Here is a 57,006-nt window from a genome sequence, read left to right on the forward strand (position 1 = left end):
TAGGTGTTGCGGACCATGAACTCCTTGAGGATGTCGTTCTGGATGGTCCCGGTCAGCTGGTCGGGGCTGACGCCCTGTTCTTCCGCCGCAATGATATAAAACGCCAGGCAGGGGATCACCGCGCCGTTCATCGTCATCGACACGCTCATCTGGTCGAGCGGGATCTGGTCGAAAAGGATCTTCATATCCTCGACGCTGTCGATGGCGACGCCCGCCTTGCCGACATCGCCCACGACGCGCGGATGATCGCTGTCATAGCCGCGATGGGTCGCAAGGTCGAAGGCGACCGACAGCCCCTTCTGCCCCGCCGCGAGGTTGCGGCGATAGAACGCGTTCGATTCCTCTGCCGTGGAAAAGCCCGCATATTGCCGGATCGTCCACGGACGGCCCGCATACATCGATGCCTTCACGCCGCGGGTGAACGGGGCGAAGCCGGGCAGACCGGGATCCCAGTCGGTCACATCGGCCTGCGTGTAGAGCGGCTTGACGTCGATCCCCTCGGGCGTGTGCCAAGTGAGGTCGCGGCCCTTCACCTCCTTGTCGGCAAGGGCTTTCCAGTCGTTCAGGGTCTTGTCGGTCATGTCGTTCCTCAGCGGCCCTTGAAGGCCGGCTTGCGCTTTTCGCGGAAGGCCTTGACGGCTTCGGCGAAGTCCTCGCTGAAACCGGCCTCGCGCTGGTTGCGCGCTTCTTCCGCGAGTGTTTCGGTGAATTGATGGTCCAGCGCATGGGCGACCTGCTTGCGGATCATGCCCAGCGCCTTGCTCGGCCCCGCCGCCAGCCTTGTGGCCAGTGCCTGCGCTTCGGCCAGCGATGTGCCGTCGTCGACCACGCGGGCGATCATGCCCATGGCCTTGGCGTCCTCTGCCGGAATCTTCTCGCCCAGCAGCGCCAGTTCCAGCGCGCGGGCGCGGCCGACCGAGCGCGCGACCATCCATGTCGCTCCCGCATCGGGGACGAGGCCGATATTGGCAAAGGCCAGCAGGAAATAGGCGGAGCGTTCGGCGATCACCACATCGCCCGACAGCGCGAAGCCCATGCCCGCACCCACGGCCGGCCCGTTGACCGCCACCACGAACGGGACCGGCAGGTCTGCAATCGCGCGGGCCAGCGGGTTATAGGATTTCTCGATCTCTTCGCTGAGGTCCGGGGACAGCCCATCCTTGCCGTCGCCCTGCAGATCGGCGCCAGAGGAGAATGCCCTGCCCTCTCCCGTCAGCACGATGGCGCGGGCGCCCTGCTGGACAGCGGCGACCATCGCTTCGCGCAGTTCCACGACCAACGTCGAGGTCAGCGCGTTCATACGGTGATCGCGCGTGATCGTCAGCGTGACCACATCGCCATCGCGTTCGGTCCTGAGAACGTCAGACATCAGTGCGCCTCCTTCGGTGTTTCCATGATTTCGGTCAGCATGCCCATCATGTCCTTGGGATGCACGAAGAAGATCGGGGTTCCGTGCGCCCCGATCCGCGTTGGGCCAAGGATGCGCTTGCCGATCCCTTCGAAATAGGCGCGCGCCTCGGCGATGTCGGGCACTTCGAAACAGACGTGGTGCTGCCCGCCCAGCGGGTTCTTGGCAATGAAACCGGCCACAGGCGAGTTTTCGTCCAGCGGCGACAGCAATTCGACCTGCGTACCCTCGGTCCCCTGCTCGCCGGGCGTGTGGACGAAGCAGACCTTCACGCCCTGCTCGGGCATGTCGAACGGCTCGGTCACGACGGACGCGCCCATGACATCGCGGTAATGCGCGATGGCGGCGTCCATGTCCGGAACGGCGTAGCCGAGGTGGTTCATCCTGCCCAATTTCATCGTTCAGCTCTCGATTATCGGTTCGATGGTCAGTGCGCTTTTCAGGCTGTTGGCGATGATGCAGCTCTTGTGCGCGCGGTGGTGAAGCTTCTCAATCTCATCTCCGCTCGGTCGCTTGTCGCCGGTGAACACGGCTCTGGGCCGCATGATGATCGCCGAGACCCACGGATCACCCGTCTCGTTCTTCTCGACCTTGCCTTCGGGGTTATCCTCATAGCTTGTCATCGTGAACCCTGCTTTCGCCGCATAGGCGAGGAAATAGAGCATGTGGCAACTGGCCGCCGATGCCAGCAGCGCCTCTTCCGGATCGACCGCGCTTTCATCGATGAGCGCGGCAGGAAGATAGCCCGGGGCCGCGCTGCCGGGAACCGACAGCCCTCCGTCAAAGCTCCAGCTGTGGGCCCGGCTGTATGTGTTGCTCGGGAAATCCTCCCCTTCGGAAATCTCCCAGCGTACCTTCGCGGTATGGTCGGCCATCGCACATTCCTCCCTTACAACGGAATATTGTCGTGCTTCTTCCAGGGATTCTCCAGCTCCTTATTGCGCAGCTTGCGCAGGCCCAGTGCGATGCGGCGGCGGGTGGAATGGGGCATGATAACCTCGTCGATGAAGCCCTTCGACGCGGCGACGAACGGATTGGCGAAGCGGTCCTCGTATTCCTTGGTCTTGGCTGCGATCTTTTCCGGATCGTCGCGGTCCTGGCGGAAGATGATCTCCACCGCGCCCTTCGCGCCCATCACCGCGATCTCGGCGGTGGGCCAGGCGTAGTTGAGGTCGCCGCGCAGATGCTTTGACGCCATGACGTCATAGGCCCCGCCATAGGCCTTGCGGGTAATGACGGTGATCTTGGGCACGGTCGCCTCGGCATAGGCGAACAGCAGTTTCGCACCGTGCTTGATGATGCCGTTATGCTCCTGGTCGGTGCCGGGCAGGAAGCCGGGAACATCGACGAAGGTCAGGATCGGAATGCCGAACGCATCGCAGAACCGCACGAAACGCGCCGCCTTTTTCGACGAGTTGATGTCGAGCACGCCTGCCAGCACCATCGGCTGGTTCGCGACGACGCCCACGGTGCGCCCCTCGACCCGTCCGAAGCCGCAGATGATATTGCCGGCGTGCTTGGGCTGGATCTCGAAGAAGTCGCCCTCGTCCAGCGTCTTCCTGATGACTTCGTGCATGTCATAGGGCTGGTTGGCCGAGGCGGGGATGATCGTGTCGAGGCCTTCTTCCAGCCGGTCCCACGGGTCGCTGGTGGGACGCTCGGGCAGTTCGTCGCGGTTCGACAGCGGAAGGTAGTCGATGAAATCGCGCGCCTGCAGCAGGGCGACGATGTCGTTTTCGCAGGCCAGATCCGCCACGCTGGTCTTGGTGGTGTGGGTCGATGCACCGCCCAGTTCTTCCTGTGTCACCACCTCGTTCGTGACGGTCTTGACCACTTCGGGGCCGGTCACGAACATGTAGGAGCTGTCCTCCACCATGAAGATGAAATCGGTCATCGCGGGCGAATAGACCGCGCCGCCCGCGCAGGGGCCCATGATCAGCGACAATTGCGGCACCACGCCCGATGCCAGCACGTTGCGCTGGAACACCTCGGCATAGCCGCCCAGCGAGGCGACGCCTTCCTGGATGCGTGCGCCGCCGCTGTCGTTGAGGCCGATGACCGGCGCGCCGACCTTCATGGCGGCGTCCATCACCTTGCAGATCTTCTGCGCGTGGCGTTCGGACAGCGATCCGCCGAACACGGTGAAATCCTGGCTGAAGACATAGACCAGACGGCCATTGATCGTGCCCGAACCGGTGACCACGCCGTCGCCGGGGATGTGGCCCTCGTCCATTCCGAAATCGACGCAGTTGTGTTCGACATACATGTCGAGCTCTTCGAACGAGCCTTCATCGAGCAGCACGTCAAGCCTCTCTCGGGCAGTAAGCTTGCCCTTGGCGTGCTGGGCATCGATGCGTTTCTGGCCGCCCCCCAGATGGGCAGCGGCGCGGCGACGTTCGACTTCGGCGATATTGGCGGACATGCGGACGAGGGCCTCCAGTGTGCTTACGATTGCAGGGACGGCAGGCGCCGCCATCCTTGCCAGACTGCCTATCGCGGGCGGCACTTTGCAAGTCCAATGCGAATTTGCAAAATCTGGCACGCAGGTTTTGCAAAACTTGGGCGCCCCGATTATCAGACGATTATGGACCGCCCACAACGCATCTTTGCCGGCAAGACGCTGCGCGCGCTTCGTTCGCGGCGCGGGATGCGTCAGGCGGAGATGGCCGGGACGCTGGGCATCTCGGTTTCCTATCTGTCGCAGCTTGAGAGCGACGACCGGCCGCTGACGCCTCCGCTGATCGCGGCGCTGACGCGGCATTTCGACCTGCGGCTGGACGATCTGGGCGGCGACAGTTCGGACAAGCGGGCCGAGGCGCTGCGCCGCGCGGCGTCGGACCCGATCTTTGCCGAGCCGCTGGGCGAGGATGCCGCCGCCCGTGCGGTGCGCCAACAGCCGCATCTGGCCGACCGCTTCGTCGCGCTGCACACTGCCTATCGGCAGGCGGGCGAGCGGCTGCAGATGCTGGACGAGGCGCTGGAGTCGGGCGAAACCGCGCAGTCGGGCCGCCTGCCGTGGGAGGAGGTGCGCGACTGGTTTCACGGCGCGGGCAATTACATCGACACGCTGGACCGCGGCGCCGAAGCGCTGGCGGCGCGGATCGCGGGCGATGCGCCTTCTCCGGTCGAGGCGGCGCTGGCGGGTTTTGCCGAAGGGCTTGGCCTGACGATCCGCGAGGGCGAAGCCGGACTGCGCCATTACGACCCTGCGCGGCGGGAATTGACGCTGGACCCGGCGCAGCCTGCGGAGACGCGGCGGTTTCAGCTGGCGTGGCAGCTGGCGGGGATCGCGCTGGCGGACGAGATCGCCTTCGTCACCGACCGGTCGGGGCTGGCCTCTCCGGGTGCGCGGCAATTGCTGCGGATCGGTCTCGGCAATTACGCGGCGGGGGCCTTGCTGATGCCCTATGAGCGGTTTCGCGCCGCCGCGCTGGTCGAGCGGCACGACATCGACCGGCTGCGGCAGCGTTTCGCGGTCAGTTTCGAGCAGGCCTGCCACCGGCTGTCGACGTTGCAGCGGGACGGCGCGCGGGGCATTCCCTTCTTCTTCTGCCGGGTCGACATGGCGGGCAACATCACCAAGCGGCATTCGGCGACGCCCCTGCAGTTCGCGCGGTTCGGCGGGGCCTGCCCGTTGTGGATCGTGCACGAGGCCGTGGCGATACCCGACCGCATATTGACGCAGCTGGCCGAGACGCCCGACGGGGTGCGCTATGTCTCGATGGCCAAGGGGTTGGTGAAGCCTTCCGGCAGCTATGCCCGCCCGCCGCGCCGCTATGCGGTGGCGCTGGGGTGCGAGGCGAAGGATGCCGCCGACTTCATCTATGCCGACGGGCTGGACGTGGCGGCGAAGGGCGCGGCGACCCCGATCGGCATTTCCTGCCGGCTGTGCCCGCGCGAGAATTGCGACCAGCGCGCCTTTCCGCCGGGGGACCGCGCCATCGTGGTCGATCCGGGCGGCCGGGGCGTGGTGCCCTATCGCTTTGGCTAAGCGGACAGACCCCTTCGAAAAGTGACAAAGGTGACAGGTCCTACAGGGGCTGTAACCCCGTGCCGCGCCGCGGAAATGCGCGGCTTTTGGGCCAAAAGTTACACCGCGGAGGGGCGGGGAAAAATCGGACGAGGTCAAGGAGCCGGATCATCGCCGGAATAGCGCGCGGACGGCGTGTAGGACAGCGTAAAGCGCGGGTGCTTCTCCCTCACCGCCACTGCGGAAATCTGGTATCTAGCGCGCTACACGGCGGGTCGCATCGGAGGTGGACGATGGAGCATAGGATGGCTCTGTCCGCGGCGCTGCTGGTTCTGGTCGGCGCGTCTGGCGGCACGGCAAGCGGATCGAACAATACGATCTCACCCGAAACACTGGCGGCGCTTGACCCGACGCGGGCGGGGCGGATCGCCTGCAGGGGGCTCGATGTGTCGGGCGCCACGCTCGAGCAGCGGCTGAAACTGGCCGAGGCGATGGGGCCGGACAACGCTTCGGGCACCATGGGGCTCTATCCCGGCCTGATGGCGACCGATCTGCCGCTGGGCGACATGGATCCGCTGGCGCGGCGCTATTTCGAGCAGGGGCTGGCGCTGGCCTATGGCTTCAACCATCGCGCGGCGATCCGGTCGTTCCGCCATGCGCAGCGGGTCGATCCCGATTGCGTGATGTGCTGGTGGGGCGAGGCGATGGCGAACGGGCCCAACATCAATGCGGCCATGAACGACGATCAGAACCGCGCCGCGCTGGCCGCGCTGGACAAGGCGCGCAGCCTGTCCGCCGGGGCCGATCCGATGGTCGCCGCGCTGGTGGAGGCGCAAAGCGCGCGCTATTCCGCCGATGCCGCATCCGACCGCGCGGCGCTGGATGCGGATTATGCCGATGCGATGCTGGGTCTGGCACGGCAGATGCCCGGCAGCCACGATCTGGCGGTGCTGGCGGCCGAAGCGGCGATGAACACCACGCCGTGGAACTATTGGGACCTCGATTCCGGAACCGCCCAGCCCCGCATTGCCGAGGCGGTGGCGCTGATCGAAAAGGTCATGGCGCGCAGCCCGCAGCATCCGCAGGCCTCGCACCTCTATATCCATCTGCAGGAGCTGCCCGAGCCCGAGAAGGCCGAAGCGGCGGCGGACCGGCTGCGCGATACCGGTCCGGCGGCGCTGGGCCATCTGGTCCACATGCCTTCGCATATCTATTACCGGATCGGGCGATATGCGGACTCGCTGGCCGCCAACCGCGCCGCCGTCGCCGCGGACGAGGCCTATCTGGCGCGGGCGAGCGACGACGCGATGGTCCGGTTCGGCTATTACCCGCATAATGTCCATTTCCTGCTGACGTCGGCGCAGATGATGGGCGATGTCGGCACCGTGATGTCGCAGACGGCGCGCCTGCAATCGATTCTGGATGTCGAGACCGGGCGCGAATTGCCGTGGGTGCAGGCGATCTATGCCGCGCCTTATTTCGCGCAGGCGCAATACGGGTCTTCGGCAGCGGTGCTGGCGCTGACGGGAAAGACCCATCCGCTCGAATATGTGGACGCGATGCGGCGTTACGCGCGGGCGGTCGCCTATGCGGACCAGCGCGACGAGGCCGGTTTTGCGAGCGAAATGGCCGTTCTGGAACGGCTGGCGGGATCGGAAGGCGTAACTGGAATGGAGGCCGCCGGATTCCCCGCGCCCCTGATCGTTCGCCTGTCGGCGGAAGTGGCGGAAGGGCGGATGGCCCTGTCGCAAGGCCGGTCGGACGAGGCCATCGCCCATTTCACCAAGGCGGCGGAGATGCAGAAGGCGATCCCCTATATGGAGCCGCCGTTCTGGTATTATCCGGTCAGCCAGTCGCTGGGCGCGGCCTATTACCAGGCGGCGCGGTACGAGGATGCGCGGCAGGCGTTCCGCGCCGCGCTGTTCGAGGCGCCCAACAATGCGCTGGCGCTTTACGGGCTGGCGCAGACCGAGAGGAAACTGGGCCACAAGCCGGAAGCCGCCGCCGCCGAAGCCGCCTTCGACAAGGTCTGGGCGGGCAACGATGACTGGCTGGACATGAAGCGGATCTGACGCCGCCAGTTACTTCAGCAGCACCAGCTCCTCGGCCATGGTGGGGTGGATCGCGACGGTGGCGTCGAAATCGTCCTTGGTCAGCCCCGCCTTCACCGCGACGGCGGCGGCCTGCATGATTTCGGGCGCGTCGGGGCCGATCATGTGGATGCCGACGATCTTGCCCGAATTGCCGTCGCAGATCATCTTGTAGAGGCCGCGTTCGTTGCGGCCCGCCAGCACGTTCTTCATCGGGCGGAAATCGGCGAGATAGACCTTCACGTCGCCCAGGGTGTTGCGCGCCTCGCCCTCGGTCATGCCGACGGCGGCGATGGGCGGGTGGCTGAAGACGGCGCTTGGCACGCAGTCATAGGACACCGTCGTCGGCTTGTTCCCGAACACGCTGTCGGCGAAGGCCTGCCCTTCGCGGATGGCGACGGGGGTCAGCTGGATGCGGTCGGTCACGTCGCCCACGGCGTAGATATTGTCGATATTGGTCTTGGAGAAACGGTCGACCTTGATCTCGCCCCGCTCGCCCAGTTCGACGCCCGCGTTTTCGAGGCCCAGCCCTTCGACGTTCGGCACGCGGCCCGTGGCGAAGAGGACGCAATCGACCTCCATATCCTCGTGATTGGTCATCGAGACGCGGAGGCAGCCTTCGTCGGTCTTCTCGATCCCGCGGAATTCGGCGTTGAAGCGGAAATTAATGCCCTTCATCGTCGAGATCTGGAGCAGGCGGTCGCGCACGCTCTCGTCATAGCCGCGCAGCAGCCGGTCGGAGCGGTTGATGATGGTGACCGTGCTGCCGAATTCGTTGAAGATGCCGGCGAATTCATTGGCGATATAGCCGCCGCCCGCGATCAGCACGCGCTTGGGCAGTTCGTCGAGGTGGAACGCCTCGTTGCTGGTGATGCCAAGCTCGTGGCCGGGGCAATCGGGGATGCGCGGGCGCGCGCCGGTGGCGATCAGGATCTTGTCGGCGGTGACCGTCTGGCCGCCGGACAGCTTGATCGTATGCTCATCGACCAGTTCGGCGCGTTCGTCGAAGATGGTGACGTCATGGTTGCCCAAGGTCTGGGTATAGAGGCCGCTGATGCGGGTGACATCGTCGAGCACGGTGTCGCGCAGTTTCTTCCAGTCGAAGCGCGCATTCTCGACCGTCCAGCCGAATTGCTGCGCGTCCTCCAGATCCTCGGCGAAATGGGCGCCGTAGACCAGCATCTTCTTGGGCACGCAGCCGCGGATTACGCAGGTGCCGCCGACGCGGTGTTCCTCGGCCACCGCGACGCGCGCGCTATGCGCGGCGGCCACGCGCGAGGCGCGCACCCCGCCGGACCCCGCGCCGATCACGAAGAGGTCGAAGTCGTATGGGCTGTCGGTACGGTCGGTCATTCATCGCTCCCTGAGTGGTGGGGGCGATATGGGCGGTACGGGGCGGATTGCAAAGCCGTCCGCCCCCTGCCCGACATTCCGGGTGCCGTTATTTGAGGCCGGCGGCTTCCAGCAGCGCCTCGGTGCTGGGATCGAAACCCTCGCCCTTGCCGCTCTCGATCTCTTTCGCGATCTGCTTGCCCAGTTCCACGCCGAACTGGTCGAACGGGTTGATTCCCATCAGCACCGCGTTGCAGAAGGTGCGGTGTTCGTGGAACGCGATCAGCGCGCCCAAGGTCGCCGCGTCCATGTCGTCGCACAGAATGGTCGCGCTGGGCCGGTTGCCGGGATAGCTGCGCGCGGGATCGTCGCTGCCCTTCCCCGCCATAAGCGCCGCGCCCTGCGCGAAGCAATTGGTCAGCAGGATGCGGTGGTGTTCGTCGGACAATGCGTCGCCCGGCGCGATGCTGGCGATGAAATCGACCGGCACCGTCACCGTGCCCTGGTGGAGCAGCTGGAACACCGCGTGCTGCGCATCGGTGCCGACGCCGCCCCAGGTGATCGGCGCGGTGGGGCCGTCGACGGGCTTGCCGTCCATCGTCACCAGCTTGCCGTTCGATTCCATCTCAAGCTGCTGGAGATAGTCGGGAAACAGCTTCAGCCGCTCGTCATAGGCGAAGACCGCGCGGGTCTGGCAGCCGCGCAGCCGCGTGTAAAGCTGGTCGGCGAAGGCGGCGCGCAAGGGGAGGTTGGCGCGCGCGTCGGTGTCGCGGAAGTGGATGTCGACCGCCTGCGCGCCCGCCAGCATCGCCTCGAACTCGTCCCAGCCCAGCGCGATGGCGACGGGAAAGCCGATCGAGGACCACAGCGAATAGCGTCCGCCTACCGTCTCGCTGAACGGCAGCACGCGGGTTTCGTCGACGCCCCATTCGACCGCCTTTTCAGGGCTGGCGGTCAAGGCGACGACGCGCCCATAGGGATCGCTGACGCCGTTCTCCTTCAGCCAGTCGAGCGCGCTTTCCGCGTTGGTCATCGTCTCGATCGTGGTGAAGGTCTTGGAGGCGACCGCGATCATCGTCGTTTTCGGATCGCAGGCGTGCATCGCGTCTTCCAGCGCGCAGCCGTCGATGTTGGAGACGACATGCACGTCGATCAGCGGCGCGTCGATGTCGCGCGCCAGCATGGCGAGCGCGCAGGCCGGGCCCAGCGCCGAACCGCCGATGCCGATGTGTATGAGGTGCTTCACCTCGCCCAGTTCGCCTGCGCGGATCGCTTCCACCAGTAGCTTCATGCGCTGGTGCAGCGCCATCGCTTCCTCGACGCTGCTGTCCTTGCCGACGCCGCGCTGGGCGGTGTGTTCGGCGGCGCGGCCCTCGGTCGGGTTGGCGATGCCGCCGGTCAGCAGCACGTCGCGGCGCCCGGCGAAATCCATCGCATCGGCCAGCTCCTCGAACGCGCCCATGTGAACCTCGTCCAGATGGGTCTTGGACCAGTCGAACAGGATCGAACCTGCCGTCTCCCCTTCGCCCCAGCCGATGCGGCCCGTCAGCGCCGACAGACGCTGCGGATCGGCGTCGAACAATTGCTTCAACGTGGGGGTCGGCAGGTTCTGAAGGCGGTCGCGGATCGCGGCGGCGTCGGTCATGGTAAGATCTGTTCCCTGTTGCCGTGTAACTGGTCGATTGAATCGGGCGGCGCGCAAGGTTTCGCTTGGCCGCCGTGCGCTTCCTGCCCTATGCCGCGCTGCGATACCAGACCATCGGCAGGCGAAAACAGGTTACATGCAAATTTCCGGTTCCAGCGATAAAGGCGACGATGCGCCCGGTGGCACGGCCGCGTCCGGCGATCCCTTTGCAAAGCCCGCCGACGCAAGGCCCGTGAAAAAGGAAAAGAAGGAGGACAGCTTTCCCGTCTTCCTGCTGAAGCTGGCGGTGATCGTGTTCATCTTCCGCAGCTTCATCTTTTCGCCCTTCAACATCCCGTCGGAATCGATGCTGCCGCGCCTGTTGATCGGGGATTACCTGCTCGCGTCGAAATGGTCGTATGGCTACACGCGCTATTCGCTGCCGTTCTCGATGCCGCTGATCCCGGGGCGCATCCTTGCCAGCACGCCCGAGCGCGGCGATGTCGCGATCTTCAAGGCGCCGCCGGACCAGGCGAACGACTATATCAAGCGCGTGATCGGCCTGCCGGGCGACCAGATCCAGATGCGCGGCGGTCAGCTGTTCATCAACGGTGCCGCGATCCCCAAGCGCCGCATCGAGGATCTTTTGCTGCCCGTCACGCAGAACATGCGCGATGCCGCCGCCGCATCGGGTCGCGGATCGCCCTGCATCGACATGCGGTTCGAGGAAACGGGGCCCGGCGCGATGAATTTCTGCCGCTATCCGCGCTATGTCGAAACGCTGCCTTCGGGCCGCAGCTATCAGGTGCTGGACCTGATCGACACGCCGCAGGACGACACGCCGGTGTTCACCGTGCCCGAGGGGCATTTATTCGCCATGGGCGACAATCGCGATAATTCCGAGGACAGCCGCTTTCCCGCGCGGATCGGCGGCGGGATCGGGATGGTGCCGATGGAGAACCTTGTCGGCAAGGCACAGGTCACCATGTTCTCGACCGACGGATCGGCCAGCTGGATCAAGCCGTGGACATGGTTCCAGGCGACCCGCTGGGACCGGATCGGCGAGACGTTCTGAGCAGCGCAATTGTCACGGGCAGCATCATGACGGCAGCATCATGACCGACGGGCAGAAACATCAGGAGCCACGAACGATCGGCGACGCCACGCGCGGCTGGATCGAGCGTGAGACGCAGCAGGCGCCGAAGGACGACGAGCTGTGGCTGGCGGCGCTGACGCATGGCAGCATGGGCGAGAGTTTCGATTACCAGCGGCTGGAATTCCTGGGCGACCGCGTGCTGGGGCTGACCATCGCGGAATGGCTGTACGACCAGACCGACGGGGCCGAGGGCAAGCTGTCGCAGCGGCTGAACGCGCTGGTCAGCCGCAATGCCTGCGCCAAGGTGGGCCGCGCGGTGGGGCTGGCCGATTACATGCGGCTGGGCAAGCAGGCGCGCGCCGATGGCGGGCTGAACAGCGACAATATCCTCGGCGACGTGATCGAGGCGCTGATCGGTGCCTGTTTCCTCGAGCACGGGTTCGACACCGCGCGCGCCATGGTGCGCCGCTGGTGGGCCGACGCGGTCGAGGGGCGCACGGGGCAGTCCAAGCATCCCAAGTCGGCTTTGCAGGAATGGGCCGCGGGCAATCGCCGCAAGATGCCCGAATACGAGTTGGTCGACCGCAGCGGTCCCGACCATGCGCTGCGCTTTACGGTGCGCGTATCGGTGCACGGCGTGGGCGATGAAACCGGCACCGGCATTTCCAAACAGCAGGCCGAAACCGACGCGGCGGCCCGCTTTCTTGAGCGTCACGGATAGGAATTATGGACAAGAGTGCAGACGACGCCCCTGCCGCAACCGAAACACGCTGCGGCGTGGTGGCGGTGCTGGGCGCGCCCAATGCGGGCAAGTCGACGCTGGTGAACGCGCTGGTGGGGCAGAAGGTGGCGATCACCAGCCCCAAGGCGCAGACCACGCGCGCGCGCCTGCTGGGCATCGCGCTGGCGGAAAACGCCGCGGGCGAGCCGACCCAGATCGTATTGGCGGACACGCCGGGCATTTTCGCGCCGAAGCGGCGGCTGGACCGCGCGATGGTCAATGCCGCTTGGGAAGGCGCGGACGAGGCGGATGCGATCCTGCTGGTGGTCGATCCGATCAAGCAGCGCCGGCACGAGCTGATGCCGCTGATCGAGACGCTGGCACAGCGGCCCGAGCGCAAGATCCTTGTGATCAACAAGGTCGATGCCTCGAAGAAAGAGGCGCTGCTGGTGCTGGCGCAGGACCTCGACGCGCAGGCCAAGTTCGACGAGATCTTCTTCGTCTCGGCGCTGACCGGCGACGGGGTGGACGAGATGAAGGCGCATCTTGCCTCGCTGATGCCCGAAGGTCCGTGGCTGTACCCCGAAGACCAGGTGTCGGACGCGTCGCAGCGGCTGCTGGCGGCGGAAATCACGCGCGAGCAGCTTTATCTGCAGCTGCGCGAGGAACTGCCCTATGACAGCGCGATCCGGCCCGAGGCCTATGTCGAGCGGCCCGACGGTTCGGTCGAGATCCGCCAGCAGATCGTGCTGGGCCGCGACAGCCAGAAACCCATCGTGCTGGGCAAGGGCGGCGCGCGCATCAAGGCCATCGGCGAGGCCGCGCGCGAGGAACTGTCCAAGCTGCTGGGCCAGAAGGTGCACCTGTTCCTGCATGTGAAGGTCCAGGAGAACTGGGCCGAGGACAAGGAGCTTTACGAGGTGCTGGGGCTCGACTGGGTGAAATAGGGCCGCGTTCGCCGCATGCCGGTCGGCCCTGCCCTGTCCGCTTCGGTTCGTGCAGTCGGCACGCTGATGGCGGCGGCGCGGGATCCGTGGTGGATCATCTCGAGCGCGGCGGTGGCGCTGCACGGGGCCGATGCGGGCGAGGTCGCCGATGTGGACGTGCTGCTGAGCGAAGCCGATGCGCAGGCCATCCTGCCGGGCATCGGGATCGAATGCCGGCCCGGCCCCGCGCATCCGACGTTCCGGTCGGGCATTTTCGCGACATGGACTGGGACCGCTCTACCGGTCGAATTCATGGCGGGTTTCTGCCATTTTTCGGGCGGGACATGGGTGCCGGTGCAGCCCGTGACGCGCAAGCCGGTCGATGTCGGCGGCGCGAGAGTGTTCATTCCCGAACGGGCAGAGCTGCACGCCATGCTGACCGGCTTTGGCCGGCCCAAGGATCTGGTGCGTGCCCGCAGTCTGGCGGCGGACCGGGATCGGCCCGCCTAGGCACCCGTCTGCACATATTGCGCCATTCGCCGCTGCGCGACGATGGTGCGATAGCGGGTGAGCGAGCACAGGCCCGCGACCATCGACAGGGCGATCGCGACATAGAAGGGCACCGGGCCGAGGCCTAGACCAAGGCCCAGCATCAGGCCCGCCAGCGCCGCCGCATTGGCCTGCCCGAACAGGCGCGAGGTGGACAGCACGCCGCCCGCCGCCGCCGCACGCTCACGCGGGGCGCTGCCGATCAGCAGGCGCGAATTGGGCGGCATGAAAAAGGCGAAACCGATCGCGCAGGTGACCAGCCGCCATGCGACATCGAAATAGCTGCCATCGGCGGGCAGGAAGATGAAGGAAACGAACCCGGCGATCAGGATCGCAAGCCCAAACAGGCCCAGCTTCGTCGGGGCGACGCGGTCGGACAGCCAGCCGGTGAACGGCGCAAAGATCAGCATGGTCAGCGGAAAGGGCAGCAGCAGCAGGCCCACCTGATCGGGCGTGTAGCCCAGCTTTTGTTCAAGGATGAAGGGCAGCGACACGGTGAGCAGCCCGGTCGCGCAGAACGCCACCGCGCCCGCCAGTGCGGACAGGCCGACGGCGGGCAGCGCGAGGATGTCGACGGGCAGTACGGGGCGGTCCTGCTGACGCTCGCGCCGGACCAGCAGCCATGCGGACAATGCGCCGAACACGAAGGCGGCGATGCCGGGCAGCAGCGTGCCGCCATGCGCGGCCAATTGCACCCCGCCGATCAGCAGCGCGACGGTGACCGCGCTCCACGCGCTGCCGGTGCCGTCGAGTTCCGCACCGGGGCGGGCGTTGGGCAGGCTGCGGCCCAGCAGCAGTGACAGCAGCGCGAAGGGCACCGCGACCACGAACACATATTGCCACGAAAAATGCGCCACGATGAACCCGCCCAGCGTCGGCGCCAGCGCGGCGGAGGAAGCCACCACCACCGAATTGACGCCCAGCCCGCTGCCGAGGCTCTTGTCCGGATAGATGTTGCGGATCATCGCCGATGCGACCGCCAGCGCCAGGCTGGCCCCCAGCGCCTGCAGCGCGCGCAGCACCAGCAGCATGGCAAAGCTGTCGATGAACCACACCAATGCCGAGGCGGAGCAGAACAGCACCTGCCCGATCTGGTAGATGCGGCGGTGCCCGATGCGGTCGCCCAGCTTGGCGAAGGGCAGCAGGCCCATCACCATCACCAGCTGATAGATCGTGACGACCGAGGTGACCGCCCCTTCGCTGACGTCAAGCTCGCGCGACAATGTGGGCAGCGCGACATTGGCGATGACCGAATCGAGCACGAACAGCGCGGTGCCGAAACTGACCGCGATGATCGCCCAGATGCGGCGGGGCATGGGCAGGCCCTCGCCGTCCTCGCTCACGCCGGGTCCGCCGGGCGACGCGCCGTCATCCATGACTGTCTGCTGCATGGGTGATGGACGCGAACGGCGGCGAAACGTTCCGCTCTGCCGCCGGGCGCGGACGCATCAGCCTTCGGTTTCCTTCGCCTTGGCCGGGGCCTTCTTTGCCGGGGCCTTCTTTGCAGGCGCCTTCTTCTTGGCGGGCGCCTTCGCGGTTGCCTGTTTTTTGGGGGCAGCCTTCTTGGGCGCGGCCTTTTTCTTCGCGCCCTTTTTCTTGGGCGGGCCCTTGGCGGCGCGTTCGTCGATCAGGCGAACGGCGTCTTCCTCGGTCACGTCCTCGGGCTTCATGTCGCGCGGGATCGTGGCATTGGTCGTGCCGTCGGTGACATAGGGGCCATAGCGGCCCGCCATCAGCTTGATCTCGCCGCCGCTGGTGGGATGTTCGCCGAAGGTCTTGAGCGGTTCGGCCTTGGCCCGCGCGCCGCCCTTGCGATTGGCGGCCTCGGCCAGCAGGGTGACGGCGGCGTTCATGCCGGTGTCGAATACGTCCGCCGTGCCCGCCAGCTTCGCATATTTGCCGTCGTGGCGCAGATAGGGGCCATAGCGGCCGATATTGGCCTCGATCTCCTTGCCGGTCTCGGGATGCTCGCCCACGATGCGCGGCAGCGAGAGCAGCTTGACCGCCCATTCCAGATCGAGTTCGGGAATGTCCTTGGGGATCGAGGCGCGCTTCGCCTCTTTCCCCTCGCCCATCTGGATATAGGGGCCGAAGCGGCCCGTCTTGCGCTCGATCGGCTCGCCCGTTTCGGGGTGCTTGCCGATCTCGGTATCCGCGCTCTCGCCATCCTCGCCCGGCTGGCCGAAGCGGCGGGTGTACTTGCATTCGGGATAGTTGACGCAGCCGATGAACGCGCCGTTGCGTCCGCCGCGCAGATGCAGCTCGCCGCCTTCGCGCCCTTCGGCGATGCATTGCGGGCAGGCGCGCGGGGCCAGCCCGTCCTCGCGCGGGGGGAAAAGATAGTCGGCCAAGAATTCGTCGAGCGCGACGGTGATGTCGCTGGGCTTCTGCTCCATCACTTCGTCGGACTTGGGCTTGAAGTCGCGCCAGAACGCCTCGAGCACGGTGTGCCAGTCGGCGCGCCCGCCCGACACGTCGTCCAGCTCGTCCTCCATCCCGGCGGTGAAGTCATAGGCGACATATCGCTCGAAGAAGCGTTCGAGGAACGCGGTCAGCAGGCGGCCCGAATCCTCGGCGAAGAAGCGGTTCTTCTCGGTCCGGACATAGTCGCGGTCCTTCAGCACCTGCAGCGTCGCGGCATAGGTCGAGGGGCGCCCGATGCCCAGTTCCTCCAGCCGTTTGACGAGGCTGGCTTCGGAATAGCGCGGGGGCGGCTGGGTGAAGTGCTGGTTGGCGTCGACCGATTTCTTGGCCGGACGGTCGCCCGATTTCATCAGCGGCAGCAGGCCTTCATCGTCGTCGTCGCTGCGCTGGTCGAGGCCTTCCTCGTACAGCGCGAGGAAGCCGGGAAATTTCACCACCTGCCCGGTGGCGCGCAATTCGTGCTGTCCGGTTCCGTCGCGCATGGTGACGCTGGTGCGTTCCAGATTGGCGGCGGCCATCTGGCTGGCCAGCGCGCGCTTGTAGATGAGGTCGTAGAGCTTGGCCGCATCGCCGCTGCCGCCGCGCGGCTTGGTGAAATCGGTCGGGCGAATCGCCTCATGCGCTTCCTGCGCGTTCTTGGCCTTGGTCTGATACTGGCGCGGCTTTTCGGGCAGATAATGGCCGTCATAGCGGTCGCTGATTGCCTTGCGTGCCTCGCTGATCGCGCCGGGGTCCATCTGGACACCGTCGGTACGCATGTATGTGATCAGCCCCTGCTCGTAGAGGCCCTGCGCCAGACGCATGGTGTGGCTGGCCGAGTAATGCAGCTTGCGCGCGGCTTCCTGCTGCAGGGTAGAGGTGGTGAACGGCGGCGCGGGGTTGCGCTTGACCGGCTTGGTCTCGACATCCTCGACCGTGAAGGCGCCGTTCATCACCGCGGTCTTGGCGCGGATCGCGATGCCTTCCTCGCCCAGCGACAGGCGTTCCAGCTTGCTGCCTTCGAACTTCACCAGCCTTGCCTCGAAGGCGGTGCCGTCATGCTCCATATGCGCGATGACGGACCAGTATTCCTGCGGCGTGAAACTCTCGATCTCGCGCTCGCGCTCGACGATCAGGCGCAGCGCGACCGATTGCACGCGGCCCGCCGATTTCGCGCCGGGCAGCTTGCGCCACAGCACGGGCGAGAGGGTGAAGCCGAACAAATAATCCAGCGCGCGGCGGGCGAGATAGGCGTCGATCAGATCGTGGTCGAGTTCGCGTGGGCGCGCCATCGCGTCGGTCACCGCGGTCTTGGTGATCGCGTTGAAGGTGACGCGCTCGACCTCCTTGGGCAGCGCCTTGCGCTTTTTCAGCAGTTCGAGGACGTGCCAGCTGATCGCCTCGCCTTCGCGGTCAGGGTCGGTGGCGAGGATCAGGCGGTCCGCCGTCTTGGCGGCATCGGCGATGGCGCGCACCTGCTTCTGCTTGTCGCCGTAAAGCTCCCAGTCCATCGCGAAGCCCTCGTCCGGCTTTACCGAACCGTCCTTGGGCGGCAGGTCGCGGACGTGGCCATAGCTGGCCAGCACCTTGTAGTCCGAGCCCAGATATTTCTCGATGGTCTTCGCCTTGGCGGGCGATTCTACGATGACAAGTTGCATGTTACTTCAAGTATTCCCGATGCGGAACCGAGGCGGATTTCGGTCCCTCTACGTGTGTACGCGCGAAAATGGGGACCGCGCCCAGTCCCAGTCAAGACGATTAACGGTCAAGGCGATTAACGCGGCCTACGCAAGCGAAACCCGCCCGCCGGCATGACGCTGGATGCGCCCCGCCAGCTCCATTTCGAGGAGCGCAAGCTGCACCGCCGCAGGGGCCGCGCCGCTGGTGCGGATGAGTTCGTCCACGCTGACGGGGGCGGCGGATATCAGCGCGGCGATGTCGGCGGCGGGTTCGTCCCTGCCCTCCCCAAGCCCTTCCGTTTCCTCCTCGCGCGGCAGATGGGCGAAGACCGGCGTCTCCTCGCGAAAGCGGCTGCGCGGTGCGCCGGTGAAGCTGTCGAGTAGTTCGGCGATGTCGTCCGCGCCCTGCACCAGCACCGCGCCTTCGCGGATCAGATAGTTGCAGCCGCGCGCCCTTGCGTCGCGCGGATTGCCGGGCACAGCCATCACCTCTCTCCCCGCATCAGCCGCGATGCGCGCGGTGATCAGGCTGCCCGACTTGGGCGCGGCCTCGACCACCACGGTGCCTGCGGCCATCCCGGCGATGATGCGGTTGCGGCTGGGGAAATGGCGCGCCTGCGGCTGGGTGCCGGCGGGTTGTTCGGCGATGAGCAGGCCCTCGGCGGCGATGCGGTCCTGCAGATCGGCATGCTCGGGCGGATAGGTGATGTCGATGCCGCTGGCGATGATCGCGGCGGTGGCGCCCCCACCCTCCTTGGCTGCAAGGGCACCTTCATGCGCGGCGGCGTCGATGCCGCGCGCAAGGCCCGACACGACCAGCCGCCCCTGCTGCGCCAGTTCGCGCCCGAATTGCCGCGCCAGCGAAATCGCGGCGGCCGAAGCATTGCGCGCGCCGACGATGGCGACCGCCGGTTTCTGCAAGAGCGCCAGATCGCCGCGGATCGTCAGGATCGGCGGGGCATTGTGCATTTCGGCAAGCAAGGCGGGGAATGCGGGGTCGTCGTGGAACAGATAGCGGGCGTTCGCGGCACGGACGGCGGCCACTTCGTCGCGGACCAAGGCTTCGGGCGCGGGTTGCTGCTTGCCGCCGCCGCGCGCCGCCATTTCGGGCAGAGCCTCGAGCGCGGCGACCGCATTGCCGAAACGCGCCAGCATCTGCCGGAAACTGACCGGCCCGACATTGGGCGAGCGCAACAGGCGGATGCGCGCGAAGGCTTCTTCCTGGCTGATCGGCATGATGCGTGGAGAGATCCGCTACTTTATTTCTTGCCCACGCGCGGTTCGGTACCCGCGATCAGCCGCTGGATATTCGCGCGGTGCCGCCACAGCACCAGCGCGGCCATGATGGCCAGCGCCAGCGCATAATGCGGCCAGCCCATGAAAAAGGCGGCGATCGGCGCGGAGATGGCCGCGCTCATCCCGCCCGCGCTGGAAATGCGGGTGATCGCCAGCATGCCCAGCCACACCACGGCGAAGACCAGACCGATCGGCCAGGCGAGGCCCAGCGCCACGCCCATCAAAGTCGCCACGCCCTTGCCCCCGCGAAAGCGTAGCCAGATCGGCAGGCAGTGCCCGACGACCGCGGCAAGGCCCGCCCAATGCTCGGTCCCCGGCCAGATCGCGCGCGCGATCAGCACCACCGCCGCTCCCTTGGCCAGATCGAGCAGCAATGTCGCCGCCGCCAGCCCCTTGCGCCCGGTGCGCAGCACATTGGTCGCGCCGGTGCCGCCCGATCCGATCTCATGCAGATTCCCCGCGCCCGCCATGCGGGTCAGGATCACGCCGAACGGGATCGAACCCAGCACATAGCCGAAGATCAGCGCGGACAGCAGGTCGATCGGGGTCACGGGCATCTCTCCGCCAAATGGAACCCAAGCCGTTAGCCGCTTGGCCGATGCGGCTCAAGCGCGGCTCGCTCCATTCCGTTGCCGATGGGCCGTCTTGCACAATCTTTCGCGCTCACGCATTGGGGGCGGCGATGACCCAGACCGATCCGCCCATCCGCCCCGACGCGCCGATACTGGTGTTCGATTCGGGGGTCGGCGGGTTGACCGTGCTGGACGCGCTGCGCCGGATTTTGCCGCAGGCGCCGGTGATCTATGCCGCCGACAATGCGGGCCTGCCCTATGGCGAGAAGAGCGAGGCGGAGATCGCCGCGCGCGTCGCGGGCCTGCTGGGCCGCATGACCGAGCGGTTCCAACCGCGCCTTGCCTGCATCGCCTGCAATACCGCCAGCACGATTGCGCTGGGCATGGTGCGCGACGTGCTCAATATCCCGATCGTCGGCACGGTGCCCGCGATCAAGCCTGCCGCCGCCATGACGCGGACGGGCGTGATCGGGCTGATCGGCACGGGCGCGACGATCCGGCAGGGCTATGTCGACCGGCTGGAGGCGGAATTCGCGGCGGACAAGACCCTGTTGCGGCTGGCCGCCCCCGGCCTCGTCGCGGCGGCGGAGGCGAAATTGCGCGGCGAAGCGGTCGATCCGGCGATCGTCGCGCAGACATTATCGTCGATGCGCGCGATGGAGGGCGGCGAGAGGATCGACACGCTGGTGCTGGCCTGCACGCATTTCCCTCTGCTGGCCGATGAACTGTCCGGCGCTTTCGGCCCGCAGGTTTCGCTGATCGACGGGGCGGACGGAATCGCGCGGCGGATCGCTTCCTTGACGCAGGGTCAGCCGTTCGGCCGCACGCGGCCCGACACCGCGCTGTTCACCCGGGCCGAGGCGGGATTGTCGGCGCTGAAACCCGCGCTGGCGGCCCGCGGGCTGGACCGGGTCGAGGTTCTGTGATCGGCGGATCGCAGTTCTGTCATCGCCAAACATGCTTTGCATGGCTGTGGACAATGCAGTAGGGGCTTTCCCGACAAGCATTGGCCCGGACCGCCGGTTGGGGTCATGGATTGGCGCGGCGCGCGAATTTGATCTGGCGCAATGCGCGCGGGGGCAGACCCTGACAGGACGCGGCAAGCGTTCCGGCAGGCAATATCCCACAGGCGAGCAGTACGACGTGAATTACGACCAGATTTTCGACCAGGCGATCGACCGGCTGCATGCCGAGGGGCGCTACCGCGTGTTCATCGACATCCTGCGCAATAAGGGTGCCTATCCCAACGCGCGCTGCTTTGCCGGGCACAACGGGCCCAAGCCGATTACCGTGTGGTGCTCCAACGACTATCTCGCCATGGGGCAGCACCCCAAGGTGATCGAGGCGATGGAAAGCGCGCTGCACGATGTGGGCGCGGGTTCGGGCGGCACGCGCAATATCGGCGGCAACACGCATTACCACGTCGATCTGGAATACGAGCTGGCGGACCTGCACGGCAAGGAAGGCGCGCTGCTGTTCACGTCGGGCTATGTCTCGAACGACACCACGCTGACCACGCTGGGCAAGCTGCTGCCGGGTTGCGTGATCTTTTCCGACGAGTTGAACCATGCCTCGATGATCGCGGGCATCCGCAATTCGGGCTGCGAAAAGCGGGTGTGGCGTCACAACGACATCGCCCATCTGGAAGAGCTGCTCGCCGCCGAGGACGAGGCGACGCCCAAGCTGATCGCGTTCGAATCGGTCTATTCGATGGACGGCGACGTCGCCCCGATCCACGCGATCTGCGACCTGGCCGACAAGTATAACGCGCTGACCTATATCGACGAGGTTCACGCCGTGGGCATGTATGGCGCGCGCGGCGGCGGGATTTCGGAACGCGACGACGCGGCATCGCGCATCGACATCATCGAGGGGACGCTGGGCAAGGCGTTCGGCGTGATGGGCGGCTATATCGCGGCGGACAAGCGCATCATCGATTGCGTGCGTTCCTATGCGCCGGGCTTCATCTTCACCACCTCGCTGTCGCCGGTGCTGGTCGCGGGCGTACTGGCATCGGTCCGCCACCTGAAATCCTCGAGCGTCGAGCGCGAGGCGCAGCAGGCCTCCGCCGCGTTCCTGAAGGACGCGATGCGCGATGCGGGGCTGCCGGTGATGGATTCGACCACCCATATCGTGCCGCTGATGGTGGGCGACCCGGTGCGGGCCAAGAAGATCTCGGATATTCTGCTCGCCGAATACGGCGTCTATGTGCAGCCGATCAATTTCCCGACCGTGCCGCGCGGCACCGAGCGCCTGCGCTTCACCCCCGGCCCCGCGCACACCGAACAGATGATGCGCGATCTGGTCGGCGCACTGGTCGAGATCTGGGACCGGCTTGAGCTGGAGCTGCGCAAGGCGGCGTAGTTTTCTTTAGGCCCTCAGACGCCGGGCGCGGGCCATCCGGCCCGCTTGGCTTCCTCGCATAAGCTCGGGCGCGCATTCGCGCTTGCCGGTGTCGCCTTCGGCGTCCGGTGACGGTCTTGCGATGTCGCGCCCGATACATTGATTGTCCGGTTCCCCGCTTCGTGCCAATGTCAGGCGATGCTGGCGCGCTTCAATTTCCTGCTGGCCTGTGCGCTGGTGGGGCTATTCTATTATCATTCGGCCACGCAAATCCGTCATCCAGTTCGATTGGCGGTCGTCACCGCCCTTTCGGCGGAGCACGTCGACCAATGCGTCAGTGGTATCGGCTGGTGGGATAACCGCGACGTAATTCCGCCCAGAACGACTGTTCGGCCGATGGCCTACCTTCCGCTCCGCCTTGCTCCGGCACGGGGTTTTCCGCGGCAACCATGCGTCAGTTGCAGGAATGCTTGCGGACTTAGCTTTGTCCCAACCGCGCCTTTGCCGCCGCATATTCCTGTTTGAAGCGCGCGATCAGATCCGCCGCCGGCACCACCGCGTCGACAGAGCCGACGCCTTGGCCGCTGCCCCAGATGTCCTTCCACGCCTTGCTGCCGCCGAAATTCATCGCGCTGGGGTCCGATTCGGGCAGCTTGTCGGGGTCCATGCCAGCCCGCTCGATCGAGCCGCGCAGATAATTGCCGTGGACGCCGGTGAAGAGGTTGGAATAGACGATGTCCTCCGACCGGCTGTCGACGATCATCTGCTTGTATTCGGGGACCGCCACGGCTTCCTCGGTCGCGATGAAGGCGCTGCCGATATAGCCGACGTCGGCGCCCATCGCCTGCGCGGCGAGGATCGACTGCCCGTTCGCGATAGAGCCCGACAAAGCCAGCGGCCCGTCGAACCATTCGCGGATTTCCGACACCAGCGCAAAGGGCGAGATCGTGCCCGCATGGCCGCCCGCGCCCGCCGCCACCGCGACCACGCCGTCCGCGCCCTTTTCCACCGCCTTGCGCGCGAACTTGTCGTTGATCACGTCGTGCAGCACCATCCCGCCATAGGAATGGATCGCGTCGTTCACTTCCTCACGCGCGCCGAGCGAGCAGATCACGAGCGGCACCTTGTATTTGACGCAGAGTTCCAGATCCTCCTGCAGCCGCGCATTGCTGCGATGGACGATCAGGTTCACCGCGAAGGGCGCGTCATTGTCGGTCAGCTCGGCGTTCAGCCGTTGCAGCCATTGTTCGAACACGCCGTCGCCGCGTGCGTTGAGCGAGGGGAACGAGCCGACGATGCCGCTGCGGCATTGCGCCATCACCAGATCGGGCTGCGACACGATGAACATCGGCGCAGAAATCGCGGGCAATTGCAGGCGGCTTGTCAGCCATTCGGGCAGGCTCATCGTCGGTGTTCTCCCATCCTTGGTCGATGGGCGTTAGCAAAGGCGTTAGCCTAGGAACAGGGCAACAGAGCCGATCAGGTTGAATGTCATATGCGCGGCCACGCAGGGCAGCAGCCGCCGCCCGCACAGCTGGTACATCACGCCCAGCGCCAGCCCGATCAGCCCCGTCACCACCGCGCCCGACGGGCCATAGCTGTGCGAGGCGCCGAAGGCGGCGGCGGAGATCAGCACCAGCAGCGGAACCGCGCCGCGCCCGAATATCTTCGCGCCCCAGCCGATCACGAAACCGCGGTAGAGCAGTTCCTCTGCCGCCGCGCTGGCAAGCGCGATGACCAGCGTGACGAGGAAAACCGGCCAGTTGCCCGCCACCGCCGCCAGCGCGCCGGTATCGACGCCTTTGCCCAGAAGGCTTTCGACAAGCGGGCGGACCAGCTCGGCAATGGCGACGGCCAGCGCGCCGCCGACGAGGATGCCCAGCAGCATCGATTTCGCCCGCGATTTCCAGACCAGCGCCAGTGTCGCGGCGCGCGAAGGCCTGTACAGCGCCAGCACCGCCGCCATGAAGCCCAGCGATATCAGGAAGCCGAAGGTCGGGATCAGGATCGCGGGCACCAATGCGCCAAGGCACAGCAGGGCGGGAATCCACAGGCGGGCGGAGGGCGAGGCAGCGGATGAAGTCATCCGCTGCCGCATAGCGCGGCGCTGGCTAACAGGGGGTTAGCGCGGCGTGTTAAGCCGGCATCGTCTTCAACCGGGTATCTTCATCGCCAGCGGATAGGAAAAGTCGATCCAGAAGGTCGAGCCCTTGGGCCGGTTGGTCACGTCCACCTCGTGCATGTAACGCCCGCGGAACGTGCCGGGCTTTCCGGCCATCATGACGGTCGTGGAGGCGGTCGCGCCCACGGCCAGCACTTCGCCGCGAAACGGGCCCAGCGGGCCTTCGTCGTCGCTGACCTGCTTGGCCCAGCCGACTTGTGCGCCCAGCGAAAAGGCGGGGGAGAAGCTGTGTTCGATCGCGCCCTCGACATGGATCTCGTCGCCGCTGTCGTAATCGGTAAAATCGTTGCGGCCGTTCCACGTATAGCCCGCCTTGGCGCTGACGTCCCAGCCCGCCTCAGCGTCGTGCCAGCTGACGGCGGCGGATCCGTCGACGGCCCAACGGTGCAGCGAGAGATTGGCGAGCTGTCCTTCGCGGTAATGGCCGATGGGCGTGTTGATGATCGAGGACAGCTGGAAATTCAGATCGCCCGATTTCCAGCCCATCATGACCACCGCGACCGGATCTCCGGTGGTGAGCGCGCTGTCATGGACCGATGCCGCCCTTGTGTTGCCCCCCGGCCCGGTCAGCAGCGCGTCGACATCGACGATGGGGGCTCCGACGGGAACCGTGACGCCCAACGCCAACGTGCCGCCCAGCACATTGGTCGAGGGCACGACCAGTATGGTGGGAAATTCCGCGACGACCGTCATGTCGAGGCCGACCGCGATGTTTCCGTTCACAGGGAATTCGCGCTCTGCCGAGGCGTTGCCGTCGTAGATCCAGATCAGCTTGTCGAGATAGACGCCCTCGAACGGGGCCATGACCGCGGTTCCCGGTCCGCCCGAGCCCAGCAGATACAGCGAGGCACCGTTTTCGGTGGCCTCAGCCTGTCCCGCGAAACAGGCGGCGAAGACGCCCAAGGATGCGAAAATCGTTTTCTTGCGATTGAGCCAGCCCATGGTCGACCCTCCTCACCGGCAGCAGGCAGACAAGTATAACGCTGCCGAGGTGCGGGATAATCGGGATTTACCCTAGGGGACGCGGGATATGGCCGTTCGGATGGCCGGGAGAGCGGCAAGTACGCTGCCCGGAACCGAAAAAGAGGCCGCGGAACCTTGCGCTCCGCGGCCTGCGTGTCGTCACTCCATTTCGTCGGCGACTTCGTTCAGCGCGTCGGCGCGGTCGTCGCCGATGTCGTCGATCTCCTCGGCGCGGGCGTTGAGCGCGTCTTCCTGCGCGTCGGTCGGTGCCTCGTCGGCCATTTCCTCAAGCGCGGAGGCCTGATCGTCGCCGTAGTCCTCGACGGCATCAGCGCGTTCTTCCAGCGCGTCGCCCCGTTCCTCGACCGCAGAGTCGGGGCCGCAGGCGGTGACCGCGAAAAGGGCGGGCGCAGTGGCGAGCAGGATGAGCTTTTTCATGAAATAGGGTTCCTTCTGTTGCGCGCCGCGGCCCATGGCCAATCGAGGCCCCTGACGGGCGGCTGGCGGGGCGGCGCTTTCTGTTTCCGGCCCTCTTGCAACGGGCGAACGGCACGATGTTTCCGAATTAACCGGCTTGCCCGCGCGATGGCCGCATGGCGAAAGGCCCCGCAAGCGCGCTTGCAGGGCCTCTCTGATTCCGGCGATTATGGTGCGTCGCGGCGTTCAGCGCAGCGAGATGACCCGGCCTGGCGCAGCGAGATCGCCCCGCCTAGCGCAGGGAAATAACCCGGCCTAGCGCAGCGAAATAACGTTATCCGAAACGCGCGGATCGGCGCGATCGCCGCGATAGAGGCTGCTCATCGGCTCGTCCGACACGGCTTCCACCGGGCCGTCGCCGAAACCGTTGAACGCGGTGCGCATCGCCGCGCCATAGGCGCCCAGCATCCCGACCTCGATATAGTCGCCCGCGCGCATGTCGGCAGGCAGCGGGAACGGGCCTTCCATGTAATCGGCGTCGTCGCACGTCGGGCCATAGAACGCGAAATCGGCCGTCTCGGCGTCATTCTCGGGACCGGCCACGCGGCGGACCGGGAAGCGCCAGCCGATGTGGGCGGCATCGAACAAGGCGCCATAGGCACCGTCGTTGATGAACAGCTCGTTCTCGCGCCGCTTTTCGACGCGCACGATCATCGAGTTGTATTCCGCGCACAGCGCACGGCCCGGCTCGCACCACAGCTCGGCGTTGTAGGCGATGGGCAGTTCGTAGAAATGGCGGTGGATGACCGAGAAATAATCCTCCAGCGGCGGAGGCTCCATCCCCGGATAGACCGAGGGGAAACCGCCGCCCACGTCGATCATGTCGATCACGACGCTGGCCTCGGCAATCGCGGCGCGCACACGCTCAAGCCCCTGCACATAGGCGAAGGGGGTCATGGCCTGCGAACCGACGTGGAAGCACACGCCCAGCCAGTCGGCCTTTTGACGCACGGCCTGCAGCAGGCCCGCGGCATCGGTCAGGTCGACGCCGAACTTGGCGGCGAGCGAAAGCTCGGAATATTCGGACGACACGCGCAGGCGCACGCACAGGCGCAGGTCCTTTGCCTCCACACCGTCGCGGGTGGTGGCGCGCACGATCTTGTCCAACTCGTCATGGCTGTCGAGGCTGAAGGTCTTGCAGCCATGCTCGAAATAGGCCTCGGCAATCGCGCGCTCGGTCTTGACCGGGTGCATGAAGCACAGCGTCACGTCGCGGCCCAGAGTGCTGCGCACAAGCCGCACCTCGGCGATCGAGGCGACGTCGTAATGCGTCACGCCGCCGTCGTGCAGGATCTGCAGCAGATCGGGCGAGGGATTGGCCTTGACCGCGTAGAGCACCTTGCCGGGGAACTTCCGGACGAAGAACTCCGCGGCCCGCCGCGCAGCATGCGGGCGGTTGAGGATAACCGGTTCGTCCGGCGAAAGGGCGCGGACTACAGCAGCGGCGTCAGGGAAAATGGACAATTCAAGGGACCCCCAGAGGTAGACATTCGACAAGAGCTGCCTTGCGGTTTGGAAGTCCCCATGGGGCAGCGGAGCGGGCGCATATAAGCGCCATGGACGAAAACGCAAGGTAATTTCGCGGTTTCCGCGCCGCTACCGAAAGCGCGGCAGGGCGGATTCTGTGTTCGGCGGGCCGTGCTGAAACGCGTGCCCGCGGATCAGAATTGCACGTTCGGAACCTGATCCACCGTGCCCACTTCCGAATCGTCCAGCCGGTGGAAATCGGCATGGCGAAAGCCGAGCGCCCCGGCGAAGATCACCGCGGGAAAGCTCTCAATCCCGGTGTTATAGCGCGACACCGCGGCGTTCAGCGCGCGGCGGGCGGCGGCGATCTTGTCCTCAATTTCGGAAAGTTCGCGCTGCAATTCCTGGAAATTGGCGCTGGCCTTCAATTCGGGATAGGCCTCTCCCAGTGCCAGCAGGCGGTCGAGCGCGACGGCGAGCTGTTCCTCGTTCCCCGAGCTTGGTCTTCCCGACGCGGCGCGGTTGCGCGCGGCGATCACAGCCTCGAGCGTCTCCGATTCGTGGGCGGCATAGCCCTTTACCGTGTTGACGAGATTGGGCACCAGATCGTGCCTTTGCCGCAATTGCGCGTCGATGTCGGCCACGCCCTGCCGCACCCTCTGGCGCAGCGAAACGAGGCGGTTATAGATGCCGATCACCAGCACGGCGATCACCACCAGCACGACCAAAACGATAATCCAGCCCGTCATCGCCCGCATTTCCCCTTGCGATTCGCCGTCTTGCTGCGCAGCCTAGCACCGCGTGGCTTGATGGAAAGAGCGACGGGCGACAGCCCGCGCCAACGCGTCGGAGTGGACGATGATCGAATTGCCGCAGACACAAAGCCTGATGGCCGGCCCGCTTGGCGGCTGGCTGCGAGAGCAGAAGGCGATGCGCAGCGAAGCGCAGGCGGTGGCGCAAAAGCGCATCTGGACGTCGGTGCTGGTGCTTGGGCCGATCGTGCTTGTCGCTTGGCTTGCCCTGCCGGTGCCGCTGCAGGCCAAGCTGGCAGTCACCGGTGTGGTCGCCATGCTGGCATGGGCGTGGACGCGCGGACCGGTCAACGAGGCGCGCAAGTCGGTCAAGAGCGGGATAAACAAGGCCATCGCCGAATCGCTGGGACTACGCTTTACCATCGACAGCCTGCCCGGCACGGGTTTCCGCCGCGCCAAGGCGCTGGGCATGCTGCCGCGCCACGACCGCGCGAAATTTGAGGATCACTGGTCGGGCGAGATCGCCGGGCATCATTTCGAACTGCACGAAGCGAAGCTGGAGGAACGGCGCGGCAGCGGGAAGAACCGGCGCTGGGTCACGGTGTTCCAGGGCGCGATCATCACCATGCAATATGGCCGGGGCATCCATTCGCGCACGCTGCTGCTGCGCGAGGGGGTGCACCGCGGCTTTTTCGGCGGGCGCAAGGATTCGGTGAAGCTGGACGGCGAACGCTTCGAACCGGTCGAGATCGTGCATCCCGATTTCGAGGATGCCTTCGATGCGTGGACGACCGATCCGGTCGAGGCGCGCTATCTGATCCACCCCTCATACGTCGAGCGTCTGATCGACATCGAGAGGAGCTTTGCCGGCAAGGACATCTGCGCCCTGTTCGACGGGCGGCACGAGCGCGGCGACATGGTCATCGCGGTCCGCACCGGCAACATGTTCGAAAGCGGGCAGATGGATGCCGACAGGGACGAACAGATGGTCGCGCGCACGATCGAGCAGTTCGGCACGCTGGCGCGGCTTGCCGAAACCATGAACGAGTTTCGCTGAAGCGCATGCCCGCTGCACCATGGTGCAGGTTCAGCGTCTGGGCCGGGCCGCTATGGTCATTCCCACGCTGCGGGGTGCCGTCGGGGGATGTGCGCTCGCGGGCCTTGGTGGCCCGCTCCCCGGCATGTCCGGGGACGCGGCGCTCATGGCCAGGGCAGGCGGCGGTCAGCTCAGCCGGTCGCGGAAATCGCGGTATCCGAAGCTTTTCACCTTTTCGAGCAGGCCGCTGTCCGAATCCCACAGCCAGATCGAGGGCAGCGGCACGCCGTTGAAGGTCGTGGTCTTGACCATCGAGTAATGCGCCTGATCGAGGAAGGCGAAGCGCGTGCCCACCTTCGCCTCGCCCGGAAGGCCGTAGTCGCCGATCACGTCGCCCGCGAGGCAGGATGGCCCGCCAAGACGGATCGGTTCGACATCCTCGCGCTCGTGCAGCATGGCGGGGCGATAGGGCGCCTCGAGCACGTCCGGCATGTGGCAGGTGGCCGAGATGTCGGTGATGCCCAGAGGCATGCCGTTGTAATGCGTGTCGAGCAGCGTGCCCACCAGAATGCCCGCGTCCAGCGCCACCGCCTCGCCCGGCTCGAGATAGATCTTGCAGCCGGTCATGTCGCGCACGTCGATCAGGAACTGCACCAGCTCGTCGCGCTGATAATCGCTCCGCGTGATGTGGTGCCCGCCGCCGAAGTTCAGCCATTTGAGGTCGGGAATCACATATTCGATATGCGGCAGCAGCGCTTCCCAGGTGCGCTTCAGCGGCCCCAGATCCTGTTCGCACAGGGTGTGGAAATGGAGACCGTCGAGCCCCTCGACATGCTCCTCGGTCAGCTGGTCGACCGGGAAGCCCAGCCGCGAATGCGGGGCGCAGGGGTCATAGCGGGGCACCTCGCCCTCGGCATGGAGCGGGTTGACGCGCAGGCCGATGTCGAAGGTCTCACCCCGGTTGCGCGCGGCCTGAACAATATCGGCAAAGCGTTCGCGCTGCATCGGCGTGTTGAAGATGACATGGTCGGACAGGCGGCAGATCTCCTCCATGTCCTCGTCCTTGTAGGCCGCGCAGAAGGTCGCGATCTCGCCGTCGTAATGCTCGCCAGCCAGCATCGCTTCCCACAGGCCCGAGGTGCACACGCCGTCGAGATATTCGCCGATCATCGGCGCGACCGACCACATCGAAAAGGCTTTCAATGCGGACAGCACCTTGCAGCCCGAACGGTCGCGAATATCGGCCAGAACGCGCAGGTTCTGCCGCAGCTTGGCGGCATCGACCACGAAGGCGGGGCTGTCGACGAGGTTGAGGTCGAAATCGGCAAAGGCTCCGGGATCGCCGGCGCGGGTTTCCATCAGTCTATGTCCTTCGTATCGGGCGCGCCCATGCAGGCGATCCACCATGTAATGCCGCCCGGATCGCGAAAGCCGCCGCGATAGTCGTCACCGCGCCGCATCGGTTCCTGCACGCGGGTCGCGCCCAGCGAAAGCGCGCGGCGCCAGATATCGTCGACATCGGGCATGTAGAAGTGAAGATGCAGGTCGGTCGCGGGCCATTCGGCGCTGGACTGGCCCATCATCAGCACGGTTTCGCCGATGCGGATCGCGGCATGGCGGATGCGGCCGTCATCGTCCTGCATGACCGTCAGGCGCGTACCGCCGAACGCCTGCTCGACAAAGGACAGCGAGGCCTCGGGGTCGTCCAGAACCGCATAGGGCGAGATCGCGGGATAACCCTGCGGTCTGAAATCGGTCATGAGTGCTGCTCCTTTGCGTCAGTCCACGCAGATCGCGCGCACCGCCTTGCCGTCGACCACCTCGGCATAGCAGCCGAACAGCGCGTCGTCGGCCTGACAGGTGCCCACGATCTGCCCGTCGGGGCCGTCGTCGGGCGCGGTCACGCATTTGCCGGTGCATTGCTGGTTGTCGGTGCATTGCTGGCCCGCGTCGGGATAGGGATGCACGCACATCAGCGTCTGCGCCCTGCCCCTGCGGTCCAGCATGCCGCCCTGCGCCTGACACGCGGCGGCATCGGGCTGCGGCATGGCCGAGGCGACATCGCGCGGCATGTCGGGCACGGCGGCAGGGGCGCTGTCAGCCGGCGGATCGCCCTGACATGCGGCCAATGCCAATGCGCCTGCCAGCGCGCCGGCCAGCGCCCCTGCCCGCAACCACGCGGCCCTTCCTGCCTTCATTCCCGCTCCTGCCATTTTCAGCGCGCATCGCCGGGCTGATACGCAAGCCATTCGCTGACCAGAGCCGCAAAGCGCACCGGATCGCTCTCAGGCAGAAGATGGCCCGCGCCTTCGACCACTTCAAGCCGCCCCCGCGGCGCGATATCGGCCAGCGCACGGGCCGATATGGCAAAGGCAGGGCGGGTCTCCGTGCCCATCGCGGCGATCACGGGCAGGTCCAGCGCGCGAATCTCGTCCGCCGCGATCCTGATCGGCGGCGCGCCCTTGCCCATCAGCAGCGGGACCGTGCGGGCGTTGGACAGGGCGATGCGGCGGCGGTCTTCGGGCAGATCGGCGATAAAGCCGGGATGGCCGACATTGTCGAACAGGCGGTGCGCGGCGGCTTCCTCGCCCTGCTCGGCCAGCACTTCGGCGACGGGGCCGAAGCAGGCGGCGGCATCGGCGCCGAACCGCCCGCGCCGATCGTCATCCTCGATAAAGCTGCCGATCACCGGTTCGTACAGGATCAGCGCCGCCACCAGATCGGGGCGGCGCATCGCCAGCAGCAAGGCGGGTTGGCAGCTATAGGACCAGGCGACGACGACCACGGGGGCATCCATGGTCGCGTCGATGAACTGCTCCATGTCGCGCGCGTGGCGCTCGCCGCCGAAATCGCTGCCGTCGCCGGTCCACGCGGCGGTGCCGAAATAGGAAAGCGTGATCGCCCGCGCATCGACATCGAAGGGCAGCGCGTCGAGCACCGGCCCCCATGTGCGCGCATCGCCCAGCGCGCCATGGACGAAGAGGGTCGGGTGCGTGTCGGTCGTCCTCTCCTCTGGCATGATCAGAACGGCAACGGTCCGTCGAGTTCCTCGACCGTCCAGGGCAGGCCGTGTTCGTTCAACATCTCCATGAAGGGATCGGGATCGAACTGCTCCATGTTGAACACGCCCTCACCCTTCCACTTGCCGGTCAAGATCATGGCTGCGCCGATCATCGCCGGGACGCCGGTGGTATAGCTGACGGCCTGGTTGCCGGTTTCCTCATACGCCTTTTCATGGTCGCAGATGTTCTTGATGTAGAACGTCTTTTCGCCCGATCCGTTTAGCGCTTCGCCCGTCGCGATGTCGCCGATATTGGTCTTGCCCTTGGTCGTCTCGCCCAGGCTGGACGGTTCGGGCAGCACGGCCTTGAGGAACTGCAGCGGAATGATCTCACGCCCCTCGTACATCACCGGGTCGATGCGGGTCATGCCCACGTTCTGCAGCACGGTGAGGTGCTTGATGTACTCTTCGCCAAAGGTCATCCAGAAGCGCGCACGCTCCATCTCGGGCACGAAGCGGGCGAGGCTTTCCAGCTCCTCGTGGTACATCATGTACATCGTCTTCTCGCCGACCTGTTCGAAATCGAAGGTCTGCTTGACGCCCATCGCGGGGGTCTCGACGAACTCGCCATTCTCCCAGTGACGGGCGGGGGCGGTCACTTCGCGGATGTTGATCTCGGGGTTGAAATTGGTCGCGAACGCCTGACCGTGATCGCCGCCGTTGCAGTCGAGGATGTCGAGCAGGCGGATGGTCTTCAATTTATGCTTCTTGAGCCACATCGCGAACACGCTGGTCACGCCGGGGTCGAAGCCGCTGCCCAGAAGCGCCATCAGGCCCGCATTCTTGAACTTGTCCTGATAGGCCCATTGCCAGTGATATTCGAACTTCGCGACGTCCTTGGGCTCGTAGTTGGCCGTATCCATGTAATGCACGCCCGCGTTGAGGCAGGCGTCCATGATCGACAAATCCTGATAGGGCAGCGCCAGATTCACAACGAGGTCGGGCTTCACTTCGTTGATCAGCGCGGTGGTCGCGGCGACATCGTCGGCGTCGATCGCGTGGGTGGGCACGGTCACGCCGGTGCGCTGCTTCACGCTGGCGGCGATCGCATCGCATTTGGACACGGTGCGGCTGGCCAGCACGATTTCGCTGAAGATGTCCGCATTCATGGCCATCTTGTGCACCGCGACCGAGCCGACCCCGCCCGCGCCGATCACCAGAACCTTGCCCACAATGCATCTCCTTAAAGCGCGCCCCGCAGCATGGCGGGGCCATAAATCCATCAGTGCGCCGATATAGACCCGCATTGGTGACACGCAAGCGACAGCAGCGCGGCAAAGGGGGTGAAATCAAAGCTTTTGACAGCACAGGCGCTCGGCGGCACTGTCCGGCGGGTGGGGAAACGGGGGAATGATCATGGCCGACACGACGATATTGGTGCCCGCCGCCGCATTGGTGGTGTGGACGGTGGTGATGTTCTGCTGGATGCTGGTCCACCGGATGGGCTTGTTCCGCCAGCACGGCATCAATGTCGCCAAGATGCCGCCCGGCGCGATCGGCGGCGACATCGCCCGCGTCGCGCCCGAGGCGAAGGACTGGGTGGCGCAAAACTACAACCACCTGATGGAGCAGCCGACGATCTTCTACGCAGCCTGCGTCATCCTGTCGCTGGGCGGGGCGAGCGGGTACGACGTGGGGCTGGCATGGTTCTATGTCGCGGTGCGCGTGGTCCACTCGGTCTGGCAGGCGCGCGTCAACGTGGTGTCGGTGCGAGCATCGCTTTTCGTCGTGTCGAGCCTGGCGCTGGTGGTGCTGGCGATCCGCGCGTTCCTGTCGGTGCTGGGCTGATCGCGCCAATCAACCCCGCACGAACAGGCTGGCGAGTTCCACGTGGGTCGACCAGCGGAACTGGCCCACCGGGCGCAGTTTGACGAGGCGGTATCCGCCCGCCACCAGCGCGGCGGCGTCCTTGGCCCAGCTCGACGGATTACAGCTGATATAGCAGATGCGCGGTACCGCGCTCTGGGCCAGATAGGCCACCTGCTCCTTCGCCCCGGCGCGCGGCGGGTCGAGCAGCACCGCGTCGAAGCGGCCGAGTTCGTCGGCCTGCAACGGATTGCGGAACAGGTCGCGGTGCATGGCAAAGACCTGCCTCTGCGCGATGCCCGCCGCCGACTTGCATGCCAGATGCGCGTCGCGCGCGGCTTCGGCAGCCAGCACTTTCGCGCCGCCTGCTGAGAGGGCGAAGGCGAAGGTGCCGAGGCCGGAGAACAGGTCTGCGGCATGTTTCGCGCCCGCCAGCCATTCGCTCGCGGCACCGACCAGCGCGGCCTCGCCCTCTCGCGTGGGTTGCAGGAAGCTTCCCGGAGGCAGCGCCACCGGCACGCCCGACAGGGTGACGGTCGCAGGCTCCGGCTCCCAATGGGTTTCGGGGCCATAGCCGTCGTTCAGCGTCAGCCGCGCGAGACCGTTCTGCTGCGCGAAGGCAATCAGCGCCTCGGTCTCGGCCAGCCCCTCGGGCGTGTAGCCGGTGATGTTGCAGTCGACCCCCTGATCGCAGAGCGTCAGCTGGATGTCGGCGGACAGGCGCTTGCGGCCGAAGCCCGCGATCAGGCGGCGCAGCGGCGCGACCAGCGCGAAGATTTCGGGCGCCAGCACCTCGCACTGCTGCATGTCGACGATAGTGTGCGAGCGTTCCTCGCGGAAACCGATGCGCGCCGATTTTCCGCGCGCCTCGGCATGCAGCGTGGCGCGGCGGCGGCTGCGCGGCGGGGAGAGTTCGGCGGGCTCCAGCGTTTCGGGTGTCAGCCCCTGCCCCTCGGCGGCGTTGGCGACGCGGCTGGTGACGAAATCGCGCCAGCTTTCCTCGTCCAACTGCTGCAGCTGGCAGCCGCCGCATTGGGGGAAATGTCGGCAGGGCGGCTGTGCGTGATGCGGGCCGGGCGTGATGGTGCCGTCGGGCGCGACATCGTCGCCGGGGGCGGTCAGCGCGACAAAGCGCCCGTCCTGCGTCTGGCCATCGCCCTTGGCGGCGATGCGTGTAACAATACTCATAGGGCGGCGCACATAGCATCGCGCACCGATTCCGCCAGCATCGCGGCAGTGAAATCGGCACCGGTGCGTCGCGCGGCATCTGCATGCAGCCACACGGCCTCTGTCGCGGCGCGGAATGCATCGCCCGTGACCGCAAGGCGCGAGGCGGTGAGTCCCGCCAGCACATCGCCCGTGCCCGCGACCGACAGCCAGCTGGGCGACGGCGGCGCATAGGCCAGCGCGCCGCCGGGCGACGCGACCAGCGTGTCGGCGCCCTTGGCGATCACGATGGCCCCGGCGGCCTGCGCAAGGCAGAGCGCGCGGCAGGGTTTGGTGCCCTTGCCCGACAGGCCGAAGGATTTCTCCAGCGCCGCCATCTCGCCCTCATGCGGGGTAAGCACCAGCGGTGCGCTGCGGTCCGCGCGGTCGGCAGGCCGCAGCAGGGTCGGCGCATCGGCATCAAGCACCAGCGGGTGGCCGCTGGCCAGCGCCGCCTCCATGCGTTCGCGCGCCTGATGATCGCGGCCAAGGCCGGGGCCGCACAAGACGGCGGCGATACGTTCGTCCGACAGGGCATCGGGCAGCGGCATGTTGCCCGGCGCGCGCAGCACGACCAGATCGGCGGGCGCATTATACAGCGGTTCCTGCGCCAGCAATTTGACATAGCCCGCCCCGCCCAGCGCCGCCGAGCGCGCAGCCATCAGCGCCGCGCCCGCCATCGGGCCGGCCACGACGGCGACCAGCCCGCGCCGGTATTTATGCGCGTCTGCCGCGGGTGCCGAGATCGTGGGCTTGCCGATCAGCCGCGCGCCGCCCGGTTCAGTGTCGCAGCCGATGTCCACCAGCCGCGCCTGCCGCCAATGCGCCATGGCGGGCATCAGGAAATGCGCAGGCTTCCACGCCCCCAGCGTGATGCACAGGTCGTATTGCGGCAATTCGTCGATCAGCAGTTCGCCGCTGTCGGTCGCGACGCCGCTGGGCAGGTCGATGGCGATGCGGCGCGCATGCCGCGCCGATAATCCGTGCAGCATGTCGCGCAGCACGCCGGTCACTTCGCGGTTGAGGCCGCTGCCGAACAGGCAATCGACCAGCACCGTTCCCCTTGCCTCGGCGGCATCGACGACCGGGCCGGAATAGAGCGAGGCCGCGCGTTTCGCCGCATCGGTGGCGGGCGGCAGCGCGGCGATCAGCTGAACCGGAAAACCGCGTTCGCGCAGGGTTTCGGCGATCACATAGCCGTCGCCGCCATTATTGCCGGGGCCGCACAGCACGGTGACGGGCGCGCCGCTGGCGATGCGCCAGACCCATTCCGCCGCGCCGCGCCCGGCCCGCTGCATCAACGTGTGAACATCGGTGCCCGCATCCATCAGCCTCTGTTCCGCATCACGCATCTGCGCGGCGATCAGCACCTGATCGGGCGCGATCGGGTGCGGCTGGTGATGCATCGCCGCAGCCTCTTCAGCGGCGATAGAGCTGGTCGACGTCGCGCACCGCCCCGCGTGAAGCACTCGTGGTCATCGCGGCATAGGCGCGCAGCGCGTCGGACACCTTGCGCGGGCGCGGGTGAACGGGCCTCCACGCGTCCTCGCCCTTGGCTTCCATGTCGGCGCGGCGGCGGGCCATTTCGGCGTCGCTGATCATCAGGTCGATCGTGCGGCCGGGAATGTCGATGGCGATGGTGTCGCCCGTCTCGACCAGCCCGATCGCGCCGCCCTCCGCCGCTTCGGGCGAGGCATGGCCGATGGAGAGGCCGCTCGTGCCGCCCGAAAAGCGCCCGTCGGTGACCAAAGCGCAGGCCGCGCCCAGACCTTTGGATTTCAGATAGCTGGTCGGGTAGAGCATTTCCTGCATCCCCGGCCCGCCGCGCGGTCCTTCATAGCGGATCACCACGACTTCGCCCGCCTTGACCTCGTCGCCCAGGATGCCGACGACGGCGGCTTCCTGGCTTTCATAGACGCGCGCGGGGCCGGTGAATTTCAGGATGCTTTCATCGACGCCCGCGGTCTTCACGATGCAGCCGTCGCGCGCGATATTGCCGAACAATACCGCCAGCCCGCCATCCTGTGAAAAGGCGTTCTCGGCATTGCGGATCACGCCATTGTCGCGGTCGGTGTCGAGCGATTCCCAGCGGCGGTTCTGGCTGAAGGCGGTCTGCGTCGGCACGCCGCCGGGGGCCGCGGCATAGAAATTGCGCACGCTGTCGGAATTGGTCTGCGTGATGTCCCAGCGCGCGATCGCCTCGCTCATCGAACGGCTGTGCACGGTGGGGCAATCGCCGTTGATCAGGCCCGCGCGGTCGAGCTCGCCAAGGATCGCCATGATGCCGCCCGCGCGGTGGACGTCCTCCATGTGCACGTCGGCCTTTGCGGGGGCGACCTTGGAGAGGCAGGGGACATGGCGCGACAGGCGGTCGATGTCCTCCATGGTGAAATCGACCTTGGCTTCATGCGCGGCGGCCAGCAGGTGCAGCACCGTATTGGTCGACCCGCCCATCGCGATGTCCAGGCTCATCGCATTCTCGAACGCGGCATGGGTCGCGATATTGCGCGGCAGCGCGCTCTCGTCGTCCTGTTCGTAGTAGCGCTTGCACAAATCGACGATCAGGCGCCCCGCCTCGCGGAACAGCGCCTCGCGGTCGGCGTGGGTGGCCAGCATCGATCCATTGCCGGGCAGCGACAGGCCCAGCGCCTCGGTCAGGCAGTTCATCGAATTGGCGGTGAACATGCCGCTGCACGATCCGCAGGTCGGGCAGGCGCTGCGCTCGATCGCGGTCACTTCCTCGTCGGTATAGCTCTCGTCAGCGGCGGCGACCATCGCATCGACCAGGTCGAGCGCATGCTCCTTGCCTTTCAGCACGACCTTGCCCGCTTCCATCGGTCCGCCGCTGACGAACACGACCGGGATGTTGAGGCGCATCGAGGCCATCAACATGCCCGGCGTGATCTTGTCGCAGTTCGAGATGCAGACGATGGCGTCGGCGCAATGCGCGTTGACCATATATTCGACGCTGTCGGCGATGATGTCGCGGCTGGGCAGCGAATAGAGCATGCCGTCATGGCCCATCGCGATACCGTCATCGACCGCGATGGTGTTGAATTCCTTGGCGACGCCGCCCGCCGCCTCGATCTCGCGCGCGACCAGCTGGCCCAGGTCCTTCAGATGCACGTGGCCCGGCACGAACTGGGTGAAGCTGTTGCTGATCGCGATGATCGGCTTGCCGAAATCCTCGTCCTTCATGCCGGTGGCGCGCCACAGCCCGCGCGCGCCCGCCATGTTGCGGCCGTGGGTGGTGGTGCGTGAACGATAGGCAGGCATTATCGGGACTCCGGTGGTGTTTTGTTGCGCGGACCGCGCGTTCAGCGGCGCCTCTAGCGCAGGCGCCACTGTAACCGAAGCAAGAAATATTGTCCCGCCCCAATCCTGCGATTGGACTACAGCTTCAGCAGCTCGTCGGTGCGTTTCGCGACATCGGCGATGATGTCGGCCCAGCGCGCCTGTTCGCGTTCGGTGCGGATCAGGTCGTTGCGCACCTCGATCGCGAGATAGGGGCGGTCATGCGCCTCGCCGTGGCGGTTCATCGTGGCATTGAGCTGCTTGCCCGAATAGGGCTCGTTGTCGCCCACGGTCAGCCCGTATTCGCGGAACAGCCGCATCGCATGCGCCGCCGCCTCGCCCTGTTCGTTATACAGCAGGCCGACATGCCACGGACGCTCCTTGCCGGGATCGCTGGCCATGGCGGGGGTAAAGCTGTGAAGCGAGAGGATCAGGCTGGGCGCCGCGTCCTCCAGCCATTGCTCCATCGCGTCGTGATAGGGGTGGTAGAACCGCTTCAGCCGCCCCTCGCGGTCGGCGCCGATATTGCCGGGGATCAGGACGCCGTCGCTTTCCTCGGGGATCAGCCTTGGATGGTCCTCCTCGCGGTGGAGGTCGACGACGAGGCGGCTGACATTGCCGAGATGTGCGGCGATGCCGTGGCGGCGGGCCATGCGGTCGGCGACCGCGCCGACGCCGATGTCCCAGCCGATGTGATCGTCCAGCTGCGCCTGCGTGATGCCCAGTTCGATGCCTTCGGGCACGCGGTTCGATGCGTGGTCGGACACCAGCACGATGCCGCCATGGACGGGCGTGCCGATGCGGCGCCAGCTTTCGGTTTCCTCGATCATAAAAGCGTCCCGCTCATCTGCCACCAGCCGGGATGGCGGGTGGCGATTTCCGCCGCGGCGGCATCGCGCGCCTCGCCGCTTTCGTACAGCGCAAAGCAGCTTGCGCCCGAACCCGACATGCGCGCCAGCCACGGATGGGTGGCCTTCAATGCGCCGACGATCTGCCCGATGGCAGGGACCAGCGCGCGCGCGCCGTCTTCCAGATCGTTGCGCGCCTTGGGCACGATCTCGCGCAGGCTGCCCTCGGCCAGCGGGCCCTGATCCAGCCCGTTCCACGCCTTGAACACCGGGCCGGTCGCCAGCGGTTTGCGCGGATTGACCAGCAGAACCGCCATGCCGGTCAGCTCGCTGTCGATCACGTCGAGGTCGGTGCCGGTGCCGGTGCCGCGTGCGGTCCGGCTGATCACGCAGGCAGGCACGTCCGCGCCCAGCCGCGCGGCGCGTTCCTGCCAATCGTCGGGCCAGCCATAGGTGTCGCAGATCATGCGGATCAGCGCGCCCGCATCGGCGCTGCCCCCGCCCAGCCCGGCGGCGACGGGCAGGTTCTTTTCCAGCGTGACGTGCCATCCATCAGGCCCATCCGCACCGGGGCGCGGAAAGGCGTTCAGCGCCTGCATCAATATGTTGTCGCCCACCGGCGATCCGCCCAGCGCATCGGCGAACTCGCCCACGACCTGCAGGCGGTCCTCGGCCTGTCCGGTCCTGACCGACAACACATCGCCCGCATCGACGAAGGCGAAGATCGTCTCGATATCGTGATAGCCGTCGGCCCGCCTGCCCCGCACATGCAGGGCCAGGTTGATCTTGGCATGGGCGATGGCTTGCAAGGTCGGTCGCGCCCTACATGTTCGGATAGTTGGGTCCGCCGCCGCCCTCGGGAGTGACCCAGTTGATGTTCTGGGTCGGGTCCTTGATGTCGCAGGTCTTGCAGTGGACGCAGTTCTGCGCGTTGATCACGAATTTGGGATCGCCCTCTTCCACGCCGACGAATTCATAGACGCCCGCCGGGCAGTACCGCGCCGACGGCCCGGCGAAGACCGGCAGGTTGATCTTCAGCGGGACCTCCTTGTCCTTGAGCTGAAGATGGCAGGGCTGGTCTTCCTCGTGATTGGTGTTCGACAGGAACACGGACGACAGCCGGTCGAAGCTGATCACTCCGTCGGGCTTGGGATAGTCGATCGGCTTGAACAGGTCCGCGCGCATCAGCTTGTCGCAGTCGCGGCCGTGCTTCATCGTGACGGGCAGGCCGATCTTGAACGTGCGCATCCACATGTCGGCACCGGCCAGCACCGTACCCAGCGCGCTGCCGAACTTGGCGACGGCGGGCTCGGCGTTCTTCACCTTCTTCAGTTCTTCCGCGATCCAGCTTGACCGCAGGGTCGTCTCGTAATCCAGCACCTCGTCGCCCGCGCGCTCGGCGGCGATGGCGGCGGCAACGCTTTCGGCCGCCAGCATCCCCGATTTCATCGCGGTGTGGCTGCCCTTGATGCGCGGCACGTTGACGAAGCCCGCCGCGCAGCCGATCAGCGCGCCGCCGGGGAAGGTCAGCTTTGGCACCGATTGCCAGCCGCCCTCGTTAATCACGCGCGCGCCATAGGACACGCGCTTGCCGCCTTCCAGGATCTTGCGGATCTCGGGGTGCTGCTTCCAGCGCTGGAATTCCTCGAACGGATAGAGATAGGGATTCGCGTAATCGAGCGCGACGACGAAGCCCAGCGCCACCTGCCCGTTCGCCTGATGGTAGAGGAAGCCCCCGCCCCATGCCTCGTTCTCGGACAGCGGCCAGCCCTGCGTGTGGATGACGCAGCCCGGATCGTAGTTCTTGGGATCGATGTCCCACAATTCCTTCATGCCCAGACCATAGGTCTGCGGCTCGCAATTCGCTTCGAGGTCAAAGCGCGACTTCAGCATCTTGGTCAGCGACCCGCGCGCACCCTCGGCGAACAAAGTGTACTTGCCGTGCAGTTCCATGCCGGGCTGGTAATCCGCCTTGTGGCTGCCATCGGCGGCGACGCCCATGTCGCCGGTGGCGACGCCCTTCACCGAACCGTCGTCGTTCCACAGGATCTCGGCCGCGGGGAAGCCGGGGAAGATCTCGACCCCCATCCCCTCGGCCTTTTCGGCCAGCCAGCGGCACAGATTGCCAAGGCTGCCGGTATAATTGCCGTCGTTCGACATGAACGGGGGCAGCATGATCTCGGGCATGGAATATTTGCCGGTGCGCGTCAGCACCCAGTGGAGGTTGTCCGTGACCGGCGTTTCGGCCAGCGGGCAGCCGTCGTCGCGCCAGTCGGGCAGCAGCTCGTCCAGCGCGCGCGGATCGACCACCGCGCCCGACAGGATATGCGCGCCGATCTCGGATCCCTTTTCAAGGACGCAGACCTCCAGCGCCTCGTTCACCTGTTTCAGCCGGATCGCCGCTGCAAGGCCCGCCACCCCGCCACCGACAATGACGACATCATAGGGCATGGATTCGCGTTCGGACATGGCAGGCTCCCTCTTCGGCTCTCTCACGAAATCTGTCGGCGCAATGACAGACCGGTTATTCTACGCTCGCGATTGGACTTGATTGCAGAACGCCGCGTGGTCAAGGGTGGGGGCGAAAAATCGGATTCCCATTCGGGCAGCAATGTGACCACTTTCAACGATCCCGGGGCTGATCGCAGCGACAATTCGGCACTGGTCGAAAGCTGGTCCGCGTTCTGGGCAGATGCGGGCGTGGACCTGTCGTTCGATGACGATCCGCGCGACTGGATCGCCGAAGCCGCGCCCCCGCCCGAAGCGCCCGAGCGCGAGGCAGACGCCCCCCGCCCGCGTCCGGCCCAAGCCGCCCCTGCCGCAGCGCCCGCGATCGGCGGCCCTTCGGATCGCTGGCCCACCACGCTCCCCGCGTTTCGCGACTGGTGGATGACCGAGCCGATGGTGGATGCGGGCGCCCCCGCGGGCCGCGTGGCCCCGGTAGGCGAAGCGGGCGCAAGGCTGATGATCCTTGTCGCCGATCCGGCCGAGGACGACGGCGATGCCCTGCTGTCGGGCGAGGACGGGCGGCTGCTGGACGCGATGCTGGCGGCGATGGGGCTGGAACGCAAAGACTGCTATCTGGCCTCCGCCTTGCCGCGCCACACCCCCGCCGCCGACTGGCGCAGCCTGCATCAGGCGGAACTCGGCGCATTATTAAGGCATCACATCGCATTGACCGCGCCGCAGATGCTGGCGATTCTCGGCGGCGAACTGGTCACGATCCTCGCGCCGGAGCGATTCGACGCGGCATCCGCGCAGGGCGCTATCCGCATCGAAACCGGCGGAGAAGCGCGGGAAATCCCGGTGCTGGCAAGTTATCCACTGGCGGTCATGCGCGGCAGACCGCAGGCAAAGGCGCTTTGGTGGCGACGCTGGCTATCGCTCTCTTGCCCGTATTGACGAAACCGCGCGGCGGATTCACCCTTTGTTGAGCAACGCTTTTTACCCTCGGGCGCGGGAAAGCACCCGGTCTTTGCGCTGGCTGGAACAGGCAAGAAGGAATCGCTGATCCATGGCTGCAGTTTTGTCCCGGCGTCTGGCCGGGCCCCTTATCTCTTTTCTGGCGCTGGCCGCGCTGGGCACCGCCCCCGCGGCGGCCAATGTCGCGAATGCCGTCGCCGCGGTCGAGCAGTCGGCCCATATCCCCGCGCAACTCAGCGACGAGGACCGCGCCTTTTATGCCGAGGTGTTCCGCCAGATCGATGCGGAGAACTGGGCGCAGGTCGATTACATGCTGGCGCAAAAGCCCGACGGCATGCTGACGCAGCTGGCGCTGGCCGAATATTATCTTGCGCCCACCTCGCCCAAGATCGAGCTGCCCGCGCTGAACGCATGGCTGTCGCGCGGCACGGATTTGCCGCAGGCGGGCCAGATCGGGCGGCTGGCGCTGAAGCGCGGCCTCGAAAGCGCGCCCAGCCTGCCCAGCACGCAGCGGCTCGTGTCGATCCGCGCGCCCGAAAAGCGCACGCGCCCGCGTTCGGTGGGCGACGGGTCGATGCCCGAGAGCATCGCCAGCGCCATTCTGGAGCGGATCACCAATGACGATCCCGGCGGCGCGCGCATTCTGCTCGACGGCGTGGATGCGGGCCTTTCCAGCAGCGCGCGAGCCGAATGGCGGCAGCGCGTGGCGTGGTCCTATTACATCGAGAACGACGACAACAACGCGCTGAACCTTGCGCGCAATGTCGCCAATGGCGGCACCGGCCCATGGGTGGCCGAAGGCTGGTGGGTCGCGGGGCTGGCCGCATGGCGGCTGAGCAATTGCGAGATGGCGGCGGACGGATTCACCCGCGCCGCGCAGACCGCGGACAATCAGGAATTGCGCGCCGCCGCGCATTACTGGGCCGCGCGCAGCTTCACCCGCTGCCGCCAGCCGGAGGAAGCCGCCCCCGCGCTGCGCCGCGCGGCGGGCTATTCCGAAACGCTGTACGGCATGCTGGCCGCCGAGCAACTGGGCATGCGCCTGCCGCCGATCCAGTCGGGCACCGGTTTCGACCGGGGCGACTGGAACGCGCTGGCCGGCAATCCCAACATTCGCACCGCCGTCGCCCTGACCGAGATCGGGCGCGAGGGGCTGGCTGACGAAGTGCTGCGCCATCAGGCACAGATCGGCAGCCCGCAGCAATATCAGCCTCTGGCGCGGCTGGCCCGCACGCTGGGCCTTCCCGGCACGCAGCTGGCGATGGCCTATAACGCGCCGCCGGGGACCAAGCCCGATTCCGCCACGCGCTATCCGCTGACGCGCTGGCAGCCGGTCGACGGCTGGCGCGTCGATCCGGCGCTCGCCTTCGCGCACACGCTGCAGGAATCGCGTTTCCAGCCCGAAGCCGTCAGTCCGGCGGGCGCGGTCGGGCTGATGCAGATCATGCCGATCACCGCGCGCCACCATGCGGGGCTGGGCCTTGGACAGAGCACCTCGGCACTGCAGGATCCGCCCACCAATATGAGCTATGGGCAGCGCCATCTGGAAATGCTGCGCGATTCCAGCGGCACGCAGGGCCTGCTGCCCAAGATCATGGCCGCCTATAACGCGGGGCTGTCGCCGGTGCAGCGCTGGAACAGCGAGATCAACGCGCAGGGCGATCCGCTGCTGTGGATGGAATCGATCCCCTATTGGGAAACGCGCGCCTATGTCGCGATCGTGACGACCAATTACTGGATGTACCAGCGCCAGATGGGCCGCGATTCCGATGCGCGCGAGGCCTATGCCCAGAACCTGTGGCCGCGCTTTCCGGGTGTCGAGGGCAGCGATGCAGTGGCGATGCACGGCAAGGAAGTCACCTCGCCCATCGTGCGCAGCGGGGGCTGAGCGGCGGACATGGCGATCGACGAAACGCGCGTCTTCAAGCCAATCAATATCGCGCTGCTGACCGTGTCGGACACGCGCACGCGCGAGGACGACACCAGCGGCGACATATTGGCGGGCCGCATTGCGGCGGCTGGGCACATACTGGCCGACCGCGCGATCATCCGCGACGATGCCGAACTGATCACCGCCGAACTGCACCGCTGGATCGAGGATGAGAATATCGACGCGGTCGTCACGACGGGCGGCACCGGCCTGACCGGCCGCGACGTCACGCCCGAGGCGCTGGAGAGGGTCAAGACCCGCGACATCCCGGGCTTTGGCGAGCTGTTCCGCTATCTGTCGCTGAAGACCATCGGCACCAGCACGGTGCAGTCGCGCGCCTGCGCGGTGGTGGCACGGGGCACCTATATCTTCGCGCTGCCGGGATCGAACGGGGCGGTGAAGGACGGCTGGGACGGCATATTGGCCGAACAGCTCGACAGCCGGAACCGGCCCTGCAATTTCGTCGAGCTGATGCCGCGCCTGAAAGAACGCTAGTTGCGTTTGACGCCCGCGGCCTGAAGCCTTGCGATCAGATCCGGCGCCTCTCCTTCCAGAGCGGCCTTGGGGACGAGGTTGAAGAACATCTCGGTCTGGTAGAGCAGCACGGTGCCGGGCGTTTCGTCCCAGCGGTAGAAATCGGCGAAAGGCACGCGCGCTTCACCCCTCTCCGATGTGAAGAGAACGCCTTCTGCATCCCAAGCGATGTGCGATGGCAGGCGCAGCGCGGCGCTCTGCCGGTGCTGGCGGCGTCCCAGATTGGGCACCAGCCAGATATGGTTGATCGCAAGGATCGCCGGAACCGCCATGACGAACACAAGCGCAATCCCTGACAGGCGGCCATAGGCAACAAGGTCGAGCACGATCAGAAGGACCAGCAGGACAAGCACTGCGACGATCAGCTTGCCGATCAGCCCGCTCGTCATGCGCCGGATCATGTGTCGCCGCATCGCTTCGACGACTAGGTTCTCGTCCACCCGATATAAAAAAGGTCCGTGGGTTCCCATGCCGCGGCGATAATCGGGTAGCGTGAACAAAGCTATAAGTTCTTGTTTTGTTCTTTGCCGCCGAGTAATTTGCGGCCATGCCGAGTCGCCCTAATCCCGCGCATCACGAGGCCCAGCGAGGCCGCGGCGCGCCCAGCAATGCGGTGCCGCAGCGCTTCGGCCTGGCCGAGCGGCTGGCGGACGGCGACTGGCTGGACGAGGTCGAGACCATCGACGGCGCGGCGGGCCGGCGGCGGACAATTGTGACCGATGAGCATCCCCGCTCGATCCTGACGTTCAACACCTCGCCCGACATCGGCTTCGACCGCTCGATCAACGCCTATCGCGGGTGCGAGCATGGCTGCATCTATTGCTTCGCGCGCCCGACCCATGCCTATCACGATCTGTCCCCCGGCCTCGATTTCGAGACCAAGCTGTTCGCCAAGCCCGATGCCGCCGAATTGCTGCGCAAGACGCTGGCGAAACCCGGCTATGCGCCGCGCCCCATCGCGATGGGGACCAACACAGATCCCTATCAGCCGATCGAGGGGCGCTATCGCATTACGCGTGCCATCCTCGAGCTATGCCTTGAGGTCCGGCACCCCGTCACCATCACCACCAAGTCCGACCGGCTGCTGCACGATCTGGACCTGCTGGCGGAAATGGCGCGGCACCGGCTGGTCGCGGTCGGGATTTCGGTCACCAGCCTCGACGCGCGGTTGTCGCAGACGCTGGAACCGCGCGCGCCTTCGCCCGAAAAGCGGCTGGCCGCGCTGGCAAGGCTGGCCGAGGCGGGCGTGCCGACGCATGGCATGATCGCGCCCGTCGTCCCCGCGATCACCGACGAGTTCATCGAACGCACCGTGGCCCGGCTGGCCGAGGCGCGGGTGAACAGCGCGGGCTGGATCATGATGCGCCTACCGCACGAGGTCGCGCCGCTGTTCCGCGAATGGCTGGACGTGCATTACCCCGACCGTGCGGCCAAGGTGATGGCGCTGGTGCAGGAGATGCGCGGCGGCCGCGATAACGAGCATCGCTTCCACGAACGGTTCAGGCCAAAGGGCGCGTGGGCCGACATGCTGCAATCCCGCTTTCGGCTGGCCTTGAAGCGCAGCGCGATCCCGCAGCGGAAACCCGCGCTCGATTGCAGCAATTTTCGCCCGCCTTCGCGCGACGGGCAACTGGCGCTGTTCTAGCTCGCCGCCGCCCGCTGCACCCATGGCTCGGCGGTGCGGTCGACCTGCATCGGCCCGGCATAGGGAGTGCATAAAGACAGCGCCTCTTCCGGCGAACCCCGCATCCACAGATCGCGCTGGCCGGGATCGATCAGCACCGGCGAGCGATCGTGCAGATCAGCACAAACGGGCGCCGCATCGGTCATCACCATCGAATAGACCGCGCCCCACTCGTCGCTCTGCCGCCAGATGCCTGCCGCGGTGAAGACGGGCTGATCGGGCAGGCTGAACCAGCTGCGCGTCTTGGCGCCTTTCGGCCCCTCCGCCTCGGCAAAAGCGGTCATCGGGATCAGGCAGCGCCGTTCGGCAAAGCTGTAACGCCACATGAAGCTGTCCAGCCGGTCACAGCGCGCATTATTGACGGGTTTTGGTTTCAGCATCCGGCCCGACTTGCCCTTCAGCGACAGCGGAAAACCCCAGACCATGCTGCGCAGGCCTGCTGCGTCCAGCACCAGTCCGGGATAGCCGGGAAACACCTCCTCGCCAACGTTGGTGCCCGCGGGCGCGTCCACGCCGAACAGCCGCGCCACCTCGTCGGCGGCTTTCGTCATGCGATAGAGATTGCACATGGACGAAGGCTGCCGCGCGGGCGGGCGGCTGTCAAAGGCGAAGCGATGCGTTAGAGGCTGATCCGCGCGCTCAGGCGGAAATTGCGGCCCGCCATCGGCACGAAATCCTTGGTCACGCTGGAATGGCGGCGCGCGTCGACGTCGAAGATATTGTCGACCTGCGCAATCACCGTCAGGTTGCGATTGCCGCGCCACGGCTTCCACGCCAGCGAGGCATCGACCATCGTGAAGCCGTCGGTCTTCGTCTCATATTCGGCGGTGCGGTCCTGATCGTCGAACAGGCCGACCTCGACGCGCCCTTCCAGCTGGCGCGTCTGCGCCGTCAGCGCATAGCGCGCCGAAAGCGGCGGGATCAGCGGCACGGGCGAACCGTCGTCCAGTTCCGCGCGGACATAGCTGGCCGAAATCTCGTTGCCGATGGTCACCCCGCCCAGCCTGACGAGCGGGAAGGCGGTCTCGGCCTCGAAGCCGATATAGTCCGCATCCTCCTGAAGCTGCTGGAAGACGGGGAGGTCGTCCTCTTCCTCGCCGGTGGCGGCCAGATAGATGTAATCGTCGAACTTTGTGGCAAAGCCGGTCAGCGCGAAGGTCGCGGGGCCGAAAGCGCCGCGCACATAGGCCTCGATCCCCAGCGCCTTTTCGGTGTCCAGGAACGGGTCGCCGATTTCGAACTGCTGGGTCGCAGGATGCGGGCCATCGGCATAAAGCTCCTCGCCCGCGGGCGCGCGCTCGACGCGGCTGCCGTTGAGGCCGAAGCGCAGTCCGCTCGCGGTCTCGTGCCAGACGCCGATCGCGCCCGAGAAGCTGTCGAAATTGCGCGAGGCATAGCCGTCGGCGGACTGATCGGAGTGTTCGTAGCGTCCCGCCAGTTCCAGCGTCACCGCGTCGAGATCGAGTTCCTGCAGCGTGAACAGCGCGAACTGGCTGGTGGTATTGGGCGGCACGAAGGCCTCCGCACCCACCGCGTCGAGTTCGCGGCGATAATATTGCGCGCCCAGCGAGCCGCCACCATTCGCGCCCAGCAGGCCGCCGCGCTGGACCAGTTCGACGCGGCCTTCGATGCCATTGACGTCGAACACCGTGCCGGTCTCGCCGCTTTCCAGCTCGGTGTGGGTGTAATTGGTCACGCCCCAGCGGGTCCTGACCTCGGCGAAGGGGCCGTCATCGAAGGACAGCGACCCGCGCAGATCGGCGCGCCACTGGCGCATGTCGATGTCGACGGTCTCGTGGTCGTGGCCTTCCTCTTCATGGCCGTGATCTTCATCATGATCTTCGTCGCCGTGGTCCTCGCCCCCTTCCTCGTGCGCGTGGCCCGCGCCGGGGCGCAGCGGCACGCCGTAGAATGTGTCGTAGAGGCCGACCGACACGCCGAGCGTCGCCCGCTCGCCGATCCACGACACGCCGGCACCCGCCGACCATGTCTCGGTATCCGAATTCTCGACGATGCCGCGCACATTGGCGGCCTCGATCAGCTCCTCGGCTTCCTCGGGCTCGTCCGCATGTTCGGCGGCTTCGGCCAGCAATTCGGCGCGCAGGCCGTCGCTGAGGGCATAGCCCGGAACCTCGAGGTCATTGGTCTTGCGCCACGATCCGTCGACATGGACAACGAATTCCCGGCCCAGCGGCGCGTCGATCGATGCGCCGATCTGGCGCAGGTCGGACGCGGTGTCGGTGGCGGCGGTGCCGTCGACATGCACCGGCTCGTCCGGAATGCGCAGCGGGATGCGGCGGTCGATGACATTGACCGCGCCGCCGATGGCCGAGCTGCCGTAGAGCAGGCTGGCGGGGCCGCGCAGCACCTCGATCCGGTCGGCGATCAGCGGGTCGATGGTGACCGCGTGATCGGCCGAGGTGTTCGACGCGTCGATCGCGCCGATCCCGTCGGTGAGGACGCGCACGCGCTCTCCCTGAAAGCCGCGCAGCACTGGGCGCGAGGCGCCGGGGGCGAAGCCGGTCGCCGACACGCCGGGCAGATTGGCAAGCACGTCGCCGATCTGGCCCGCCATCTCGCGCTGAAGCTCGACCCCGCTGACGACCGAGGTGCCCGCCAGCACGTCCAGCCTGCCCACGCCGCCACCAGTGACGACGATATCGGGGCCGTGGAAATCGTCGTCCCTGTCGGCGCCTGCATCGGCATCGGTATCGGCAGGGGGCGGCGGCGGAGTCTCGGCCTGCTGGGCCTGCGCGGCCAGCGGCATCAGCCATGCGGCGGCACCGACAAGAAGAGAAAGGCGGCGGGCGTTTCGTGCATGATATAACATATCATCGCCGTTAGATCGAAGGACCGACGCGATCAAGAGGCTTGTTGCATGTGCGACAAGATTTTTCAGCCTCCGCCGTCCGGCGTCAGGCGACCAGCTTCATCTGCGGCACCGCGCGCGCCTTCAGGGCGACATTGGACACGCCCGCAATCTCGCTGATGCGATCGGTCAGTTCACCGTCCAGCGCGAAATTGCGGCCCAGCAGCACGCGCGCATGCCGCCCCTCGCCCAGCAGCAGCGTCGCCACCACCTCGCCATTGGCGCGCGGTTCGGCGGGCAGCGCCAGCGCCAGTTCGGGCAGCGCCGCCTCGCTCGCCACGGTCAGCGTCAATTCCATGCGCGCGCTGCCGGTCACTTCCGACAGGGGACGCGCGCCGCGCACGGTGATGCGGGGCGGCTCTTCCGGATTGGGGCGGTCGAGCTCGACATTGAGCAGCACGCATTCGCCCGCCGCCGCCCATTTCTGGAACGGCTCGACCAGCGTTTCCTCGAAACAGCTGGCGGAAAAATTGCCGGTCTGATCGGAAAATTCTGCCGCCACGAAGTCGTTGCCGCGCTTGGTCTTGCGCTTGTTCACGCTCTCGACCAGCGCAGCCATGACAGCGCTGGATCTACTGGCTCCCCGCTGGCCCTTCTGCGGTTCAGCGGGCGTTTCGGCGACGCCGCCCTCGATCAGGCTGGCGTGGCTGCGCGCGCCGTTTGCGCTGGTGACCGCGCGCCATTGCGAGACGGGATGGGCGGCAAAATAGAAGCCGAAGTTCTCGCGCTCCTTCTCCATCTGCTCCTTGCGCGGCCATGGGTCGCAGTCGGACAGGCGCAAATCCGCCTGCGCATGGTCCTCGCCGCCGAACAAGGCGGCCTGCCCGCTCGCCTTTTCGCGCACCGCGGCATCGGTGACGGCCAGCAGCAGTTCGGCATTGGCGGTGATTTTCGCGCGATTGGGCTCCAGCGCATCCAGCGCACCGGCAGCGGCCAGCGCCTCCAACTGGCGGCGGTTCATCGATCCGGCGGGCAGGCGCTCGAACAGATCCTTCAGGCTCTCGAACCGGCCCCTTGCCTCGCGCTCCGCGACGATGGCGTCCATCGCCTTTTCGCCGACATTGCGCAGCCCCGCCAGCGCATAGCGGACCTGATGGCCCTCCTCGGTCGGCTCGACCGTATATTCCGCCTCGCTATGGTTGATGCACGGACCGGCCAGCGCAATGCCGGCGCGGCGCATGTCGTCGACGAAGATCGACAATTTCTCCGACTGATGCATGTCGAAGCACATCGCAGCGGCATAGAATTCATGCGGATAGTGCGCCTTCAGCCACGCGGTTTGATAGGCAAGCAGCGCATAGGCGGCGGCGTGCGACTTGTTGAAGCCATAGCCCGCGAACTTGTCGATCAAGTCGAACAGCTCGTTCGCCTTCTTCGCGTCGATATCCGACACCGCCTTGCAGCCCTCGACGAAGCGGCAGCGCTGCTGGTCCATCTCGGCCTGCACCTTCTTGCCCATCGCGCGGCGCAGAAGGTCGGCATCGCCAAGCGAATATCCCGCCAGGATCTGCGCGGCCTGCATCACCTGTTCCTGATAGACGAAGATGCCGTAGGTCTCGGCCAGGATGCCTTCCAGCTTGGGATGCGGATATTCGATCTCGGCAAGGCCGTTCTTGCGCTGGCCGAACAGCGGGATGTTGTCCATCGGGCCGGGACGATAGAGCGAGACGAGGGCGATGATATCCTCGAACTTGGTCGGCTTCACGGCGGACAGCGTGCGGCGCATGCCTTCCGATTCCAGCTGGAACACGCCGACCGTATCGCCCCGCTTGAGCAGGTCGAACACGCCCTTGTCGTCCCACGCCAACCCGTCGAGATCGACCGAAATCCCGCGCCGCCCCAGAAGATCGACCGCCTTGCGCAGCACCGACAGAGTTTTCAGGCCGAGGAAGTCGAACTTCACCAGCCCGCTCGTCTCGACATGCTTCATGTCGAACTGCGTCACCGGCATGTCCGACCGCGGATCGCGGTAAAGCGGAACCAGCTGCGACAAGGGCCGGTCGCCGATCACCACGCCCGCCGCGTGGGTCGAGGAATTGCGCGGCAGGCCCTCCAGCTGCATGGCCAGATCCACCAGCCGCTTCACATCGCCGTCGCGCTTGTATTCGCCGTGGAAATCCGCCGCCCCGTCCATCGTGCGCTTCAGCGTCCACGGGTCGGTGGGATGGTTGGGCACCATCTTGGTCAGCCGGTCGACCTGCCCGTAAGGCATCTGCAGGATGCGCCCGCAGTCGCGCAGCACCGCGCGGGCCTTCAGCTTGCCGAAAGTGATGATCTGCGCGACGTGGTCGTGGCCGTATTTCGCCTGCACATAGCGGATCACCTCGCCGCGCCGGGTTTCGCAGAAGTCGATGTCGAAGTCGGGCATCGACACGCGTTCGGGATTGAGGAAGCGTTCGAACAGCAGCCCCAGCCGCAACGGATCGAGGTCGGTGATGGTCAGCGCCCACGCGACCGCGCTGCCCGCGCCCGAACCGCGCCCCGGCCCGACCGGAATGCCATTGTCCTTGGCCCATTTGATGAAGTCGGCAACGATCAGGAAATAGCCGGGAAAGCCCATCTGGGTGATGATCCCGATCTCGAACTCCAGACGTTCCTCATATTCGCGGCGCTGCTCGTCGGTGAGGTCGTCGTACGCCTCCAGCCGCTTCGCCAGACCGGCGCGCGCATCCTCGGCCAGCGCCTTGGCCTCGCCCTCGAAATCACCGGCAAGGCTGGGCAGGATCGGCTTGCGATAGGGCGGCGCGACCGCGCAGCGCTGCGCGATCACCAGCGAATTCGTCAGGCCTTCGGGCAGGTCGGCGAACAGCTCCGCCATGTGCTCGGACGGCTTGACCCACGCGTCGCGGGGCGCGCGGGGGCGGTCCTCGGTATCGATATGGGTGCTGTTGGCGATGCACAGCATGGCGTCATGCGCGGCATGGAAGCCAGCCTCGTCGAACAGGGCGGGATTGGTCGCCACCAGCGGCAGGTCGCGCGCATAGGCAAGATCGATCAGCGCCTCTTCGCTCTCGCGCTCGTTCGTGGCGCCGCTGCGCGCGATCTCGACATAGAGGCGGCCCGGAAAATGCGGGACCAGCGCATCGGCATAGCGGTTCGCGGCGCTGTTCTGTCCATGCGCGAACAATCGGGCCAGCGCGCCCTCGCCCGCGCCGGTCAGGCAGATCAGCCCCTCGGTACGGCCAGCGAGGTCGGCCAAGGTGACATGCGGTTCCAGATGCAGCGGGCGTTCCAGATGCGCATTGGACACCAGATGGCACAAATTGTCATAGCCCTGCTCGTCCTGCGCATAGAGTGCGAGCCAGTCGACCGCCGGATCGCCGTTCTGGTTTTCCGAATCCGGCCGCGCCACGCCCAGCAGCGTGCCGATGATCGGCTGGACGCCCACATCCTTGCATGCGCCCGCGAACGCGATCGAACCGTAAAGCCCGTTGCGGTCGCAGATCGCGATGGCGGGAAAGCCGCGATCCTTGGCCAGCTTGGCCAGCTTCTTGGGGTCGATCGCGCCCTCCAGCATCGAATAGCTGGAAAGGACGCGCAGCGGAATGTAGCGGGCAAGAGTCGGACGCGAAGAGGCCATGCGCCAGTTATGGCGATGGCCTGCGCCGGGGCCAAGGGCCGCGGCTCGCTGGATGGTGGATAGGACCGGGAAAAACCGGCCCCGGGGACAATCAGCCCTTCGGCATGTCCTCGCGCCGCGACAGGGTCATGATCTCGCCCAGTTCGAACATCCGGTCGCCGGCTTTCTGGATGACGAGATCCTTGCGCTCTTCCTCAGGCATCGAGGCGACGAAGCGGATCATTTCGGCGAAGGTGCCGTCGCGAATCACCTGAAAGCCGCGGAACATGTCGCTCTTGTTCCCTTCCGGGCGGCGATGGATCGAGGCGTGGTCGTTCCAGTCGATACCATTGGGCACGTCGGACTCTCCGTGGAAAGTGGTGGGGCGGGTCATACTCATCGTCTCTCTCGCAAGGCTGTCCCGTCGGCCCCGGGTCCAGAGCGGGGGCCAAAGGGCGGTTCAGCCAATAAACGCCATAATGGCCCTGATCGTTCCGCGCAGCGGGGCGTTGGGCCGGGGGATCGGGCAGCGGATTGGGCGCGTCAGGCAAGCACGCCTTCGTGCAGCCTGACGACGCGGTCCATCTTGGCGGCCAGCCGCTCGTTATGCGTGGCGACCAGCGCCGAACTGCCCTGCCCGCGCACCAGCCGCAGGAATTCCTCCAGCACGCGGTCGCTCGTCGCCTCGTCCAGATTGCCGGTGGGTTCGTCCGCCAGCACCAGTTGCGGCTTGTTCGCCAGCGCGCGGGCCACGGCCACGCGCTGCTGCTCGCCGCCCGAAAGCTGGCTGGGCCGGTGATCCAGCCGCTCGCCAAGGCCCAGCGCGGTCAGCAGCTCCTCGGCCCGCGCGCGTGCCTCGGGGCGTGGAACCCCGGCGACAAGCTGCGGCAGCACTACGTTCTCGCGCGCGTCGAAATCGGGCAGCAGGTGATGGAACTGATAGACGAACCCAAGATGCTCGCGCCTTAAAGCCGTGCGCGCATCGCCGTTCGACTTTTCGGCGGAGCGCCCGCAGATCGTGATCTCGCCGCCAAAGCCGCCTTCCAGCAGGCCGACCGCCTGCAGCATGGTCGACTTGCCCGAACCCGACGGGCCCAGCAGCGCCACGATCTCGCCCGGCATGATTTCCATGTCCACGCCGCGCAGCACGTCGATGGTGACGCCGCCCTGCGTGAAGCTGCGGGTCAGGTTCGACAGGACGACGACAGGTGCACCGGGGGATTGTGTCACGGGATCACTCATAGCGAAGCACCTGCACCGGATCGGTGCTGGCCGCCTTGAAGGCAGGGTAAAGCGTGGCGAGGAACGACAGCACCAGCGCCATGATGACGATGGTCGTGACCTCTGCCGGATCGGTCCGCGCGGGCAATGTCGTCAGAAAGCGGATCGAGGGATCCCACAGTTCCTGCCCCGTCATCGTCTCGACCCCGCGCACGACCGCCTGCCGGAACGCCAGCGCGATGAAGCCCAGCGCCAGCCCCGCGCCGGTACCCAGCGCGCCGATCAGGAAGCCCGCGGTCACGAATATCTTGAGGATCGAGCGGCGCGTCGCGCCCATCGTGCGCATGATCGCGATATCGCGCGTCTTGGCGCGCACCAGCATGATCAGGCTGGACAGGATGTTGAACACCGCCACCAGCACGATGATCGACAGCACCACGAACATGGCGACGCGCTCCACCGCCAGCGCCTCGAACAGCGAGGAGTTGATGGTCTTCCAGTCCGACACCACGGCCTGTCCCTGCAGTTTCCCGCGAATGGGGGCCAAGGTCTCGCCCACCGTGTCGGGATCCTCGGTCGTGATCTCGATCATGCCGATCTGGTCGCCGGCCAGCAGCAGGGTCTGCGCATCCTCGATCGGCATGACGACGAAAGCCTGGTCGTAATCGTAGATCCCGATCTCGAAAATGGCGGCGATCTCGTACCCGATCTCGCGCGGGACGGTGCCAAAGGGCGTGCTGCGGCCCTGTGGATTGATGATCGTGATCGTGTCGCCAATGCGCGCGCCAAGGTTCTGCGCCAGCCGCGATCCGATCGCCACGGTCTGCGCGCCGGGCTGCAGCGCGTTCAGATTGCCCAGCACGTTCTTGTCGGCCAGCCGCTGTATATCCTCGGGCTGATTGCCGCGCACCAGCACCGCCTCGACCCGCCCGTTGAAGGTGGCCAGCAGCGGCTGTTCGATCAGCGGCGAGGCACGGGCGACGCCGGGTGTCTCGCGCACTTCCTTCAGCACGTCCTGCCATTGCGGCAGCCGCCCGCCATAGCCCTGCACGATGGCATGGCCGTTCAGGCCGACGATCTTGTCCATCAGCTCTGCGCGAAAACCGTTCATCACGCTCATCACGATGACCAGCGCGGCGACGCCCAGCATCACGGCCACAAGGCTGATGCCCGCGACCATGGCGATGAACGCCTCGCCGCGGCCCGGCAGCATGTAGCGCTTGGCAATCGTCCATTCGAAGGGGGAAAGTATCAAGAAGGCGGCTCCGGATGGAGTGAACGGGCGGATCGGAAAAAGCGCCCATGAACGGGCCGGGATGAGAGGAAGCTGAACTAGGATGCGCGTGCCCCTGTGGCAATAGGCCCCTGTGGCAATAGGCCCCTGTGGCAATAGGCCCCTGTGGCAATAGGCTCCTGTGCCAATAAAGGGCGTCCGATTGCGGCAAGCCTGGCTTCACCCGCCGGAACAAAGACTCAGGTTGTAATCGAAACGAAACATCTCCAAATGGCGCGCATGACGACGGCGCCCACATCTGTTAGGGCAGCCGGGTTCGGGCCACAGGCTATACAGCGGAACATTCAAGGCATGACGTCCACGGACTTCGTCCACCATCCCTTTCATGACGAGGATGGGGATTCCCTGCGCGAGGAATGCGGCGTCTTCGGCGTCGTCGGCGCGCGCGATGCGGCCGCCGTCACGGCGCTGGGCCTGCATGCCTTGCAGCATCGCGGACAGGAAGCAGCGGGCATCGTGTCCTATGACGGACAGGAATTCCACGTGCTGCGCGGCAATGGCCACGTGGCCGAGAATTTCGGGACGGGCGAGGCGATGGCCGAACTGCCCGGCACCATGTCGTGCGGTCACGTGCGCTACTCCACCACCGGCGGCACCGGGCTGCGCAACGTGCAGCCGCTTTATGCCGAGCTTGCCTCGGGCGGGTTCGCGATCGCGCATAACGGCAATATCTCGAACGCGATGCACCTGCGAAGTGATCTCGTGCGGCGCGGCGCGATCTTTCAGGGCACCGCCGATACCGAGGTGATCATCCACCTCGTCGCGACCAGCCGCTATCCCACGCTGCTCGACAAGTTCGTCGATGCGCTGCGCATGCTGGAGGGCGCCTATTCGCTGATCTGTTCGACCCCTGCGGGCATGATCGCCTGCCGCGATCCGCTGGGCATCCGCCCGCTGGTCATGGGGCATATCCCCGAAAAGGACGGAAAGGGCGCGGTGGTGTTCGCGTCCGAGACCGTGGCGCTCGACATCGTGGGCGCGGTGTTCGACCGCGAGGTCGAGGCGGGCGAGCTGATCGAGGTCGACCTCGACGGCAAGACCACCAGCCACCGGCCCTTCACCAAGACCGCCTCGCGCCCCTGCATTTTCGAGCATGTGTATTTCTCGCGCCCCGATTCGATCTCGGCGGGGCAATCGGTCTATTCGGTGCGCAAGGCGATCGGGCAGCAGCTGGCCATCGAATCGCCCGCCGATGTGGATCTCGTCATCCCGGTGCCCGATTCGGGCGTGCCCGCCGCCATCGGCTATGCGCAGGAATCGGGCGTGCCGTTCGAGCTGGGCATCATCCGCTCGCATTATGTGGGCCGCACCTTCATCCAGCCGTCGGACGGCGCGCGCACCAACAGCGTCAGTCGCAAGCATAATGCGAATCGCGCGCTGGTCGCGGGCAA

The 57,006-nt window shown here is 66.2% G+C and carries 50 protein-coding genes (1 of these 50 only partly in view); 15 read left to right on the forward strand and 35 right to left on the reverse strand.

Annotated features, from left to right (window positions below):
• The 5 genes from AC4FIJ_RS09395 to AC4FIJ_RS09415 form a co-directional block, all read right to left on the reverse strand.
• Nucleotides 1–581, reverse strand: a 581-nt coding sequence (locus AC4FIJ_RS09395) for a methylmalonyl-CoA mutase family protein (RefSeq protein ID WP_490336460.1), incomplete at its 3' end; no start/stop codon positions are given.
• 8 nt (nt 582–589) lie between these two features.
• Nucleotides 590–1,369, reverse strand: coding sequence for an enoyl-CoA hydratase-related protein (locus tag AC4FIJ_RS09400; RefSeq protein WP_490336461.1), 780 nt, complete (start codon nt 1,367–1,369; stop codon nt 590–592).
• The gene (gene mce / locus AC4FIJ_RS09405; protein ID WP_490336462.1) at nt 1,369–1,806 is read right to left on the reverse strand and encodes a methylmalonyl-CoA epimerase; all 438 of its coding nucleotides are present in this window, start codon (nt 1,804–1,806) and stop codon (nt 1,369–1,371) included. The genes AC4FIJ_RS09400 and mce overlap by 1 nt, the downstream gene beginning before the upstream one ends.
• Before the next feature lie 3 nt (nt 1,807–1,809).
• A complete protein-coding gene (locus AC4FIJ_RS09410) occupies nt 1,810–2,283 on the reverse strand; it encodes an OsmC family protein (RefSeq protein WP_490336463.1) in 474 nt (157 codons plus the stop codon).
• A gap of 14 nt (nt 2,284–2,297) precedes the next feature.
• Entirely contained in the window at nt 2,298–3,830 is a 1,533-nt protein-coding gene (locus AC4FIJ_RS09415) for an acyl-CoA carboxylase subunit beta (protein ID WP_490336464.1), read from the reverse strand.
• A gap of 162 nt (nt 3,831–3,992) precedes the next feature.
• Here AC4FIJ_RS09415 and AC4FIJ_RS09420 point away from each other — a divergent pair, with 162 nt between their 5' ends.
• Entirely contained in the window at nt 3,993–5,399 is a 1,407-nt protein-coding gene (locus AC4FIJ_RS09420; RefSeq protein ID WP_490336465.1) for a helix-turn-helix domain-containing protein, read from the forward strand.
• A 284-nt stretch (nt 5,400–5,683) separates the two neighbouring features.
• Nucleotides 5,684–7,450 carry a hypothetical protein gene (locus AC4FIJ_RS09425; protein ID WP_490336466.1) on the forward strand — a complete coding sequence of 589 codons (1,767 nt, stop codon included), beginning with the start codon at nt 5,684–5,686 and terminating at the stop codon, nt 7,448–7,450.
• A gap of 9 nt (nt 7,451–7,459) precedes the next feature.
• Here the strand turns inward: AC4FIJ_RS09425 and gor are convergent, their stop codons facing one another.
• The gene (gene gor, locus AC4FIJ_RS09430) at nt 7,460–8,821 is read right to left on the reverse strand and encodes a glutathione-disulfide reductase (protein ID WP_490336467.1); all 1,362 of its coding nucleotides are present in this window, start codon (nt 8,819–8,821) and stop codon (nt 7,460–7,462) included.
• 88 nt (nt 8,822–8,909) lie between these two features.
• Nucleotides 8,910–10,445, reverse strand: coding sequence for a glucose-6-phosphate isomerase (gene pgi, locus AC4FIJ_RS09435; protein WP_490336468.1), 1,536 nt, complete (start codon nt 10,443–10,445; stop codon nt 8,910–8,912).
• Between the two features lie 232 nt (nt 10,446–10,677).
• Here pgi and lepB point away from each other — a divergent pair, with 232 nt between their 5' ends.
• From lepB to AC4FIJ_RS09455, 4 genes are read left to right on the forward strand one after another with little or no spacing between them, the layout of a single operon-like run.
• The gene (lepB, locus tag AC4FIJ_RS09440) at nt 10,678–11,499 is read left to right on the forward strand and encodes a signal peptidase I (RefSeq protein WP_490336540.1); all 822 of its coding nucleotides are present in this window, start codon (nt 10,678–10,680) and stop codon (nt 11,497–11,499) included.
• 40 nt (nt 11,500–11,539) lie between these two features.
• Nucleotides 11,540–12,241: a ribonuclease III gene (rnc, locus tag AC4FIJ_RS09445; RefSeq protein WP_490336469.1), complete on the forward strand. Its 702-nt coding sequence runs from the start codon at nt 11,540–11,542 to the stop codon at nt 12,239–12,241.
• Nucleotides 12,242–12,246: 5 nt separating this feature from the next.
• A complete protein-coding gene (era, locus tag AC4FIJ_RS09450) occupies nt 12,247–13,188 on the forward strand; it encodes a GTPase Era (protein ID WP_490336470.1) in 942 nt (313 codons plus the stop codon).
• 15 nt (nt 13,189–13,203) lie between these two features.
• Nucleotides 13,204–13,677 carry a hypothetical protein gene (locus AC4FIJ_RS09455; RefSeq protein WP_490336471.1) on the forward strand — a complete coding sequence of 158 codons (474 nt, stop codon included), beginning with the start codon at nt 13,204–13,206 and terminating at the stop codon, nt 13,675–13,677.
• Here the strand turns inward: AC4FIJ_RS09455 and AC4FIJ_RS09460 are convergent.
• The 4 genes from AC4FIJ_RS09460 to plsY all read right to left on the reverse strand — a co-directional run bounded on the left by AC4FIJ_RS09460 (nt 13,674) and on the right by plsY (nt 19,651).
• On the reverse strand, nt 13,674–15,092 hold the full coding sequence (locus AC4FIJ_RS09460; RefSeq protein ID WP_490336472.1) for an MFS transporter: 1,419 nt from the start codon (nt 15,090–15,092) through the stop codon (nt 13,674–13,676). The two genes, AC4FIJ_RS09455 and AC4FIJ_RS09460, sit on opposite strands and share 4 nt — an antisense overlap.
• Before the next feature lie 72 nt (nt 15,093–15,164).
• Nucleotides 15,165–17,777: a type I DNA topoisomerase gene (topA, locus tag AC4FIJ_RS09465; protein ID WP_490336473.1), complete on the reverse strand. Its 2,613-nt coding sequence runs from the start codon at nt 17,775–17,777 to the stop codon at nt 15,165–15,167.
• 126 nt (nt 17,778–17,903) lie between these two features.
• Complete coding sequence (dprA, locus tag AC4FIJ_RS09470) at nt 17,904–19,034, reverse strand: DNA-processing protein DprA (RefSeq protein ID WP_490336474.1); 1,131 nt, start codon at nt 19,032–19,034, stop codon at nt 17,904–17,906.
• Nucleotides 19,035–19,057: 23 nt separating this feature from the next.
• On the reverse strand, nt 19,058–19,651 hold the full coding sequence (gene plsY / locus AC4FIJ_RS09475; RefSeq protein WP_490336475.1) for a glycerol-3-phosphate 1-O-acyltransferase PlsY: 594 nt from the start codon (nt 19,649–19,651) through the stop codon (nt 19,058–19,060).
• A 125-nt stretch (nt 19,652–19,776) separates the two neighbouring features.
• Here plsY and murI point away from each other — a divergent pair, with 125 nt between their 5' ends.
• Complete coding sequence (murI, locus tag AC4FIJ_RS09480) at nt 19,777–20,592, forward strand: glutamate racemase (protein WP_490336476.1); 816 nt, start codon at nt 19,777–19,779, stop codon at nt 20,590–20,592.
• A 217-nt stretch (nt 20,593–20,809) separates the two neighbouring features.
• Complete coding sequence (gene hemA, locus AC4FIJ_RS09485; RefSeq protein ID WP_490336541.1) at nt 20,810–22,030, forward strand: 5-aminolevulinate synthase; 1,221 nt, start codon at nt 20,810–20,812, stop codon at nt 22,028–22,030.
• 457 nt (nt 22,031–22,487) lie between these two features.
• Here hemA and AC4FIJ_RS09490 read toward each other — a convergent pair whose 3' ends face one another.
• The 6 genes from AC4FIJ_RS09490 to AC4FIJ_RS09515 form a co-directional block, all read right to left on the reverse strand.
• Nucleotides 22,488–23,414 (reverse strand): NAD(P)H-dependent flavin oxidoreductase, encoded by a 927-nt coding sequence (locus AC4FIJ_RS09490; protein WP_490336477.1) that lies wholly within the window; start codon nt 23,412–23,414, stop codon nt 22,488–22,490.
• Between the two features lie 45 nt (nt 23,415–23,459).
• Nucleotides 23,460–24,095 (reverse strand): CPBP family glutamic-type intramembrane protease, encoded by a 636-nt coding sequence (locus AC4FIJ_RS09495; protein WP_490336478.1) that lies wholly within the window; start codon nt 24,093–24,095, stop codon nt 23,460–23,462.
• 66 nt (nt 24,096–24,161) lie between these two features.
• Complete coding sequence (locus AC4FIJ_RS09500) at nt 24,162–25,133, reverse strand: SphA family protein (protein ID WP_490336479.1); 972 nt, start codon at nt 25,131–25,133, stop codon at nt 24,162–24,164.
• A gap of 180 nt (nt 25,134–25,313) precedes the next feature.
• Complete coding sequence (locus tag AC4FIJ_RS09505; protein ID WP_490336480.1) at nt 25,314–25,592, reverse strand: hypothetical protein; 279 nt, start codon at nt 25,590–25,592, stop codon at nt 25,314–25,316.
• A gap of 294 nt (nt 25,593–25,886) precedes the next feature.
• Complete coding sequence (locus AC4FIJ_RS09510; protein ID WP_490336481.1) at nt 25,887–27,095, reverse strand: type III PLP-dependent enzyme; 1,209 nt, start codon at nt 27,093–27,095, stop codon at nt 25,887–25,889.
• 197 nt (nt 27,096–27,292) lie between these two features.
• Complete coding sequence (locus AC4FIJ_RS09515; RefSeq protein ID WP_490336482.1) at nt 27,293–27,847, reverse strand: LemA family protein; 555 nt, start codon at nt 27,845–27,847, stop codon at nt 27,293–27,295.
• A gap of 109 nt (nt 27,848–27,956) precedes the next feature.
• Here AC4FIJ_RS09515 and AC4FIJ_RS09520 point away from each other — a divergent pair, with 109 nt between their 5' ends.
• On the forward strand, nt 27,957–28,907 hold the full coding sequence (locus tag AC4FIJ_RS09520) for a DUF3137 domain-containing protein (protein ID WP_490336483.1): 951 nt from the start codon (nt 27,957–27,959) through the stop codon (nt 28,905–28,907).
• A gap of 165 nt (nt 28,908–29,072) precedes the next feature.
• On the opposite strand, the gene AC4FIJ_RS09525 is transcribed toward AC4FIJ_RS09520, so the two are convergent.
• Genes AC4FIJ_RS09525 through AC4FIJ_RS09545 form a run of 5 tightly spaced genes read right to left on the reverse strand, consistent with a single transcriptional unit; the run spans nt 29,073 to nt 33,119 of the window.
• Nucleotides 29,073–30,245, reverse strand: a complete 1,173-nt coding sequence (locus tag AC4FIJ_RS09525) for a carboxynorspermidine decarboxylase (RefSeq protein WP_490336484.1) — start codon at nt 30,243–30,245, stop codon at nt 29,073–29,075.
• Nucleotides 30,245–30,646, reverse strand: a complete 402-nt coding sequence (locus tag AC4FIJ_RS09530; RefSeq protein ID WP_490336485.1) for a VOC family protein — start codon at nt 30,644–30,646, stop codon at nt 30,245–30,247. Before AC4FIJ_RS09530 ends, AC4FIJ_RS09525 begins: the two co-directional genes overlap by 1 nt.
• Before the next feature lie 18 nt (nt 30,647–30,664).
• Nucleotides 30,665–31,084, reverse strand: coding sequence for a hypothetical protein (locus AC4FIJ_RS09535; protein ID WP_490336486.1), 420 nt, complete (start codon nt 31,082–31,084; stop codon nt 30,665–30,667).
• A gap of 17 nt (nt 31,085–31,101) precedes the next feature.
• Nucleotides 31,102–31,905, reverse strand: coding sequence for an alpha/beta fold hydrolase (locus AC4FIJ_RS09540; RefSeq protein ID WP_490336487.1), 804 nt, complete (start codon nt 31,903–31,905; stop codon nt 31,102–31,104).
• 2 nt (nt 31,906–31,907) lie between these two features.
• On the reverse strand, nt 31,908–33,119 hold the full coding sequence (locus AC4FIJ_RS09545; RefSeq protein WP_490336488.1) for a saccharopine dehydrogenase family protein: 1,212 nt from the start codon (nt 33,117–33,119) through the stop codon (nt 31,908–31,910).
• A gap of 184 nt (nt 33,120–33,303) precedes the next feature.
• On the opposite strand from AC4FIJ_RS09545, the gene AC4FIJ_RS09550 reads away from it, so the two are divergent.
• Nucleotides 33,304–33,735: an MAPEG family protein gene (locus tag AC4FIJ_RS09550; protein ID WP_490336489.1), complete on the forward strand. Its 432-nt coding sequence runs from the start codon at nt 33,304–33,306 to the stop codon at nt 33,733–33,735.
• 9 nt (nt 33,736–33,744) lie between these two features.
• Here AC4FIJ_RS09550 and AC4FIJ_RS09555 read toward each other — a convergent pair whose 3' ends face one another.
• From AC4FIJ_RS09555 to AC4FIJ_RS09580, 6 genes are all read right to left on the reverse strand, one after another.
• Nucleotides 33,745–34,941: a class I SAM-dependent RNA methyltransferase gene (locus tag AC4FIJ_RS09555; protein ID WP_490336490.1), complete on the reverse strand. Its 1,197-nt coding sequence runs from the start codon at nt 34,939–34,941 to the stop codon at nt 33,745–33,747.
• Nucleotides 34,938–36,365 carry an NAD(P)H-hydrate dehydratase gene (locus AC4FIJ_RS09560; protein ID WP_490336491.1) on the reverse strand — a complete coding sequence of 476 codons (1,428 nt, stop codon included), beginning with the start codon at nt 36,363–36,365 and terminating at the stop codon, nt 34,938–34,940. Before AC4FIJ_RS09560 ends, AC4FIJ_RS09555 begins: the two co-directional genes overlap by 4 nt.
• Before the next feature lie 13 nt (nt 36,366–36,378).
• Nucleotides 36,379–38,235 carry a dihydroxy-acid dehydratase gene (gene ilvD, locus AC4FIJ_RS09565; protein WP_490336492.1) on the reverse strand — a complete coding sequence of 619 codons (1,857 nt, stop codon included), beginning with the start codon at nt 38,233–38,235 and terminating at the stop codon, nt 36,379–36,381.
• 116 nt (nt 38,236–38,351) lie between these two features.
• Nucleotides 38,352–39,083 (reverse strand): N-formylglutamate amidohydrolase, encoded by a 732-nt coding sequence (locus tag AC4FIJ_RS09570; RefSeq protein ID WP_490336493.1) that lies wholly within the window; start codon nt 39,081–39,083, stop codon nt 38,352–38,354.
• Entirely contained in the window at nt 39,080–39,910 is an 831-nt protein-coding gene (locus AC4FIJ_RS09575) for a 4-(cytidine 5'-diphospho)-2-C-methyl-D-erythritol kinase (protein WP_490336494.1), read from the reverse strand. The genes AC4FIJ_RS09570 and AC4FIJ_RS09575 overlap by 4 nt, the downstream gene beginning before the upstream one ends.
• 13 nt (nt 39,911–39,923) lie before the next feature.
• The gene (locus AC4FIJ_RS09580; RefSeq protein ID WP_490336495.1) at nt 39,924–41,570 is read right to left on the reverse strand and encodes an electron transfer flavoprotein-ubiquinone oxidoreductase; all 1,647 of its coding nucleotides are present in this window, start codon (nt 41,568–41,570) and stop codon (nt 39,924–39,926) included.
• 78 nt (nt 41,571–41,648) lie between these two features.
• Between AC4FIJ_RS09580 and AC4FIJ_RS09585 the strand changes: the two genes are divergently transcribed.
• The 3 genes from AC4FIJ_RS09585 (at nt 41,649) to moaB (ending at nt 44,949) form a co-directional block, all read left to right on the forward strand.
• Complete coding sequence (locus AC4FIJ_RS09585; protein WP_490336496.1) at nt 41,649–42,503, forward strand: uracil-DNA glycosylase family protein; 855 nt, start codon at nt 41,649–41,651, stop codon at nt 42,501–42,503.
• 112 nt (nt 42,504–42,615) lie between these two features.
• On the forward strand, nt 42,616–44,412 hold the full coding sequence (locus AC4FIJ_RS09590; protein WP_490336497.1) for a lytic transglycosylase domain-containing protein: 1,797 nt from the start codon (nt 42,616–42,618) through the stop codon (nt 44,410–44,412).
• A 9-nt stretch (nt 44,413–44,421) separates the two neighbouring features.
• Nucleotides 44,422–44,949, forward strand: a complete 528-nt coding sequence (gene moaB, locus AC4FIJ_RS09595; protein WP_490336498.1) for a molybdenum cofactor biosynthesis protein B — start codon at nt 44,422–44,424, stop codon at nt 44,947–44,949.
• On the opposite strand, the gene AC4FIJ_RS09600 is transcribed toward moaB, so the two are convergent.
• Nucleotides 44,946–45,377: a YcxB family protein gene (locus AC4FIJ_RS09600; RefSeq protein ID WP_490336499.1), complete on the reverse strand. Its 432-nt coding sequence runs from the start codon at nt 45,375–45,377 to the stop codon at nt 44,946–44,948. The genes moaB and AC4FIJ_RS09600 overlap by 4 nt on opposite strands.
• A 158-nt stretch (nt 45,378–45,535) precedes the next feature.
• Here AC4FIJ_RS09600 and AC4FIJ_RS09605 point away from each other — a divergent pair, with 158 nt between their 5' ends.
• Nucleotides 45,536–46,633 (forward strand): PA0069 family radical SAM protein, encoded by a 1,098-nt coding sequence (locus AC4FIJ_RS09605; protein ID WP_490336500.1) that lies wholly within the window; start codon nt 45,536–45,538, stop codon nt 46,631–46,633.
• Here AC4FIJ_RS09605 and AC4FIJ_RS09610 read toward each other — a convergent pair.
• The 6 genes from AC4FIJ_RS09610 to AC4FIJ_RS09635 all read right to left on the reverse strand — a co-directional run bounded on the left by AC4FIJ_RS09610 (nt 46,630) and on the right by AC4FIJ_RS09635 (nt 55,576).
• Nucleotides 46,630–47,241 carry an SOS response-associated peptidase gene (locus AC4FIJ_RS09610; protein WP_490336501.1) on the reverse strand — a complete coding sequence of 204 codons (612 nt, stop codon included), beginning with the start codon at nt 47,239–47,241 and terminating at the stop codon, nt 46,630–46,632. The two genes, AC4FIJ_RS09605 and AC4FIJ_RS09610, sit on opposite strands and share 4 nt — an antisense overlap.
• A 50-nt stretch (nt 47,242–47,291) precedes the next feature.
• The gene (locus AC4FIJ_RS09615; RefSeq protein WP_490336502.1) at nt 47,292–49,502 is read right to left on the reverse strand and encodes a TonB-dependent receptor; all 2,211 of its coding nucleotides are present in this window, start codon (nt 49,500–49,502) and stop codon (nt 47,292–47,294) included.
• An 85-nt stretch (nt 49,503–49,587) separates the two neighbouring features.
• On the reverse strand, nt 49,588–53,121 hold the full coding sequence (gene dnaE / locus AC4FIJ_RS09620) for a DNA polymerase III subunit alpha (RefSeq protein WP_490336503.1): 3,534 nt from the start codon (nt 53,119–53,121) through the stop codon (nt 49,588–49,590).
• 91 nt (nt 53,122–53,212) lie between these two features.
• Complete coding sequence (locus AC4FIJ_RS09625; RefSeq protein WP_490336504.1) at nt 53,213–53,500, reverse strand: hypothetical protein; 288 nt, start codon at nt 53,498–53,500, stop codon at nt 53,213–53,215.
• 143 nt (nt 53,501–53,643) lie between these two features.
• Nucleotides 53,644–54,342 (reverse strand): ABC transporter ATP-binding protein, encoded by a 699-nt coding sequence (locus tag AC4FIJ_RS09630; RefSeq protein ID WP_490336505.1) that lies wholly within the window; start codon nt 54,340–54,342, stop codon nt 53,644–53,646.
• Nucleotides 54,335–55,576 carry a lipoprotein-releasing ABC transporter permease subunit gene (locus AC4FIJ_RS09635; protein WP_490336506.1) on the reverse strand — a complete coding sequence of 414 codons (1,242 nt, stop codon included), beginning with the start codon at nt 55,574–55,576 and terminating at the stop codon, nt 54,335–54,337. The genes AC4FIJ_RS09630 and AC4FIJ_RS09635 overlap by 8 nt, the downstream gene beginning before the upstream one ends.
• A 330-nt stretch (nt 55,577–55,906) precedes the next feature.
• Between AC4FIJ_RS09635 and purF the strand changes: the two genes are divergently transcribed.
• Nucleotides 55,907–57,006: the 5' portion of an amidophosphoribosyltransferase gene (gene purF / locus AC4FIJ_RS09640; protein WP_490336507.1), read on the forward strand. 406 nt of this gene lie beyond the right edge of the window; only the first 1,100 of its 1,506 coding nucleotides appear in the window; it begins with the start codon at nt 55,907–55,909; its stop codon lies off the right edge, out of view.

It is taken from the genome of Croceicoccus sp., from assembly GCF_983967925.1.

Excerpts from the sequence above, each read along its gene's own strand:
- AC4FIJ_RS09400 (WP_490336461.1), bottom strand. The coding sequence starts at position 1,369 with ATGTCTGACGTTCTCAGGACCGAACGCGATGGCGATGTGGTCACGCTG.
- mce (WP_490336462.1), bottom strand. The coding sequence starts at position 1,806 with ATGAAATTGGGCAGGATGAACCACCTCGGCTACGCCGTTCCGGACATG.
- AC4FIJ_RS09410 (WP_490336463.1), bottom strand. The coding sequence starts at position 2,283 with ATGGCCGACCATACCGCGAAGGTACGCTGGGAGATTTCCGAAGGGGAG.
- AC4FIJ_RS09415 (WP_490336464.1), bottom strand. The coding sequence starts at position 3,830 with ATGTCCGCCAATATCGCCGAAGTCGAACGTCGCCGCGCCGCTGCCCAT.
- AC4FIJ_RS09420 (WP_490336465.1), top strand. The coding sequence starts at position 3,993 with ATGGACCGCCCACAACGCATCTTTGCCGGCAAGACGCTGCGCGCGCTT.
- AC4FIJ_RS09425 (WP_490336466.1), top strand. The coding sequence starts at position 5,684 with ATGGCTCTGTCCGCGGCGCTGCTGGTTCTGGTCGGCGCGTCTGGCGGC.
- gor (WP_490336467.1), bottom strand. The coding sequence starts at position 8,821 with ATGACCGACCGTACCGACAGCCCATACGACTTCGACCTCTTCGTGATC.
- pgi (WP_490336468.1), bottom strand. The coding sequence starts at position 10,445 with ATGACCGACGCCGCCGCGATCCGCGACCGCCTTCAGAACCTGCCGACC.
- rnc (WP_490336469.1), top strand. The coding sequence starts at position 11,540 with ATGACCGACGGGCAGAAACATCAGGAGCCACGAACGATCGGCGACGCC.
- era (WP_490336470.1), top strand. The coding sequence starts at position 12,247 with ATGGACAAGAGTGCAGACGACGCCCCTGCCGCAACCGAAACACGCTGC.
- AC4FIJ_RS09455 (WP_490336471.1), top strand. The coding sequence starts at position 13,204 with ATGCCGGTCGGCCCTGCCCTGTCCGCTTCGGTTCGTGCAGTCGGCACG.
- AC4FIJ_RS09460 (WP_490336472.1), bottom strand. The coding sequence starts at position 15,092 with ATGGATGACGGCGCGTCGCCCGGCGGACCCGGCGTGAGCGAGGACGGC.
- topA (WP_490336473.1), bottom strand. The coding sequence starts at position 17,777 with ATGCAACTTGTCATCGTAGAATCGCCCGCCAAGGCGAAGACCATCGAG.
- dprA (WP_490336474.1), bottom strand. The coding sequence starts at position 19,034 with ATGCCGATCAGCCAGGAAGAAGCCTTCGCGCGCATCCGCCTGTTGCGC.
- plsY (WP_490336475.1), bottom strand. The coding sequence starts at position 19,651 with ATGCCCGTGACCCCGATCGACCTGCTGTCCGCGCTGATCTTCGGCTAT.
- murI (WP_490336476.1), top strand. The coding sequence starts at position 19,777 with ATGACCCAGACCGATCCGCCCATCCGCCCCGACGCGCCGATACTGGTG.
- AC4FIJ_RS09490 (WP_490336477.1), bottom strand. The coding sequence starts at position 23,414 with ATGAGCCTGCCCGAATGGCTGACAAGCCGCCTGCAATTGCCCGCGATT.
- AC4FIJ_RS09495 (WP_490336478.1), bottom strand. The coding sequence starts at position 24,095 with ATGACTTCATCCGCTGCCTCGCCCTCCGCCCGCCTGTGGATTCCCGCC.
- AC4FIJ_RS09500 (WP_490336479.1), bottom strand. The coding sequence starts at position 25,133 with ATGGGCTGGCTCAATCGCAAGAAAACGATTTTCGCATCCTTGGGCGTC.
- AC4FIJ_RS09505 (WP_490336480.1), bottom strand. The coding sequence starts at position 25,592 with ATGAAAAAGCTCATCCTGCTCGCCACTGCGCCCGCCCTTTTCGCGGTC.
- AC4FIJ_RS09515 (WP_490336482.1), bottom strand. The coding sequence starts at position 27,847 with ATGACGGGCTGGATTATCGTTTTGGTCGTGCTGGTGGTGATCGCCGTG.
- AC4FIJ_RS09520 (WP_490336483.1), top strand. The coding sequence starts at position 27,957 with ATGATCGAATTGCCGCAGACACAAAGCCTGATGGCCGGCCCGCTTGGC.
- AC4FIJ_RS09525 (WP_490336484.1), bottom strand. The coding sequence starts at position 30,245 with ATGGAAACCCGCGCCGGCGATCCCGGAGCCTTTGCCGATTTCGACCTC.
- AC4FIJ_RS09530 (WP_490336485.1), bottom strand. The coding sequence starts at position 30,646 with ATGACCGATTTCAGACCGCAGGGTTATCCCGCGATCTCGCCCTATGCG.
- AC4FIJ_RS09535 (WP_490336486.1), bottom strand. The coding sequence starts at position 31,084 with ATGAAGGCAGGAAGGGCCGCGTGGTTGCGGGCAGGGGCGCTGGCCGGC.
- AC4FIJ_RS09540 (WP_490336487.1), bottom strand. The coding sequence starts at position 31,905 with ATGCCAGAGGAGAGGACGACCGACACGCACCCGACCCTCTTCGTCCAT.
- AC4FIJ_RS09550 (WP_490336489.1), top strand. The coding sequence starts at position 33,304 with ATGGCCGACACGACGATATTGGTGCCCGCCGCCGCATTGGTGGTGTGG.
- AC4FIJ_RS09555 (WP_490336490.1), bottom strand. The coding sequence starts at position 34,941 with ATGAGTATTGTTACACGCATCGCCGCCAAGGGCGATGGCCAGACGCAG.
- AC4FIJ_RS09560 (WP_490336491.1), bottom strand. The coding sequence starts at position 36,365 with ATGCATCACCAGCCGCACCCGATCGCGCCCGATCAGGTGCTGATCGCC.
- ilvD (WP_490336492.1), bottom strand. The coding sequence starts at position 38,235 with ATGCCTGCCTATCGTTCACGCACCACCACCCACGGCCGCAACATGGCG.
- AC4FIJ_RS09570 (WP_490336493.1), bottom strand. The coding sequence starts at position 39,083 with ATGATCGAGGAAACCGAAAGCTGGCGCCGCATCGGCACGCCCGTCCAT.
- AC4FIJ_RS09580 (WP_490336495.1), bottom strand. The coding sequence starts at position 41,570 with ATGTCCGAACGCGAATCCATGCCCTATGATGTCGTCATTGTCGGTGGC.
- AC4FIJ_RS09590 (WP_490336497.1), top strand. The coding sequence starts at position 42,616 with ATGGCTGCAGTTTTGTCCCGGCGTCTGGCCGGGCCCCTTATCTCTTTT.
- moaB (WP_490336498.1), top strand. The coding sequence starts at position 44,422 with ATGGCGATCGACGAAACGCGCGTCTTCAAGCCAATCAATATCGCGCTG.
- AC4FIJ_RS09600 (WP_490336499.1), bottom strand. The coding sequence starts at position 45,377 with ATGACGAGCGGGCTGATCGGCAAGCTGATCGTCGCAGTGCTTGTCCTG.
- AC4FIJ_RS09605 (WP_490336500.1), top strand. The coding sequence starts at position 45,536 with ATGCCGAGTCGCCCTAATCCCGCGCATCACGAGGCCCAGCGAGGCCGC.
- AC4FIJ_RS09610 (WP_490336501.1), bottom strand. The coding sequence starts at position 47,241 with ATGTGCAATCTCTATCGCATGACGAAAGCCGCCGACGAGGTGGCGCGG.
- AC4FIJ_RS09615 (WP_490336502.1), bottom strand. The coding sequence starts at position 49,502 with ATGTTATATCATGCACGAAACGCCCGCCGCCTTTCTCTTCTTGTCGGT.
- dnaE (WP_490336503.1), bottom strand. The coding sequence starts at position 53,121 with ATGGCCTCTTCGCGTCCGACTCTTGCCCGCTACATTCCGCTGCGCGTC.
- AC4FIJ_RS09625 (WP_490336504.1), bottom strand. The coding sequence starts at position 53,500 with ATGAGTATGACCCGCCCCACCACTTTCCACGGAGAGTCCGACGTGCCC.
- AC4FIJ_RS09630 (WP_490336505.1), bottom strand. The coding sequence starts at position 54,342 with ATGAGTGATCCCGTGACACAATCCCCCGGTGCACCTGTCGTCGTCCTG.